The 57,671-nt window shown below is 61.8% G+C and carries 27 protein-coding genes (1 of these 27 running past the window's edge); 19 read left to right on the top strand and 8 right to left on the bottom strand.

Features of this window, described 5'->3' with window-relative positions:
- Positions 1-194: 194 nt before the first annotated feature.
- Entirely contained in the window at positions 195-2,210 is a 2,016-nt protein-coding gene (gene uvrB / locus QRN38_RS22860; RefSeq protein ID WP_057418209.1) for an excinuclease ABC subunit UvrB, read from the bottom strand.
- A 378-nt stretch (positions 2,211-2,588) separates the two neighbouring features.
- On the opposite strand from uvrB, the gene QRN38_RS22865 reads away from it, so the two are divergent.
- Positions 2,589-3,785 carry an amino acid aminotransferase gene (locus QRN38_RS22865; protein ID WP_024666213.1) on the top strand — a complete coding sequence of 399 codons (1,197 nt, stop codon included), beginning with the start codon at positions 2,589-2,591 and terminating at the stop codon, positions 3,783-3,785.
- A gap of 151 nt (positions 3,786-3,936) precedes the next feature.
- Positions 3,937-4,254: a hypothetical protein gene (locus QRN38_RS22870; RefSeq protein ID WP_005769679.1), complete on the top strand. Its 318-nt coding sequence runs from the start codon at positions 3,937-3,939 to the stop codon at positions 4,252-4,254.
- Between the two features lie 53 nt (positions 4,255-4,307).
- Here the strand turns inward: QRN38_RS22870 and pvdQ are convergent, their stop codons facing one another.
- A complete protein-coding gene (gene pvdQ / locus QRN38_RS22875; protein WP_057418208.1) occupies positions 4,308-6,629 on the bottom strand; it encodes a bifunctional acylase PvdQ in 2,322 nt (773 codons plus the stop codon).
- Positions 6,630-6,832: 203 nt separating this feature from the next.
- Here pvdQ and QRN38_RS22880 point away from each other — a divergent pair, with 203 nt between their 5' ends.
- The 3 genes from QRN38_RS22880 to QRN38_RS22890 are packed head-to-tail and all read left to right on the top strand — an operon-like array spanning position 6,833 to position 11,372.
- Positions 6,833-8,005 carry an efflux RND transporter periplasmic adaptor subunit gene (locus QRN38_RS22880; RefSeq protein WP_057418207.1) on the top strand — a complete coding sequence of 391 codons (1,173 nt, stop codon included), beginning with the start codon at positions 6,833-6,835 and terminating at the stop codon, positions 8,003-8,005.
- Positions 8,006-9,976: a MacB family efflux pump subunit gene (locus QRN38_RS22885; RefSeq protein ID WP_010216870.1), complete on the top strand. Its 1,971-nt coding sequence runs from the start codon at positions 8,006-8,008 to the stop codon at positions 9,974-9,976.
- A gap of 7 nt (positions 9,977-9,983) precedes the next feature.
- Positions 9,984-11,372, top strand: a complete 1,389-nt coding sequence (locus tag QRN38_RS22890; RefSeq protein WP_057418206.1) for an efflux transporter outer membrane subunit — start codon at positions 9,984-9,986, stop codon at positions 11,370-11,372.
- Positions 11,373-11,600: 228 nt separating this feature from the next.
- Here QRN38_RS22890 and pvdP read toward each other — a convergent pair whose 3' ends face one another.
- A complete protein-coding gene (gene pvdP / locus QRN38_RS22895; RefSeq protein WP_103408588.1) occupies positions 11,601-13,235 on the bottom strand; it encodes a pyoverdine maturation tyrosinase PvdP in 1,635 nt (544 codons plus the stop codon).
- 180 nt (positions 13,236-13,415) lie between these two features.
- Between pvdP and pvdM the strand changes: the two genes are divergently transcribed.
- The 6 genes from pvdM (at position 13,416) to QRN38_RS22925 (ending at position 24,018) form a co-directional block, all read left to right on the top strand.
- Positions 13,416-14,759 (top strand): pyoverdine-tailoring dipeptidase-like protein PvdM, encoded by a 1,344-nt coding sequence (pvdM, locus tag QRN38_RS22900; RefSeq protein ID WP_007246323.1) that lies wholly within the window; start codon positions 13,416-13,418, stop codon positions 14,757-14,759.
- A 42-nt stretch (positions 14,760-14,801) separates the two neighbouring features.
- Positions 14,802-16,085, top strand: coding sequence for a pyoverdine-tailoring periplasmic protein PvdN (gene pvdN, locus QRN38_RS22905; protein ID WP_057418509.1), 1,284 nt, complete (start codon positions 14,802-14,804; stop codon positions 16,083-16,085).
- A 48-nt stretch (positions 16,086-16,133) separates the two neighbouring features.
- Complete coding sequence (gene pvdO / locus QRN38_RS22910; RefSeq protein WP_007246325.1) at positions 16,134-17,012, top strand: dihydropyoverdine dehydrogenase; 879 nt, start codon at positions 16,134-16,136, stop codon at positions 17,010-17,012.
- 65 nt (positions 17,013-17,077) lie between these two features.
- On the top strand, positions 17,078-18,742 hold the full coding sequence (locus QRN38_RS22915) for a cyclic peptide export ABC transporter (protein WP_057418508.1): 1,665 nt from the start codon (positions 17,078-17,080) through the stop codon (positions 18,740-18,742).
- Positions 18,743-19,049: 307 nt separating this feature from the next.
- Entirely contained in the window at positions 19,050-21,281 is a 2,232-nt protein-coding gene (locus QRN38_RS22920) for a TonB-dependent siderophore receptor (RefSeq protein ID WP_005769699.1), read from the top strand.
- Positions 21,282-21,606: 325 nt separating this feature from the next.
- Positions 21,607-24,018 (top strand): TonB-dependent siderophore receptor, encoded by a 2,412-nt coding sequence (locus QRN38_RS22925; RefSeq protein ID WP_057418507.1) that lies wholly within the window; start codon positions 21,607-21,609, stop codon positions 24,016-24,018.
- A gap of 233 nt (positions 24,019-24,251) precedes the next feature.
- Here QRN38_RS22925 and QRN38_RS22930 read toward each other — a convergent pair whose 3' ends face one another.
- From QRN38_RS22930 to QRN38_RS22950, 5 genes are all read right to left on the bottom strand, one after another.
- Positions 24,252-32,879 carry a non-ribosomal peptide synthetase gene (locus tag QRN38_RS22930; RefSeq protein WP_057417826.1) on the bottom strand — a complete coding sequence of 2,876 codons (8,628 nt, stop codon included), beginning with the start codon at positions 32,877-32,879 and terminating at the stop codon, positions 24,252-24,254.
- 1 nt (position 32,880) lies between these two features.
- Positions 32,881-39,336 carry a non-ribosomal peptide synthetase gene (locus tag QRN38_RS22935; RefSeq protein WP_122222896.1) on the bottom strand — a complete coding sequence of 2,152 codons (6,456 nt, stop codon included), beginning with the start codon at positions 39,334-39,336 and terminating at the stop codon, positions 32,881-32,883.
- A 14-nt stretch (positions 39,337-39,350) separates the two neighbouring features.
- Positions 39,351-47,228 carry a non-ribosomal peptide synthetase gene (locus QRN38_RS22940; protein ID WP_285362609.1) on the bottom strand — a complete coding sequence of 2,626 codons (7,878 nt, stop codon included), beginning with the start codon at positions 47,226-47,228 and terminating at the stop codon, positions 39,351-39,353.
- Entirely contained in the window at positions 47,225-50,635 is a 3,411-nt protein-coding gene (locus QRN38_RS22945; RefSeq protein ID WP_057417978.1) for a non-ribosomal peptide synthetase, read from the bottom strand. Before QRN38_RS22945 ends, QRN38_RS22940 begins: the two co-directional genes overlap by 4 nt.
- Before the next feature lie 189 nt (positions 50,636-50,824).
- The gene (locus tag QRN38_RS22950; RefSeq protein WP_011103869.1) at positions 50,825-51,802 is read right to left on the bottom strand and encodes a TauD/TfdA family dioxygenase; all 978 of its coding nucleotides are present in this window, start codon (positions 51,800-51,802) and stop codon (positions 50,825-50,827) included.
- 312 nt (positions 51,803-52,114) lie between these two features.
- Between QRN38_RS22950 and QRN38_RS22955 the strand changes: the two genes are divergently transcribed.
- The 8 genes in view from QRN38_RS22955 to QRN38_RS22990 are tightly spaced (at most 35 nt apart) and all read left to right on the top strand, a layout consistent with a single transcriptional unit that may run on beyond the window.
- The gene (locus tag QRN38_RS22955) at positions 52,115-53,329 is read left to right on the top strand and encodes a PepSY-associated TM helix domain-containing protein (protein WP_024666553.1); all 1,215 of its coding nucleotides are present in this window, start codon (positions 52,115-52,117) and stop codon (positions 53,327-53,329) included.
- On the top strand, positions 53,326-53,868 hold the full coding sequence (locus QRN38_RS22960; RefSeq protein ID WP_054089745.1) for a PA2404 family protein: 543 nt from the start codon (positions 53,326-53,328) through the stop codon (positions 53,866-53,868). Before QRN38_RS22955 ends, QRN38_RS22960 begins: the two co-directional genes overlap by 4 nt.
- A complete protein-coding gene (locus QRN38_RS22965) occupies positions 53,865-54,197 on the top strand; it encodes a hypothetical protein (protein ID WP_005770686.1) in 333 nt (110 codons plus the stop codon). Before QRN38_RS22960 ends, QRN38_RS22965 begins: the two co-directional genes overlap by 4 nt.
- Entirely contained in the window at positions 54,194-54,766 is a 573-nt protein-coding gene (locus QRN38_RS22970; protein WP_054089744.1) for a DUF6162 family protein, read from the top strand. Before QRN38_RS22965 ends, QRN38_RS22970 begins: the two co-directional genes overlap by 4 nt.
- Positions 54,767-54,801: 35 nt before the next feature.
- Positions 54,802-55,734: a metal ABC transporter substrate-binding protein gene (locus QRN38_RS22975; protein WP_054089743.1), complete on the top strand. Its 933-nt coding sequence runs from the start codon at positions 54,802-54,804 to the stop codon at positions 55,732-55,734.
- Complete coding sequence (locus QRN38_RS22980; RefSeq protein ID WP_057417979.1) at positions 55,731-56,495, top strand: metal ABC transporter ATP-binding protein; 765 nt, start codon at positions 55,731-55,733, stop codon at positions 56,493-56,495. Before QRN38_RS22975 ends, QRN38_RS22980 begins: the two co-directional genes overlap by 4 nt.
- Positions 56,495-57,394 (top strand): metal ABC transporter permease, encoded by a 900-nt coding sequence (locus tag QRN38_RS22985; protein ID WP_005770695.1) that lies wholly within the window; start codon positions 56,495-56,497, stop codon positions 57,392-57,394. The genes QRN38_RS22980 and QRN38_RS22985 overlap by 1 nt, the downstream gene beginning before the upstream one ends.
- On the top strand, positions 57,395-57,671 hold the 5' end (the start) of the coding sequence (locus tag QRN38_RS22990; protein WP_054089741.1) for a metal ABC transporter substrate-binding protein. It continues 653 nt past the right edge of the window; 277 of the gene's 930 nt are visible here — the first part of the coding sequence; it begins with the start codon at positions 57,395-57,397; its stop codon lies beyond the right edge, outside the window.

Here is a 57,671-nt window from a genome sequence, read left to right on the forward strand (position 1 = left end):
CGGATCAGCGCCAGGACTCAGCCGTCACTTACGTCGCACTCTGCGTCGTCAGTGCCACCGTGATCGAAAAGCGCGTATGGCGGCCTCATGCAGGCGCAGCAAGACATCGTGCGGCACTAAAGACTTGTGACGCAGAGCGTCACAACTGCATGCCGACGCGGAGCATCGACATGAGAGGTGGCGTGTCCAATGCTTCAAACCGCCAACAACCGCTCGCGCAATTTGCCGATCTCGTCGCGCATTTGCGCGGCGGCCTCGAATTCCAGGTCGCGGGCCAGTTGGTACATTTTTTCTTCCAGTTGGCGAATGCGCTTGTTGATCTCGCTCGGCGAGCGCAACTCGTTTTCGTAACGGGCGCTTTCTTCGGCGGCCTTGGCCATGCCTTTGCGCTTCTTGCTGCGCGAACCCGGCACGGTGGCACCTTCCATGATGTCGGCGACGTCCTTGAACACGCCTTTGGGCGTGATGCCGTGTTCCAGGTTGAAGGCGATCTGTTTCTCGCGACGTCGCTCGGTCTCGCCGATGGCGCGCTCCATCGATCCGGTGATGCGGTCGGCGTACAGAATCGCCCGCCCGTTGAGGTTACGCGCTGCCCGGCCGATGGTCTGGATCAGCGAGCGATCGGACCGCAGAAAGCCTTCCTTGTCGGCATCGAGAATCGCCACCAGCGACACTTCCGGCATGTCCAGGCCCTCACGCAGCAGGTTGATGCCCACCAGCACGTCAAACGTACCCAATCGCAAATCGCGAATGATCTCGACGCGCTCCACCGTGTCGATGTCCGAGTGCAGATAACGCACACGCACGCCGTGGTCGCTGAGGTAATCGGTCAGATCCTCGGACATGCGCTTGGTCAGCGTGGTGACCAGCACCCGCTCCTCCAGCGCCGCACGCTTGTGAATTTCCGACAAGAGGTCATCAACCTGAGTCAGCGCCGGGCGGATTTCGATCTGCGGGTCGACCAGACCGGTCGGGCGCACCACCTGCTCGACAATACGGCCTGCATGCTCCGCTTCATAGTTGCCCGGTGTCGCAGAAACAAAGATGGTCTGCGGGCTGATAGCTTCCCACTCGTCGAAGCGCATGGGCCGGTTGTCCAGCGCCGATGGCAGACGAAAACCGTACTCGACCAGGGTTTCCTTGCGTGAACGGTCGCCTTTGTACATCGCGCCGACCTGCGGCACGCTGACGTGGGACTCGTCGATCACCAGCAAGGCATCGGCGGGCAGGTAGTCGAACAAGGTCGGCGGCGGCGCGCCGGACGGACGACCCGACAGGTAGCGCGAGTAGTTCTCGATACCGTTGCAGTAACCCAGCTCCAGCATCATTTCCAGATCGAAACGGGTGCGCTGCTCCAGACGCTGGGCTTCCACCAGCTTGTTCTGGCTGCGAAGGTATTCCAGCCGCTCTTGCAGCTCGACCTTGATCCCTTCCATCGCCTCGACCAGCGTTTCGCGTGGCGTGACGTAGTGGCTCTTCGGGTAAAAGGTGAAGCGCGGCAGTTTGCGGATCACCTCGCCAGTCAGCGGATCGAACGCCGACAGACTCTCGACTTCGTCATCGAACAGCTCGATACGGATCGCTTCAAGGTCGGATTCGGCCGGGTAGATGTCGATCACGTCGCCACGCACCCTGAACGTCGCGCGGGCAAAGTCCATGTCATTGCGGGTGTATTGCAGGTCCGCCAGACGCCGCAGCAAGGCACGCTGGTCGAGTTTGTCGCCGCGGTCGACGTGCAGCACCATGCGCAGGTAGGTTTCCGGGCTGCCCAGACCATAAATGCATGACACGGTTGTAACGATAATCGCGTCCTTGCGCTCCAGCAGCGCCTTGGTCGCAGATAGCCGCATCTGCTCAATGTGGTCGTTGATCGACGCATCCTTCTCGATGAAGGTGTCCGACGACGGCACATAGGCTTCAGGCTGGTAGTAGTCGTAGTAAGAAACGAAATACTCCACGGCGTTGTTGGGGAAGAACGCTTTGAACTCGCCATACAGCTGCGCCGCCAGGGTCTTGTTCGGCGCCAGCACCAGCGTCGGACGCTTGATCTGGGAAATGACGTTGGCAATGCTGAACGTCTTGCCAGAGCCGGTTACACCCAGCAAGGTCTGGTGCGCGAGCCCCGCGTCGATCCCTTCGACCAGTTGGCGAATGGCATCGGGCTGATCACCGGCTGGCTCAAAACGGGTAACGAGCTGGAACTCGGACATAAATGACCTCTTGATTCATACCGGACTTGATTCGTACGCGACAGGATCGCGCGAAGGGCTCGCCTGCACCTGACTGGGCAGGCCAGGACGAAATCATCGCCAACGCCCGATCCCGCAGGGAAAGTGCGTACGATGTTTTGAAATGATGCTTACTAGATGGAGCCATATGCTGGCCTTTCAAGTCACGCACCTAAAGCATTGAGGTTTGAACGGCACGAACGTTCTGCAAATATGCGCAAAAACCTGTAAAAAACCCGCCCCGCCCTGTCGCCCGACGAGGGGATGCTCTCTATACTAGCCCCTGCTTGCGCACCGCTCCGGCGCATCGAGCCGCAGCGTGTAGCCCCCTTCCCACTCTTCATCAAGAGCCGCCGCACAATGAGCCTGTTCTCCGCTGTCGAAATGGCACCCCGCGATCCGATCCTGGGTATCAACGAAGCCTTCAACGCCGACACCCGTACCACCAAGGTCAACCTTGGCGTGGGCGTCTACTGTGATGAAGACGGGCGCATTCCTCTGCTGCGTGCCGTGGCTGAAGCTGAAAAGATTCGTGTCGCCCAGCACGCGCCGCGCGGCTACCTGCCGATCGACGGCATTGCCGCCTACGACCAGGCCGTGCAAAAACTGTTGCTGGGTGCCGATTCACCGCTGATCGCCTCGGGCCGGGTGCTGACCACTCAATCGGTGGGCGGCACGGGTGCTTTGAAGATCGGTGCCGACTTCCTCAAGCAACTGCTGCCCAATGCGGTGGTGGCCATCAGCGACCCAAGCTGGGAAAACCACCGCGCGCTGTTCGAAACCGCCGGTTTCCCGGTGCAGAACTATCGTTACTACGACGCCGCCACGCATGACGTGAACCGCGCCGGCATGCTCGAAGACCTGCAGAACCTGCCGAACAACTCGGTGGTGGTGCTGCACGCCTGCTGCCACAACCCGACTGGCGTCGATCTGAGCCTGGACGACTGGAAAAAAGTGCTGGAAGTGGTCAAGGCCAAGGGCCACGTACCGTTTCTGGACATGGCTTACCAGGGCTTTGGCCAAGGCATTCAGGAAGACGCGCTGGCGGTGCGCCTGTTCGCCGAGTCGGGCCTGACCTTCTTCGCTTCCAGCTCGTTCTCCAAATCGCTGTCGCTGTATGGCGAGCGCGTCGGTGCGCTGTCGATCATCACAGAATCCAAGGAAGAAACCGCCCGCGTTCTGTCGCAGGTCAAGCGTGTGATCCGCACCAACTACTCCAACCCGCCGACCCACGGCGCGATCATTTCCGCCGCCGTCCTCAACGACCCGGCCCTGCGCGCGATGTGGGAAGAAGAACTCGGCGAGATGCGCGTGCGCATTCAGGGCATGCGCAAGGCGATGGTCGAGCGTCTGGCCGACAACCCGGCCGGCCAGGATTTCAGCTTCGTCGGCCGTCAGTGCGGCATGTTCTCCTACTCCGGCCTGACCGCCGCCCAGGCCCAGCGCCTGCGCAGTGAATTCGGCATCTACGCGCTGGACACCGGCCGTATCTGCGTGGCCGCGCTGAATCAGAAAAATATCGATGCGGTGTGTGAGGCGATCAAGAAGGTTCTTTAAGCTGCAAGCTGCAAGCTGCAAGCTGCAAGAAAAAGCAGGACCGCTTTAGCTTGTAGCTGACGCTCCACTGAGTACTTTCCATCGAACGATCCGAAAAACCCTGCCTCGAAAGCTTGTCAGACCCTTTTCTGAATCAGCTATCGAGGTAGTCATGTCCATCGAACCCCAACGTCAGAAAGAACAGCCACCCGGCCAGCACACGCCAGCGGATCAGGGCCCGGATCGCAATGATCCGGCCATCGAGCCGCAGGTTTCGGACGTAGAGCCGGAGACTGAAAAAGGTGACGGCCAGACGCAAGGCCAGACCCCTGCCCCCAGCCAAAGCCAGTCACAAAGTCAGAATCAGAGCCAGCAGTCCAACGGCAGCGCTTACGTGCCTGACTATGAGCCACAGGAAAAAAAGGAAGACCAGCGCAATCATCAGCCCACTCAAGGCACTGATGCTGATATCGACACCAATGCGGGCTGAATGAAATGACACAAAAGCGCATTTGGGCCAGATGGCCCAAACGCGCTTGCACTCTATTCCTTGATCACCTGCACCTGATACGCCGGATCAGCCTTGATCTGCTGTTCAGTGAACGGCAACACACTCCAGTGCTTTTTTGAAAACGCTTCGGTCTGGTCCCTTGAATGGGCCGACTGCGGGTTGCTCGACTCGGAAAACGCCAGCAAACCTTGCGCCTTCGGGCCATGCTCATCAAACGTTACAACCTGCAAGTAGCTGGTGCCGCTGACCACTTCGCGCTTGCCGTCCCTGCCCGCGACCGTCTGCATGGCGTTATAGATGCCCAGCCCGGCCGGCCCACCGTGAATCGGAATTGGTTTGCCGCTGATGCTGGAAACCTGAATATCGCCCCATCGGGTATCGGCAGAGAGACCGGCCTTGGCCACCTCATCGACCGCCGCAAGCATGGCGGCGCGCAGCGCGGTGGCGACTTCCGGGTATTCAATGGCCAGCCCGCTGGGCGTATGGACCGGGTTCTGTGGGTCGAACACCACCCGCCAGCGAGAGGCGACGGCCTGCATGGACGTCACGATGCGCTGGAAGTACACAAACCCGATACCGCTGTTCAGGTCAGCACGTCCGTCCCAGGCTTTCAGTGCGGTACACAAAGGTGCCAGACGCGCGGCATCGTCACCCAGCTCCGAGGCGCAGAATTTCAGCAGGTCCGGCAGCACTTGCCCGGCGTGATACACCTCGTTGTCCATGACCATCGCTTGCAGGTTCTCGACGCTGACCTTGCCCGTCTTCTCAAGGCTGCTCAGCCGATCCAGTGCAAAACGTGCACGCTGGCCCAGCGGCTGACCGTCCTGGCTGATCAGCGGCGAGAAGTCCTTCAGCGGCGCAGCCGGATTGACCATCCAGGCCGAGTCATTGGAGTGCTGAACGAAATCGGTGCGCAGCAGTTGCGGCTGGCGCGAGGACGGGTAAATACCCGCTTGCGCAGCCTCGGGAGACACTTCCCAGTTGCACTCGCTGCGCGAGCCATCGAGCACGATCAGTTCGGTGCCGATACGCGGGTCACTGCACCTGGCGAGCTTCACAGCGTCAACGTTCGGCACCACCGAAATATTCATGTACAGCGCCTGCCCCTCGGCATCGACTGCCAAGGTGTTGACCCACGGAATGCCCTGAATCCTGTGCACCGAATCCTGAAACGCCTTGAGGCTGTCAGCCTGATCCATCGCATACCACTGCTGCAACACCCGATCGTTTTTCAGGTTGGCATCGCGCAGGCTGAAGGCGAACTTGTCATCCCAGTCCAGCTTGCCCGGCCACTGCACCACCGGGCCGAATTTCGATGAATAAATGATGCGCGGCACAGCCTTGAGAGTGCCGTCTGCCTGCTTCACCTCGACGCTGACCTGCTGTTTACCCATCGCGACCGATTTGCCATCCAGCAAGTAACGAGTCGAGTCTTTCGGATCGAGTTGCAAGCGGTGCAGGGTGAAGTGTTTCGATGTATCGACGGTGTGGCTCCAGGCCAGATGCTGGTTGAAGCCGATGTTGATCAGCGGCAGGCCCGGCAGCGCCGCGCCCATGACGTCCAGCTTGCCGGGGATGGTCAGGTGCATCTGATAGAAACGCATGCCGCCACCCCACGGAAAGTGCGGATTGGCCAGCAGCATGCCGCGCCCGTTAGCGGACAAGTCACGCCCCACCGCCACTGCATTGCTGCCGCGCTCCAGCGCAAAGCGTTCGTTGCGGGCAGCGGCCAGTTGCAGCGCCTGCACCTGCTGGCTATCAACCTGCAATGGCTTTTGCGTCGAAGGCGGTTTGGCACCGGCAAAGGCTTCGGTGAACTGCCCCACTCCGCCCTCGACCAGCAAACGACGCGTCAGGCGTACCAGATCGTCAGTGCTGATCGGCCGTACCCACTCCGCCGCGCAGGGTTGCGGCAGCCCTTGGGTGGTCTGCTCGGCCAGCGAACGGTTGTAACCGGCGACATAACCCTGCATCAAATGGCGAATCTCGGCTGGCTGGGCTTTCCAGAAATCCGCCAGCGCTTGCGGAGTATTGAGCCATTTGAACAACAGGTCGCTGGCCATGTTATTGCGCTGTTCAAGGGTCGCCTTGTCCGGCCCGAAATAACGAGAGCGCTCGCCGTTGACGGTGACGACTTCATTGGCCAACAGGCACAGGTTGTCCTGCGCATAGGCGTAACCGATGCCGTAACCCAGGCCTCGCTCGTCATCGGCGACGATGTGCGGCACGCCAAAACCGGTGCGCCGGATCTCGGCACCAGCGGCCTTTTGTTCATGCGCAACCAGCGCCTGCGCAGGCAAAACCACAGCGACCGAAAGGCCTGCAAACAGAAAACCGGGCAATGCTCTAGACATAATCACGCTGACCTCACCTCGACAACACGACCCGAATTGGCCGCCCCCCGTTAAACGAAGCGCGGGCGAAAATTTTTAGCTGATTCGTCCAAACGGTGATCGGCGCTAAATTCCGGCCTGCATTTCTCGTTTAACTGGCAGCTCTGTTTGAAGAGCAGCCCCGAGCCGTCGACTGACTGATATCTCCCCACGCAGGACTCTGCATGAAACGCTCTCGATACCCTCGACGCGCCCTTCTGGTGGCGCTGTGCCTGTTCCCGGTCATTGCCGTGTGTGCCTGGCAGATCCTGCCCGACGGCACGGGCACTGTATCGACCGTGACAGTGACCCGCGGCACTATCGAAAACAGCGTGACAGCACTGGGCACCCTGCAACCGCGCAGTTACGTGGACGTCGGCTCGCAGGCCAGCGGGCAGATCCTGAAGATTCATGCGCAGGTGGGTGATCAGGTCAAGGAAGGCGATTTGCTGGTGGAAATCGACCCATCGACGCAAAAAGCCAAGCTCGACGCCGCGCGCTACGCCATCGACAACCTCAAGGCCCAGCTTCAGGAGCAGCGTGCGCTGCACGAGCTGGCCGAGCAAAAGCAACAACGGCAGAAAAGCCTTGCCGCAGGCGGTGCCACGCGTGCCGAGGACGTGCAGGCGGCGCAATCGGAATTTCGTGCCACCCAGGCAAGGGTCGACATGTTCAAGGCGCAGATTCTCGAAGCCCAGGCCGCGCTGCGCAGTGACGAAGCGGCGCTGGGTTACACCCGCATTTACGCGCCCATGAGCGGCACCGTTGTCGCGCTGGATGCCCGCGAGGGTCAGACCCTCAATGCGCAACAACAGACCCCGTTGATTCTGCGCATCGCCCGGTTGTCGCCCATGACCGTCTGGGCCGAAGTCTCGGAAGCCGACATCGGCCACGTCAAACCGGGTATGACCGCTTATTTCACTACGCTTAGCGGCGGCAACCGGCGCTGGAGCAGTACCGTGCGGCAGATTCTGCCGGTGCCGCCCAGACCGCTGGACCAAGCCAATCAGGGCGGCGGCAGCCCGAGCAGTTCGCGTAAAAGCGGCGGTGGCCGAGTGGTGCTCTACACCGTGCTGCTGGATGTCGACAACAGCGATCAGGCGCTGATGGCAGAAATGACCGCGCAGATCTTCTTCGTCGCCGGCAAAGCCGAAAATACCCTCACCGCCCCGCTCGCAGCCCTGCAAAACAGCGCGCAAGCCGATGTTCAGACCGCACAGGTGCTGGCCGCCAATGGCGAGGTACAGAAGCGCCAGGTACGCACCGGGATCAGCGACCGTCTGCGCGTGCAGATTCTCGACGGGCTCAGCGAAGGTGATCGCCTGCTGGTGCCCGCTCCCGTCGGCAGCGGAGGCTAGATGCACACGCCGCTGATCGACCTGCGGGGCATCCGCAAATCCTACGGCGGTGGCGACAGCCCGCGCGTCAACGTGCTGCGCGGCATCGATTTGTCGATCCATGCCGGCGAGTTCGTGGCAATTGTCGGCGCGTCCGGCTCCGGCAAATCGACGCTGATGAACATCCTCGGCTGCCTGGACCGCCCGACCTCGGGTGAATACCTGTTCGCCGGGGAAAACGTTGCCGAACTGGGCGGCGACGAACTGGCATGGCTGCGTCGCGAAGCGTTTGGCTTCGTGTTTCAGGGCTACCACCTGATCCCGTCCGGCTCGGCGCAGGAAAACGTCGAGATGCCGGCCATCTACGCCGGTACGCCCGCCGCAGAGCGTCACGCACGAGCTGCTGCCCTGCTTGACCGCCTGGGCCTGGCGTCACGCACTGGCAACCGTCCACACCAGTTGTCCGGTGGCCAGCAGCAACGGGTGTCCATCGCCCGTGCCTTGATGAATGGCGGGCACATCATTCTTGCCGACGAACCGACCGGTGCACTGGACAGCCACAGCGGTGCCGAGGTCATGACCTTGCTGGACGAACTGGCCAGCCAAGGGCATGTGGTGGTTCTGATTACCCACGACCGGGAAGTCGCTGCGCGCGCCAATCGGGTCATCGAGATCAGCGACGGCCTGGTGATCAGCGATACCGCCCGCGATCTGTCCACGCCACGTTCAGCCAACCCGGCCGCCTTGCAGGCCGTCGATCTGCGCAAGCGCCTGAGCGAAGGCAGCGGCAGTCGCGGGGCCTGGAAAGGCGAGCTGCTCGACGCCGTTCAGGCGGCGTGGCGGGTCATGTGGGTCAACCGTTTTCGTACTGCGCTGACGTTGTTGGGCATCGTCATCGGCGTCGCGTCGGTGGTGGTCATGCTGGCGGTCGGTGAAGGCAGCAAGCGCCAGGTCATGGCGCAGATGTCTTCGTTTGGCTCAAACATCATTTATCTGAACGGCAAGGCACCCAACCCGCGCGCGCCCAAAGGCGTCATCACCCTGGAAGAAGTCGCCGCGCTGGGCGAGTTGCCCGAGGTAAAAATGATCATGCCGGTCAATGGCGGACAGGCCGGGGTGCGCTTCGGCAATGTCGATCACTCAAGCTACGTCGGCGGCAACGACACGCACTTTCCGGCGATTTTCAACTGGCCGGTGGCCGAAGGCAGCTATTTCAGCGAGGCCGACGAGCAAGGCGCAGCCGCCGTGGCGGTGATTGGTTACAAAGTCCGGCAGAAACTGTTCGGCGATCGCATCGACCCTATCGGTCAATACATCCTGATCGAAAACGTGCCGTTTCAAGTGGTCGGCGTGCTCCAGGAAAAGGGCGCGACCTCGGGCGATCTGGACAGCGATAACCGCATCGCCATTCCGTATTCGTCGGCCAGCATCCGCCTGTTCGGCTCGCAGGACCCTGAGTACATCACCATCGCAACCCGCGACGCCAATAACGTCAAGCAGGCCGAAGCCGCGATTCGCACCCTGCTGCAACGCCTGCACAACGGCAAGCAGGATTATGAGCTGACCAACAACGCCGCAATGATCCAGGCCGAAGCGCGCACCCAGAACACCCTGTCACTGATGCTCGGCTCGATTGCCGCCATTTCGCTGCTGGTCGGTGGCATCGGGGTGATGAACATCATGCTCATGACCGTGCGCGAACGCACACGCGAAATCGGCATCCGCATGGCCACCGGGGCGCGGCAGCGCGACATTCTGCGCCAGTTCCTCACCGAAGCGGTGATGCTCTCGGTGGTCGGCGGGCTGGCCGGTATCGTACTGGCGCTGGCGATGGGCGCGGCTTTGCTGGCGAGCAAGGTGGCGGTGGCCTTCACCCTGTCTGCGGTGATTGGTGCCTTTGCCTGCGCGCTCGTCACCGGCGTGATTTTCGGTTTCATGCCTGCCCGCAAAGCTGCCCGGCTTGACCCGGTGGCGGCCCTTACCAGTGAATGACCATTCGATGAAGCCATGCCTTTCCCTGCTGACCGTCTGCCTGTTGCTGAGCGCTTGCAACACACCTGCCCCGCGTCTGGACAGCGGCGTCCAGCCACCCGCGCGCTGGGCGTTTGCCGAGCGCGCTGCCAGCCAGCGTAATGATGCCCAATGGTGGCAACGCTTCGGCAGCGCGGAACTGAACCGTTTGATCGCCCAGGCAAGTCGGGACAGCCATGAAGTGGCTGCGGCGATGGCGCGCGTGCGTCAGGCCCAGGCCACCGCCATCATCGGTGGTGCGCCGTTGCTGCCGGAACTGGCCTTTGACCTGCGCGGCGAACGCAACAAGTTCGTGCGCAACAGCGACCGCAAGGCCAACCCGTCCGACGACAACAACACCAACAACTTCACCAGCGATCTGACTGCCAGCTACGAAGTGGATTTCTGGGGTGGCATCGCGGCCGGACGCGACAGCGCGTTACAGGGCCTGCGCGCCAGCGAGTTCGATCAGGCGACCGTGGAGCTGACCCTGCTCAGCAACGTTGCCGACCGCTATGCACAAACCCTGGCGGCGCGTGAACAAGGCCGGATTGCAGGACTCAACCTGGCCAATGCGCAGAGCGTTTTGAAGCTGGTGCAGACCCGTTTTGATTCGGGCTCGGCCACTGCACTGGAACTGGCACAGCAGAAGAATCTGGTCGCCACCCAGCAGCGCGAATTGCCGCGCATTCAGCAACTGGCCAACGAACAGTTGATCACCCTTGCGGCGCTACTCGGCCAGCCGGTGCAGCACCTCAAACTGAGCGATCAGGGCTTCGACACCTTGAACTGGCCGGACATCGGCGCAGGCGTGCCCAGCGAGCTGCTGACCCGCCGTCCTGATCTGGCCAAGGCCGAAGCCGAACTGACGGCGGCGCAGGCCAACGTCACCGTGGCCCGCGCGGCGATGCTGCCGAAACTGACGCTGAGCGCCAGGCTGGGCACCGAAGCGACCCGCGCCGAAGACTGGCTGCGTGCACCGTTCAGCAGCCTGGCCGCCGGTCTGGTCGGGCCGATCTTCAATAATGGGCGCTTGGGCGCTGAACGCGACCGCGCATTGGCTCGCCAGCAAGAACTGCTGGAAACCTACCGCGGCGCGATCATCAACAGCTTCGCCGACGTCGAAAAAGCCCTGAACAGCATCAGCGGCCTCGACCAGCAACGCTACTGGCACGAAGAGGAACTTAAACAGGCGCAAACCGCCTTCCGCATCGCCCAGAGCCGCTACGAAGCCGGCGCCGAGGACTTGCTGACCGTACTGGAAACCCAACGCACGCTATACCTGGCGCAGGATGTAAGTGTGCAGTTGCGGCTGGCAAGGGTGCAGGCAAGCATTGCGCTGTACAAGGCACTGGGTGGGGGTTGGCAGGTGCGCTGAGCGCACGATCCACTATCGTGCGACGCAGAGCGTCGAGAACTGCGCTCCCACGCTGGAGCGTGCGGAACGATAATCTCAACTATCGTGCGACGCTCCGCGTCGGCACGCCGTTCCGGACGCTCCGCGTCCTCTTGCGACGCAGAGCGTCGAGAACTGTATTCCCACGCTGGAGCATGCGGAACGATAATCTCAACTATCGTGCGACGCTCCGCGTCGGCATGCCGCTCGCTAAAACCACCTCTCCGGCAACAGATTCCTTGCATACCAAGGTCTGCGCGGTACGCGGCGCAGCAGGTTGCTCAATTTTTCATCCGCCGCAAAGGTAATGCGCAGCGCAAGCTTCATCACTTCCGGGTCCATTTCCATGGTCGTGCCCGCCGTCTGCCCCGGCACGGTGCTGCAACCGTGGGTTTCCGGTCCCAGCCACGGGTCGCTGACTTCAACCCAGCGGCCCGGAGCGAACCATGGCACGCCGCTGACGTCCAGGCGTTTCACTTCGCCCGGATGAAAGCGCTCATGGGCGCGGAACCAGTCGTCGATGCGGTCGTCGATCCAGCCGTGGAACATCCAGAACACCGGGTTCACGTGCGACGAGAACGGGTCGGCGAGAAAGTCGTTTTCCGGCTCGAACCAGCGCTCGGCGAAGTCATCCGAGCGGCGTGCCATCGGCACCGGCTGGCCATTGGCCGGGTCGCGGGCGACTGAGGCCCAGCGCATGTGCAGCCAGTCGTGCAGCTCCAGCTCGACCTGCGAGCCGAACTGCCCCAACGTCAGCTTCGACAGAAAACGCGGATCGCGGTACTGCGATTCCCACACCTCAAAATGCGTGTGGTACGTCTCGTGGCTTTTGATGTCGCTGACCAGCTGCGTGTACTCCTTATCACCCTGCGCCAGCCAGTTGGGCGGCAAGGCGCAGCCGTCGTGATTGTCGAAGTAGCGGGCAAAGCCCAGCCGGTCACGCTCCAGCTCCGGTTGCGGCAACGGAAAGCGCGGCCACGACGGCAGGTCTTGAATCTTGCGCGCCTGAATCAGCATGTGCCGGTGCATGTAGAAAAAGTCTTCACCCGACCCATTACGGTCCTTGCGCGGGCCACGGGCATCACGTTCTTTGTCGCGTGGCCCCGGCTGCCAGCCGATACCGCGCAGGGCATCGCGTTTGTCTTCGGGCAGCTTGTGCCATTTGTCCCGAGACGCATGCCAGAGCTGGTGAAACAGACGATGCTCCCTGGAAACCAGCCAGGCCAGAAACGGCGGACTCAAACCCACCCGCTCCCGCGCTTCGGGGAAAATCTGTTTGATGGCGATCAGGCGGTTTTCCAGCTCCGGCAGGGCCAATGGCCGATCCAGTCGCTCGACACGCCCGCTGAGCGTGCCGCTGCCGGCATTGCCGAACGCGCCCCAGACTTCATCGAGGGTCAGGCTGAATTCGTAATCCGGGGTGTCGCTGTGCGGATCGTTGCCCGCATGGCCGTCCATGACCCGCAGATACAGTTTCGCGGCATTGGCCGGTTGCAGGTCGCCGATCACCCGGAAGCGTGGCATGCCCTCGCCGCGCAACTGCTCGGCCGTGTCGATATAGCCGCGCAGGCCGCGCCCACGCGGGGCAATGTCGAGAAACATTTCCAGGCCTTGCAGCGGAGCTCCGCTCAGTCCGGCATCACGACCCTCGAAACGCAGGGTCCACACGCCACGCAGTTTGTCGGCCAGACGCTGAGTGGCGGTGTCCGCAGGCCCGGCCGTGGCCTCGCCCGGCGTCACGGGTTCATCGACGCGGGTGAGTTCGCGGTGCGCGTAATAAGCAGCCGGAAGCGCCGCGCCGGTCAGCGCCAGCCCTGCCATGAACCCTCGTCGAGAAATCGTCATTGCCTACCTGTTCCAACCCGAGACCGCCGTTATCCAAGCTAGAACGTAAAACCGGCTGACAAATTTAGCTCAACGCCTGCACACAGCACGTTGCGCTAAATTTTTCGCCCATCCGCTCGTTCTCCACCAGATAGCAACGGCCCTTGCAGGCCGCGCCCCGGTTAATCAAACGAGACGGAAATGACAAGACCGCGTTGGAAAAAGGCTCTCTTCATCGGCCTGCCGCTGGCTCTGGCCATTAGTGCAGGCGCGGGTTTTCTGGCCTGGAATTACGGCTTGCCCGCCAGTTACCCGGTCAAGGTCATGAAGCAGGCCGACGACCTGCAAGAGCGGATCATTTCCTTCGACAGCCACATCACCGTGCCGATGAAATTCGGCAGTGAGGGCAACGAGGCCGACAAGGACGGTTCGGGGCAGTTCGACCTGGTGAAAACCGCCCGCGGCAGGCTCTCCGGCGCGGCGTTGACGATTTTTGGCTGGCCGGAAATCTGGAACGGCGACAACGCCCCGCATCGTCCGACCCCTGGTTTTGTCGACGAAGCACGCCACCAGCAGGAAGTGCGCTACAAAATCATCACCGGCCTGGTTCGCGATTTTCCCCATCAGGTCGGCATCGCCTACACCCCGGACGACATGCGCCGCCTGCACGGCGAGGGCAAGTTTGCGATCTTCATCAGCATGCTCAACGCCTACCCGCTGGGCGACGACCTGAACCTGCTGGACCACTGGACCGCGCGCGGCATGCGCATGTTCGGTTTCAGCTACGTGGGCAATAACAGCTGGGCGGATTCTTCACGCCCCCTGCCCTTTCTCAACGACACGCCCGACGCGCTGGGCGGCCTGTCAGAGATCGGCAAGCAGGCGGTGCAGCGCCTCAATGACCTGGGCGTGATCATCGACGTGTCGCAGATGTCCAGCAAGGCGCTGCTGCAGGTCAGCCAGCTGAGCCGCACGCCGATGGTCGCCTCGCACTCGGCACCGCGCGCACTGGTGGACATCCCGCGCAACCTCAGCGACGAGGAACTGCAGCTCATCAAACAGAGCGGCGGTGTGGTGCAGATCGTGGCGTTTCCGGCCTATTTGAAGCCACTGACCCAGAAAACCCAGGACAAGCTCAACGCCCTGCGCAAGGATTTCGACCTGCCGCCATTGCCGAACCTGGCGATGGCGCTGATGCCGGGCGATCCGATCATCACCGTCTGGCCCGAACAGCGTTTCGGTGCCTACGCCAGCAAGCTGTACGCGATTCTTGAGGAAGAACCCAAGGCCACGGTCAAGGATTTCGTCGACGCCATCGACTACACCGTCAGGAAGATCGGTATCGACCATGTCGGCATCAGTTCCGACTTCAACGATGGCGGCGGCGTGAAAGGCTTTAACGACGTCAGCGAGGTCCGCAACGTGACCGCCGAGCTGATCGAACGCGGTTACGCCGAAGCCGACATCACCAAACTCTGGGGCGGCAACTTCCTGCGCGTCTGGGAACAGGTTCAGGCCTCGGCGCGCCCGGCGGCCAAACCATGAACCCTTTAAACGCCGCCACCCGATCATCAGGCGAAACCGCTCATGACTGACCGCAGAACCTTTCTCAAGCAGGCCGGGGTACTGGCTGCCGCCCTGCCACTGGGCTCCAGCCTGGCAACAGCAGCCGAACCAATAACAGCGCCCGAGCCAATAGCCACAGACAAATGGACACGCCTCAAACAGCTGTTCAATCAGGACCCGGATTACGTCCACTTTTCCAACTTTCTGGTCACCTCGCACCCCAAACCGGTGCGCGACGCCATTGAGCAGCATCGTGCACACATCGACCGCAATCCTGGCCTGGCCATGGATTGGGACCTGCAGGAAACCGAGCGCCGCGAACATGACGTTCGCGTCTGGGCTGGCAAGTACCTGAATGCCCAACCCGGCCAGATCGCCCTGACCGGCAGCACCACCGAAGGGCTGGCGATGATCTACGGCGGCCTGCATGTGCGCCCGGACCAGGAAATCCTCACCACCGAACACGAACACTCTTGCACCCGTGACATCCTCAAGTTTCGGCAGCAGCGCGAAGGCACGCAGGTGCGCAAGATTCGCCTGTTCAAAGACCCGGCTACCGTGTCGGCAGACGAGATCATCGGCTCCATCGCCCGCAGCATTCAGCCGAAGACGCGCGTGCTGGGCATGACCTGGGTGCAGTCGGGCAGCGGCGTGAAGCTGCCTATCGGGGCCATCGGTGACCTGGTCGAAGAACACAACCGCAACCGCGACGACAAAGACCGCATTTTATATGTGGTCGATGGCGTGCACGGGTTTGGCGTCGAGAACCTGGATTTCCCGGACATGAACTGCGACTTCTACGTCGCGGGCACCCACAAGTGGATGTTTGGCCCGCGCGGCACCGGCATCGTGTGCGCGCGCTCGGAGCAGGTGAAGGACCTCACGCCGTTGATCCCGACGTTCTCGGAAGCGACCAACTTCGGCACGATCATGACGCCAGGCGGCTATCACTCGTTCGAGCATCGCTGGGCGCTGAACGAAGCGTTCAAGCTGCACCTGCAACTGGGCAAGGCCGAGGTGCAGTCGCGCATTCACGAGCTCAACAGCTACCTCAAGCAACGTCTTCATGCACAGCCCAATGTCGAGCTGGTGACGCCGATGGACCCTGCGCTGTCTGCGGGTTTCAGTTTTTTCCGGCTCAAGGGCCAGGAAAGTGACGAGGTGGCCGCGTGGCTGATGAAACAACGCATGGTGGTCGATGCGGTGAGCCGCGACGTCGGCCCGGTGGTGCGCACTGCACCGGGGCTGCTGAACAACGAAGCCGAGATCGACCGCTTCATGGCCCTGCTCGGCCAGCGCGCCTGACGCGCACGCACTGAATCACCTGTTTTCCGTTTTCCATCGAGACCCGTCATGAAAAATACACTGCTGTCCCTTTCCGCTGTGCTCGGCCTGTTACTTGGAGGCACCGCCCTCGCCGCCACACCCGTCTCGGTGCCCGCGCCGGTGCCCGCGCCCGGTAAGACATTCAAGGACTGCAAGGATTGCCCGGAAATGGTCGTGCTGCCTGCGGGCACGTTTACCATGGGCGCGCCCGAGGAAGAAATGGGCCGCCAGCCGGACGAAGGCCCGCTGCATGACGTGACCTTCGCCAAACCGTTCGCCATCAGCCAGTTTCAGGTACTGGCCGGCGAATGGGACGCCTATATCAAAAGCACCGGTTACAAAATGCCGGACGGCGACACCCGTCCAGGCCGCGAGTGCAAGGCCGGCAAGCCACGCTACCCGCTGACCGCGCGCCAGCCCGCGGTGTGCATGGACTGGAACGAGGCCAAGGCCTACGTCGAATGGCTGTCCAAGAAGACCGGCAAGTCTTACCACATGGTCAGCGAAGCCCAGCGCGAATACGCGGCACGCGGCGGCAGCAAGGGCTCGTTCCCGTTCCCGATGGACGAAGGCAAGCCGTACAGCATTGCCAAACACGCCAACACCTACGGCCCGGAAGACGGTTTCAGCTACACCGCGCCCGCTGGCAGCTACAGCCCCAACGCTTTCGGCATCTACGACGCCCACGGCAACGTCTACGAATGGACCGCCGATTGCGAGACCAGCAACTACAACGGCGCGCCCACCGACGGCAGCGCGTGGCTGGCCGGCGATTGCACCTGGAAGATGATTCGCGGCAATGACTGGACCGAAGCACCGATCTTCTCCCGCTCCGGCAACCGCAACAGCCGCCAGCCCGACGTACGTGGCGACTGGCTGGGCTTTCGGGTCGCCCGCGACTTGTAACTCACTTCATGCGCGCGCCCTGCGATGGATGCAGGCCGCACTCACGGACACTGACGAGACACACCATGACCCGCAAAACTGAAAGCCTCGCCCGGGAAACCCTGAGGATCCTCAAGCCGTTCTGGTGGCTGGTGGCGCTGTCGACTGTGCTGGGCATCGTCAGTGGCCTGAGCGTCACCGGCCTGCTGGCCACCATCAACAATGCGCTGAACATGCCCGGCGGGCCAGACACCCACACCGCGCTGCTGTTCGCCGGGCTGTGTGTACTGACGCTGGCCTGCGCGACACTGTCCAACCTGTCGACCAACTACGTCGGCCAGCGCGTGGTCGCCAATCTGCGTCGCGAGCTGGCCGCCAAGGTGCTGGTCGCGCCCATCGAGCAACTGGAGCGCTACCGCTCCCACCGTTTGATTCCGGTGCTGCTCAACGACGTCAACACCCTCAGCACCTTCGCCCTGTCGGTCGCGCCGATGGTGATCTCGTTCACTGTCACCCTGGGCTGCCTGACCTATCTGGCGTTGTTGTCGTGGCAGATTCTGGTCCTGACCGTGCTCACCGTGGTGCTCGGCACCGGCGCGCAGTACCTGGCCCATGCGTTCGGCGTGCGCAGCATTCTGGCGGCGCGCAACAGTGAAGACGAACTGCAGAAGCACTATCAGGCGCTGTCCGCAGGTGCCAAGGAACTGCGCATTCAGCGCAAGCGTCGTCAGCACATGCTCGATGAGAAGATTCACGGTGCCACCGAAAACATCTGCCGCTCGAACATTCGCGCCGCCAACATCTTCGTCAGCGCAGAAACCTTCGGTTCGATGCTGTTCTTTGCCGTGATCGGCATGGCCATCGCCTTCCAGGCCATGTGGCCGACCACTGAAAAGACCGTGCTGGGCGGCTTCGTGCTGGTGATGCTGTACATGAAAGGCCCGCTGGAAAGGCTGATTACCGCCCTGCCCGGTATCAGTCGCGCGCAGATCGCCATGCGCCGTATTGCCGAGCTGTCGTGGAAGTTTTCAAGCCCCGAACCACACCTGCTGGTCAGCGACCGCCCTAACTCGCTGGCGAATATGCAGACCCTGGAACTGCACAACCTGCGCTATGACTACCCGCCGGTCGAAGGCAGCGACGCCTTTCATCTCGGGCCGGTCGACTTGAGCATCAAACAGGGCGATATCGTGTTCATCGTCGGCGAGAACGGCTGCGGCAAGACCACGCTGATCAAGCTGCTGCTGGGCCTGTACACGCCGCAGCAAGGCGAAATCCACCTGAATGGCCAAGCCGTAACCCCGGAAAATCTCGACGATTACCGCCAACTGTTCACCACGATCTTCGCCGATTACTACCTGTTCGATGAGCCCCTGCAGGGTGAGGCCGCATTGCCGCAAGACGCCGGCAAATACCTGGAGCGTCTGGACATCGCGCACAAGGTCAGCATCCAGGACGGCGCGTTTACCACCACCGACCTGTCCACCGGCCAGCGCAAGCGTCTGGCGCTGATCAATGCGTGGCTGGACGAACGTCAGGTGCTGGTGTTCGACGAGTGGGCCGCTGACCAGGACCCGGCGTTCCGGCGCGTGTTCTACACCGAACTGCTGCCGGAACTGAAGCAGCAGGGCAAGACCATCATCGTCATCTCCCACGACGACCGCTATTTCTACATCGCCGACCAACTGGTGCGCATGCAGGCGGGCCGGATTGACGTGGAGCAGGCGCAGAGCCAGGCCGCTCAAGCCTGAATCCTCGACATTGAAACGCCCCGCCCGGCATGGCCGCGAGCGGGGCTTTTTCTTGCCCGGCGTAGCCCGCCGCGGCCCACGCAGATAGCCAAGCGCCATCTTTTTTCGGGTTTTGTGAAAAATTCATTAAATAATCGTTAATCGCTTTCGTTCTCATTAACAGCGAACTGCGTGGACAGCCATTTTCCTGCCTGGTTCCCAATAAAAAAGTTGCTCACCTTTGCCCTGTCGATGGCTGAACCAGACTGCGCAAACCTGAACAACGCTCCCGATCTCCTTGCCGATACCCACTGGAAAGAGCCAATTCATGCACAACCCGTCACGCCTCACCCCGCTCAGCAATGCGTTGCTGCTCCGTCAGATGTTCCGTTCCCGGCCATCCATGGCGGCCATGGGTCTTGCGCTCTGCATGCCAGTCGCCACACAGGCGCAGGAAGCCGCCGCAGACGGTTCGACCCAGACAGCCACGGTCAACCTGGCGCCGACTGCAATCGACTCGCAGTACCTGGGCACCGCCACTGACGGCACCGGCTCTTACACCACGGGCGCGGTGAGCATCGGCAAGGGCGCGCCGCAGTCGCTGCGTGAAACGCCGCAATCGGTAAGCGTGATGACTCGGCAGGTCATGGATGACAACAACCTCAACAGCTTGAGCAAAGTGCTGGAAGACACCCCCGGTATCTCCTTCCAGTACCGCAACTTCGGCGGCCACGTGTACACCTCTCGTGGCTTCTCGTTGCTGGCGGAAAGCTTTCTGGTCGACGGCATAGGCGGTCAGGGCTATCAGATCACCGGCTGGATGCAGCCGGACATGGCCATTTATGACCGCGTGGAAGTGCTGCGAGGTGCGTCCGGCCTGCTGGTCGGTGCCGGTCAGCCCGGCGGTGCGGTCAATCTGGTGCGCAAACGCCCGACGGCAGACAACAAGTTCTCGATCACGACTCGCGCAGGTTCGTGGGACCAGTATCGCGTCGATCTGGACGGCAGCGGCAAGCTCAATGATTCGGGCACGGTGCGCGGGCGCATGGTGGCGGCCTACGATGACAGCGGTTCCTACCTCGACGGCCGCGACAGCCGCACCCCGTTGCTGTACGGCATTGTCGAAGCCGACGTGAGCGATGACACCACCCTGACCATGAGCCTGCGCCGCCAGGAACAGGTCATCAACGGCTACTCGATCTACGGCCTGCCGCGCTACAGCAACGGCCAGTCGCTGGGTCTGTCGCGCTCGACCAACCTGGCGCAGAAATGGAACCGTCTCGAAAGCGACATGACCGAGGTCTTTACCGAAGTGGCGCACCGCTTCAATGAAGACTGGATCAGCAAGACGTCGTTGACCTATTCGCAGGGTGGGTTTGATCAGGCTATTGCGTTTGCAAGGGGAGCGGTCAACCCTACGACACTGGCAGGCTCTACCTTCCAGAACACACTCTTTCGCAGAGACGAAGTGGACAGCACCGGCCTGAACACTCAACTGGAAGGAAACTTCAACGCTTTCGGCCTCGAGCATCAGGTGACGCTGGGCGCCGACTGGTCGAAACAGAATGCCAATACGCATCAGGCTACTGCCCCAACCCGATCCGCGATCAACATTTTCGACGTCAATCAGAACGCTTTCGCCAAGCCAGCGCGTCCGGCCTGGACCACCGACATCGACACCACCGAAGAACGCGCGGGCCTGTACGCCAACACGCGTATTCACCTGAGCGAGCCGTTGAGCGTGGTGTTGGGCACTCGTCTGAGCTGGTACGACTACACGTACGACGTCAAAACCGGCGCAGCCAACAGTTACGAATCCAAACAGACCCAGGAATTCACCCCGTTCGCGGGCGTGATCTACGACATCAATGACAGTTGGTCGTGGTACGCCAGCTACGCCGATATCTTCACACCGCAGGCCAACTATGTCACCGCTGGCGGCTCGCCACTGGACCCGGCCATCGGCTCCAACTACGAAACCGGCTTCAAGGGTGAGCTGTTCGACAAGCGCATGAACCTGTCGATGGCGCTGTTCTACATCAAGCAGAAAGATGTGGCCGGTGTCGACGTAAACACGACTCAGCTCTGCCCGACCAGCTCCGACGGCTCCTGCTACCTGCAGGACGGCATCAGCCGCAGCAAGGGTGTCGACGTTGAAGCCAGCGGCGAAGTGCTGCCGGGACTGCAAGTGTTCGGCGGCTATACCTTCAACATGCTGCGCAACAACGGTGACTCGGATGTCGCGTACGAAACGCCGAAACACATGTTGCGCCTCAACACCAGCTACAACCTGCCGGGCGCCTGGAACCGCCTGACGCTGGGCACCGGCGTGTCGGCGGATTCGGGCTACGAAGTGCCGTCCAACAAACAGCTAGGTGTCGCCGGCAAGGCCGTCTGGGATGCGCGGGCCTCGTGGAAACTGGACGAAAACTGGAAAGTGTCGCTCAACGCCGAAAACCTCTTCGACCGCAAGTACTACAGCACCTCGATCGCCAACGACCGCTCCAACGTCTACGGCGAACCGCGCAGCTACGTCCTGACCTTGCGGGGGGATTTCTGATCTGAGTCTGGCTCCACAGATCGAGCCCATGCTTCGCGTGGGCATGCACTCCCGGCCGCTCCGCGTCCGACCTTGAGTGCTTGGCGCGGCGCAGATTTGTGGCGCGGAGCGTCACGCAAGGCATTCCCACTGGAGCGTTCGGAACGATAGGTGTCCATAAGAACACCTATCGTGCCAATGCTCCGCGTTGGCATGCCTTTCTGGACGCTCTGCGTCCGGTTTTGATGTGCGGCCCGGTGTCGGCTTATGATGCAGACCTGTGTGCACGACCAAACTGCGCAAATACATTATCCTGCATCCTCGCTTTCAACGAGTCATCCCTCCCATGCCAACACCCTCCAACCGTCTGCGCACAGGACGCGTGAAAACGTGCGGCCTGCGTCTGGGCGGGATGGGGCTGGTGCTGGCATTGGCTTTTCAGGGCGAGGCACTGGCTGAAGAGTTCGAGTTCGATATCCCCGCACAGGCCCTGAACAGCGCCCTCAAGGAACTGGGGCGGCAAGGCGACCTGCAAATCCTCTACAACCCCGACGATGTGAACGGCAAGCTCGGCAGCGCGGTGCACGGCAGGTTGACGCCTGAACAGGCAGTGGCGGACCTGCTGAAAAAAGCCGACGTGGCACACAGCTTCGAGGCCAACACCCTGATCCTCGGCATCGCCGCCTCCGCGCAGCCCATGAACCTGGGGCCGGTGGCGATCAAAGGCGACCATTTCGGCATCACCACCGAAGGCAGCGGTTCGTATGCGGCCACCGGTATCAGCATCAACAAGACCGCACAATCATTGCGCGATACCCCGCAGTCAGTCACCGTCGTGACCCGTCAGTTGATGAACGACAAGAACCTCACCGGCCTGGACGAGGTGATGGCGCAAACGCCCGGCATCACTTTTTCGCAACGCAACTTTGGCTCTCATGTGTTCAGCTCACGCGGCTTTGCGCTGGAAGATGAGAGCTACACCATCGACGGCGTGGCCGGTCAGGGTTACAGCGTGACCGGCTGGATGACCCCGGACATGCAAATCTACGACCGCGTCGAGGTGCTGCGTGGCGCAGCCGGGTTGCTGATCGGTGCGGGCAACCCCGGTGGCGCGGTCAATCTGGTGCGCAAGCGGCCGACCGCCCTCCCGCAGTTCTCGATCACCACCCGCGCCGGCAGTTGGGACCAGTACCGCGTCGATCTGGACGGCAGCAGCAAGCTCAACGATTCGGGCAGCGTGCGCGGGCGCTTTGTAACCTCTTACGAAGACCGTGGCTCTTTCATCGACGGGCTGCAAAAAACCGCGCCGCTGCTGTACGGCATTCTGGAAACCGACCTGAGCGAAGACACTACTCTGACCCTGGGTCTGCGCCATCAGAGCGCGGACATTCACGGCTTTTCGATTTTCGGCCTGCCCCGCTACAGCAACGGCAAGGCTGTCGATCTGCCGCGCTCCACCTCGCTGGCCCAGAACTGGAACCGCCACCAGACGCGGACCGACGAAGTGTTCAGTGAGCTGGAGACACACTTTGACGAGAACTGGAGCGGCACGCTGTCAGCGACCCACTCCGAGGGCGCGTTCGAGCAGAAAGTCGCCTATGCACAAGGCGCGATAGACCCTGCGACGCAAAGCGGTTCGCGACTGGTCAAAACCCTGTTTCGCTCGGACGCGCTGCGAAGCGACGGTTTCGACAGCCATCTGGATGGTCGTTTCGACGCCTTTGGCCTGACCCATCAGGTGATGGTCGGTGGCAATTGGTCCGAGCAAAAACGTGATTCTCGCTACGCCACGGTCAACGCCAATCAACCGCTGGACATCTTCAATACCGATCACAACGCGATTACCGAACCTGCGCGCCCGGCCTGGCGCAGCACCGATTACAGCGACAAGCGTTATGGCGTTTACAGCAACCTGCGCCTGAGTCTGACCGAGTCGTTGAGCCTGGTCATGGGTGGGCGAGTCAGTTGGTATGACTATCAGAGCCAGTCCGCAGGCGTGACCACTCGCGCCCAGGAAAACAATCAGGTCACGCCGTTTCTGGGTGTGATCTACGACCTGAACCGCGACTGGTCGTGGTACGCCAGCTACACCGATATCTTTCTGCCGCAGAGCGGTTATCGCAGGGCATCCGGCGCATTCCTTGACCCGTCGATCGGCGCCAGCCATGAAACCGGTATCAAGGGCGAGCTGTTCGACAAGCGCCTGAATGTGTCTTTTGCGCTGTTCTATGTGAAACAGAAAGACGTGGCGGTCGAGGACGATGCCCATGCAGGCCAGTGCCTGAGCAACGACGCTTACGGCACCTGCTATGTGAATGGCGACATCCGGCGCAGCAAGGGTATCGACATGGAAATCAGTGGCGAGCCGCTGCCTGGGTTGCAGACCCTGGCCGGTTACACTTTCAACCTTACACGCGGCAGCGATGGGCAATCTATTTCGGCAGAAACACCCCGGCATATGGTGCGCCTGTCCAGCAGCTACACCCTGCCCGGCACCTGGCGTCGCCTGACTGTCGGTGGCGGTGTGTCGGCGCAGAGCGGCTACTCGGAACACGAGACGACCCAGCCCATCGACAACCCTGGCCGCGCCATCTGGGACGCGCGGGCCTCGTGGAAGATCGACGAACACTGGTCAGTGGCCCTCAACGGCAACAACCTGCTGGATCATAAATACTACAAGGCCACCGGCGACATCGACCGCGGCAACTACTACGGCGACCCACGCAACTACGTCCTGACGTTGCGCGGGGATTTTTAGCAGACTGGCGATCAAGACCGAACGCGGAGCGTCCAGAACGGCATGCCGACGCGGAGCGTCGCACGATAGTCCGCGAAGACGGGCTTTTGTGGGAGCGGACTTGTCCGCGAAAGGGCCGATACATTCTCCGAGAATATATCGTCTGAAACACCGTCTTCGCGGACAAGTCCGCTCCCACAAAAGCGAAGCGGCGCCTGGTCCACAGGTGGAAATGCCGTTCGTGACGCTCTGCGTCACGCAAGCCGTTCGGCAAGCCCCTGCAGAAAAGCCTCCGCGAGGACCACGTTGTCATGCCGCTGATCAACCGTTGTCGAGCTGCGCAGCCCGTTCACTGAGCACTGTTCAAGCAGCACCGTTTCAGCTTTGGCAATCTGCCCGGGCGCGCGGCTCTGCCCGGCCCACCAGCAATCGGCCTGTACGTTGAGCTTTTTCAGGGTAAACGCCTGGCTCAGTTGCGCGTTGGCTTCCAGTAATTTGTAACCGGTTTCGATCTCGTCCTGCACAGCGATGTCCTGGAAGATGCTGCGCAGGTTGTCGGCGTTCATTCCGGCTTGCTGTGCAACTTCGTCCACCACCCAGTCAATCACCTCGCCCTCGCTGGCAACCGAGTGCCGGGCGGTGTCGATCAGGCCGACAATCGACGCTTCCTGCAAGCCCGGCACAAACGCCTGCAAGCTTTTGATCAGGCTGCGGTAATAGTTTTCGCCCTGTTTCTGTGTGGTGACTTCAGGCGCTTCCTCGACCCACTCCATCGCCAGCGACGCAGGCAGTTGCGTGTCCACCAGCCCGAGAAAACTCACCGTGTCGCCCTCACGCTCGAGTACATGCGCCACCTCGATAGCCAGCGCGCCGCCCATCGACCAGCCCAGCAGGTTGTAAGGCCCCTGCGGCTGTGTCGTACGAATCTGCTCGACGTAATAAGCGACCATTTCCTGCCAGGACGTATCGAACCAGCCCGGCACCACGTAGGCCTTGTTGACCAGCCCGTAAACCGGTCGGCTGTCGCTCAATTGACCCGCCAGCGGGTAATACGAGTACGTGCCGCCGCCGCCCGGTGGCAGGCAAATCAGTGGCGCAGCGCCCGATTGATTGGCGTTCATGGCGATAACGGCTGACTTGACCCTGGCCTCATCGGCGCGCATGAAATCGGCCAGTTCACCGAGGGTCTGCATCAGCAGAAAATCATGCAGCTTGATGGAGATATCGAACGTCTCGCGAATCCTCCCCGCCAGCGAAACTGCCAGTAGCGAGTGCCCGCCCAGCGCGAAGAAGTTGTCGTTCAGACCGACCTGTTCGACCTGCAATACCTGCTGCCAAAGCGCCGCCAAACGCTGCTCGAATTCCGTACGCGGCGCGACGTAACCCTGCTGCGACCGGCTGACATCCGGTTTGGGCAGTGCCCGGCGATCCAGCTTGCCGTTGGCGGTCAGCGGCATCACATCAATGAAGACAAACCAGGTCGGCACCATATAGTCCGGCACGTGAGCCTTGAGATGCGTCTTCAAGGCTTCGCGCAGAACGTCCGGGCCTTGATCAAGGTCGGCCAGCACAAGATACGCAACAAGCTGTTTGCCGGAAGGCCCGTCGATGTCGATCACATTGGCTTCGCGCACGCCTACATGCTCATGCAGACGCGCTTCGATTTCGCCCAGCTCGATGCGCAGGCCACGAATCTTCACCTGATGGTCGATACGCCCGGCGTATTCGATAACGCCTTCGTTGCGATAGCGCGCCAGATCTCCGGTGCGATAAAGACGCCCGCCCTGCTCGTCAAACGGATCGGGCACAAAACGCTCGGCGGTCAGCGCCGCACGGTTGTGATAACCCCGCGCCAGACCCACGCCGCCCAGATACAGCTCTGCCGCAACGCCTTGCGCGGCGGGCAGCAAACCGTCATCCAGAATGTGGGTTTTCAGGTTGTCGATAGGGCGACCAATCGGCACGCTGAGCACGTCGTCCGTGGTACAGGTCCAATGCGTCACGTCGATAGCGGCTTCGGTCGGGCCGTAAAGGTTATACAGACTTGCCTGCGGCAGACGCTTGAGCACCTGACCAGCCAGTTCGGCAGGCAATGCTTCACCGCTGCACACCACACGACGCAGGCTGTTACAGCTTTCTACCTGCGGATGAGTCAGAAACGCCTGCAGCATCGACGGGACAAAGTGCAGCGTCGTGATCTGATGTTCCTGGATGGTCTGCACCAGCCGCTCGGGGTCGCGATGATCACCCGGCAGCGCCACTGCCAGACGTGCGCCGGTCAGCAACGGCCAGAAAAATTCCCAGACCGACACGTCGAAACTGAACGGGGTTTTCTGCAAAACAGTGTCGCTACCGTCCAGCGCATAAGCCTTTTGCATCCAGTGCAAACGGTTGACCAGAGCGCGATGGCTGTTGCCCGCGCCTTTTGGTTTGCCGGTCGAACCGGAGGTGTAAATCACATAGGCCAGATTCTGCGGATGACTGAGGTTGACCGGGTTGGCAGTGCTGTAGCCGGCCAGCCAGTCGCCGTCCTGATCCAGGCAAATGCTCTGCACGTGCTCAGGAACCGGCAGGCATTCCAGCAACGAAGTCTGGGTCAGCAGCAAGCCAATCCCGCTGTCCTGCATCATGTACGCCAGCCGATCCTCGGGGTAATCCGGGTCCAGCGGCACGTAAGCGCCACCAGCCTTGATGATCGCCAGCAAACCGATGACCAGTTCCAGGCTGCGCTCAACGCAGATCCCCACCAGTACGTCCGGGCCAACGCCCGCTTCACGCAAGCGATGGGCAAGCTGATTGGCGAGGGCATTGAGTTGCGCGTAGCTCAGTTGTTCGGCCGCAAAGATCAGCGCCGGGGCATTTGGCGTGGCCAGCACCTGGGCTTCGATCAGGCTGTGCAGGCAGTGTTCGTTCGGGAAGTCGGCAGTGGTCGTGTTCCAGCTACGCAATACCTGTTGCTGTTGGTGATCATCCAACAGCGCCAGCTCGCCAATCGCCGCCTGCGGATCACGCGCCAGCGCCTGCAAAACCTGCCGCAGATGCGCCGACAACTGCGCCATGTGCAGCTCGCTGAAAGACTGACGGGCATAGCTGAAACGCATCGACAACGTTTCGCCCAGGTTGACCACCAGGGTCAGCGGGTAGTGAGTCTGCTCCTGCGTGTGCAGGCCGCCGAACACCAGCCCCTGCGGCGCGGACTGCTGTAATGCCTCGGACACCGGGTAGTTTTCGAACACCAGAATGGTGTCGAACAGCGCCTCGCCAGCGCTGCGTGCCCAACGCTGAATGTCGTACAACGGTGTGTGCTCATGCTCGCGCAGAGCGATATTCTTCGCCTGCACCTGCTGCACCCAGTCCGCCAACCGCTGTTCCGGGCGCGGGCTGGCGATCACCGGCAAGGTGTTGATGAACAGCCCCAGTTGCTCTTCGACGCCCGGCAGCTCAGCCGGACGCCCAGCCACAGTTGCGCCGAAGGTCACGCTGGATTGGCCGGTGTAGCGTTGCAACACCAGCAACCAGGCCGACTGCACCAGCGTATTGAGGGTGACGCGCTGTTCGCGGGCGAACTCGCTCAACTGGCGGGTATTCTCGGCATCAATCAGTTGCAGATAATCGCCATGCCCCTGCCCGTTCTCTGGCGCTTTGAACGCTTGAACCAGCCGGGTCGGCTCGTCCAGCCCGGCCAACTGGCCGGTCCAGAAACGTTCGCTGAGCGCAGCATCCTGACGTTGCAGCCATTCGATGTAATCGCGATAACGGCTGACCTGCCTCGGCAGCGTCTGGCCGCTGTAGCGTTGCAGCACTTCGCCCAGCAGCCGCGAGCTGCTCCAGCCGTCCATGAGGATGTGATGGCTGGTGTAGATCAGTTGATGCGTCTGCTCGCCGGTACGCAACACGGCCAGACGTAATAATGGCCCTTGAGTCAGATCGAAGCCCTGCTGACGGTCCGCATTCGCCCAATCGTCAACCCACTCGCTGGCTTGCCCGCGAGCATCCCGCTCGACAAACGGCATGCTCACATCGCGCAACACCACTTGCAGCGACTGCTCCAAGTGACTGACAAACCCGCTGCGCAGCACCTCGTGGGCATCCAGTGTTGCCTGCCAGGCGGCACGGAAACGCGGCACGTCCAGGCCGCTGACTTCGACGCGCATCTGGTTGATGTAATTGCCCGCTTCCTGCTCGAACAGGGTGTGAAACAGCATGCCCTGCTGCATCGGCGCCAGCGGGTAGATGTCCTCGATCTGCGCCGCAGGCATCGGCAACCGGCTCAGCTGCGACTGGGTCAGGCGCGCCAGCGGGAAGTCCGAAGGAGTTACCCCAGCCACGCCTTCGGTGGTGCAATGCGCAATCAATTGTTGCAGTTCAACCGCGTATTCGTCGGCCAGCCGCTGCACGGTGTCACGTTCAAATACCGCACCACTGAAGGTCCAGCTCAGGCGCAATTGGCCGCCATACACCTGACCATTGAGGCTGAGCGGCGCAGCCAGTGGCGCATCGGCACTCTGCGACGCGCCACTGCTGTCGGCCGAGGGCGTGAACAGCGCGCCTTGTGCGTCAAAGCTGCCGTCGAACTGGCCCAGGTAATTGAACACGATGCTGCCTTGCGGCAGTGCTTGCAGGGTGCGCCGTGCCGATTCGCTGCCCAGATAACGCAACGCGCCGTAACCAATGCCCTTGTCAGGCACTGCGCGCAATTGCTCCTTGATGGTCATGATCGACTCGGCCAGCGTGGCCTGCGGGGTGAGCCGGACCGGGTACAGGTTGCTGAACCAGCCGACCGTGCGGGTGATGTCCAGCGCGTCGAACAGGTCCTCGCGGCCATGCCCTTCCAGACGAATCAGCGCGTGCGGCTGCGCAGTCCAGCGGCTGACCACCCGCGCCAGCGCGGTCAGCAGCAGGTCGTTGATCTGCGTGCGATAGGCCGCTGGTGCGTCTTGCAGCAGTTGCCGGGTCAGTTCGCCATTCAGTTGCGTGGCCACTGACAGCGCGTGCTTCTGTTGCTGGCCGCCGTGCGGGTAATCGCAAGGCAAGGCGTCGCTGACCTCCTGCAACTGCGCCTGCCAGTAACCCAGTTCCTGTTCCAGCGCCGGGCTTTGCGCATAGGCCTGCAAATGTTCGGCCCAGCTTTTCAGCGAGCTGGTTTTCGCCGGCAGCGACAATGGCCTGCCTGCCACGATGGCGACATAAGCCTGTTGCAGGTCTTCAAGCAACACTCGCCACGACACGCCGTCCACCGCCACATGGTGAATCACCAACAGCAGACGCTGCTCACCCTGCGGCAGGTCGATCAGCACTGCACGCAACAAGGGGCCGTTTTTCAGGTCCAGGCTGCGTTGCGCTTCATCAGCCAGTTCGCTCAGGCGCTCGACACTGTCCAGTTCATGAGTCCACAGCACGTCACGCGTGTTCAGCGCGCCGAACGCGGCCTGCCACTGGCCGTTTTGTTGCGTGAAACCGAGGCGCAGCGCGTCGTGCTGTTCGATCAGCGCGGTGAGTGCCGCTTGAAGAGGGATTGCATCCAGCGTTTGCAGGGGCTTGAGCATCAGCGCCTGATTCCAGTGCTGACGCTCAGGGATGTCCATTTCAAAGAAACGCGCCTGAATCGGCAGCAGCGGCAGCGAACCGCTGACCTGCTCTGCCGCCGCTGCGGGCTTTTTCTCGATCAGTCTGGCCACAGAAGCCAGTTGGCCGATGGTCTGTTTTTCGAACAATTGCTTAGGGCTGAGCTTGATGCCCTGACGCTTGGCGCGGGCAATGATTTGCAGGCTGAGGATTGAATCGCCGCCCAGTTCGAAGAAGTTGTCGGTGCTGCCGACCTGCTCCAGCTTCAGAACGTCGGCCCACACGGCGGCGAGCTTTTCTTCGATCTCGCCGACCGGTGCGGTATAGCGCTGTTTGACCACGCCCGGCTTGGGCAAGGCGCGTTTGTCGAGCTTGCCGTTGGCGGTCAGTGGCAGCTTTTCAAGCAACATGAACTGCGCGGGCACCAGGTATTCCGGCAGACGCGCCGCCAGTTGCTCGCGCAGAGAGTCCACGTTCAGGCGCACACCCACCGCCGCGACGCAGTACGCCACCAGTTGCAGACGTGTTTCGTCGCTTTCCAGCGGCTGGGCCAGCACCACGGCTTCGGCGACGTTTTCCAGGGTTTGCAACACCTGACCGACTTCGCCCGGCTCGACCCGATAACCGCGGATTTTCACCTGATCATCCGCACGACCCAGGTACTCCAGCACGCCATCCACCCAGCGCGCTCGGTCGCCAGCCCGATACAGACGCTGGCCATCGGCGTCCGGGTCCGGCACGAAGCGTTCGGCGGTCATCGCCGCACGGCCCAGATAGCCCTGCGCCAACCCTTGACCGCCCAGGTACAGCTCGCCCGACACACGTTCGGCGACCGGGTTCAGATAGGCGTCCAGCACCCGCGCCTTACCGTTAGCCAAGGGCTGACCGACCGGCACGCTGCGGCAGGCATTGAGACGCTCGGTCACCTCATGGGTGAGGATGCCGACCGTGGTTTCGGTCGGGCCATAGTGATTGACGATCCGGCAGCCCGGTTTCAGCGCGCGGACTTGCTCGATCAACGCCCAGGAACTGGCCTCGCCACCCAGCATCAGCAACTGGCTCGGCAGCACGTCGGCCGGGTGTGCGGCTTGCAGCAAGCCCTGCAAATGGCTGGGCACAATCTTCAGCACTTCAACCTGATGCTCGGCCATGTAGCGGGCAAAACCGTCAGGGTCGAACGCTTGCTCGTGGGACAGCAGATGCAGCGGGCGTCCAGACGCCAGCGCACCGAACAGCAGCGTATGGCCCAGGTCTGCGGCGACCGTCGAGACCATCGCCATGCTCGCCCCGTCATTCAGCGACAGGCGCGCAAGCACGCCCTGTACGTAATTAGCCAGCGCGCCGTGGCTGATCACCACGCCCTTCGGCTGCCCGGTGGAGCCGGAGGTGTAGATGATGTAAGCCGGTTGCTCGGCGATGATGCGCACGCTCAGCTCACCGCCATCGACCTCGGACCACAACGCAGCATCGAAGGCCAGCACCGGGCACACACCCAATTGCGCAGCCTTGTCGTCGCCGGACGCGTGAATCAACAACGCCGCGCCGCTGTCACGGGTTAGTTGCTGCAAACGCTCGGCGGGCTGCGCGCTGTCCAGCGGCAGGTAAACGGCACCGAGTTTGAGCACCGCCAGCAGGCTGACCACCCACTCCACAGAGCGGTCCAGGCACAGCGCAACGGCCATGCCCGGCTGGATGTCCTGCGTATGCAGGTAGCGAGCGAACTGATTACTGCGCTGTTCAAGTTCGTCAAAGCTCAGCGTTTGCTGCCCCACACGCAAGGCGGTCTTGCCGCGCCCGATGTGCAGGCCCTGTTGCCAGAGGCTGAGGAAGTCGCGGCAGGCAAAATCAGCGCTCTGCTCAGCGGCGGGCAACGAAACGGTTTGCGGCTGATCGGCCAGACGCTGGTCAGTGTCCGCGACCAGCGCTTGCAGCATAGCGCGCAGTGCGTCGGCCATACGCTCGATGGTCGGTGGCTCGAACAGGTCGGTGGCGTAGGTGAAATAACCGCGTATGCCGCCCGGCGTATCGGTGAAATCGAACGCCAGATCGAAGCGCGCATCGCTGCTGCCCATCGGAAACTCGTCGACGGTCAGGCCCGACACACGTTGCCCACTGTCTTCGGCCGCCAGCACGTGCTGATTGATCTTGAACTGGAACAGCGGGTTGTGGCCCAAGTTACGTTCTGGGGCCAGCGCGTCCACCAGGTGTTCAAAGGGCAGCTCCTGATGCGACTGAGCGCCAGTCACGACCTGTTTCACCTGATCCAGCAATTGCGCAAAGCTCTGCCGCTCGTCCACCTGCACACGCAACACTTGAGTGTTGATGAAGAAGCCGATCAGCCCTTCCAGTTCGCTGCGGGTGCGCCCGGCGTTGGGCGCGCCGATGCGAATATCAGCCTGACCGCTGAAGCGCGACAGCACCACCGACAGCGCCGCCAGCATCAGCATGAACAAAGTCTGGCCGCTGTTGCGCGCCTGAGCTTTCAGTTGTGCGGACAGGTGTTCCGGCAGATCAACACGCACAGTTGCGCCGCGCTGACTGGGCTGCAGCGGACGCTCGTGGTCCAGCGGCAGACTCAGCAACGGATGCTCGCTGCCCAGTTGCTGTTTCCAGTACTCCAGTTGCCGCTCGCCCTCCCCGGCCTCCAGCCAGGCGCGTTGCCAGATGGCGTAGTCGGCGTATTGAATCGCCAACGCAGGCAATTGCGCGGGCTGACCGGACACCTGCGCCTGATACAACTGCACACATTCGCGAATCAGCACTTCGCCGGACCAGCCATCGGACACGATGTGATGCATGCACACCGTCAGAACGTGTTCGGTGTCGCCCAACTGAAACAGCTTGACCCGCAGCAAGGTGCCGCTCAGCAGGTCGAAAGGCTTGTGCAGCTCGGCACGCACCTGGTCTGCAATGTCGGCAGGCTCAACCGAGGCGAACTCAAGCACGACGGTCGCCTGCTGAAGAATCTCCTGATAGAACGCGCCGTCCTCGGAAACAAACCGCGTGCGCAGGGTTTCGTGGCGCTGCACCAGTTGGTCCAGCGCTGCGCTCAACGCCTGGTGGTCCAGCGGACCGCTGAGGCGCACCGCCATGGGAACATTGTAAGCAGCGGTGTCCGGTTCCATCTGCCAGAGGAACAGCATGCGTTGCTGCGCGTAGGACAGCGGGATGCGCGCCGCGCCATGCCGGGTGACGGCGATGGGCAGCAGTTTGAAGCTTTGCCCGGTCTCGTGCATCTTGGCGAGGATCTGCCGCCGCTGTTCCACGGGCAACCCGGTGAAACGCTGGGCGATACGCTCTGCTGCAGACTTGTCCATGTCAGATACCCGCCATTTCATTCATCATTTTTTCGATATCGGACAAGCCGTCCTCGGTCAGCGACAGGCCACTGCTGGCGAAGGCCTGAATAAATTCGTTCAATTGCGGTTTCTCGAAAATCAGGCGCAGCGGGATGTCGATCCCAAGGCCCGTGTGGATTCTGGAAATCAGTTGCGTGGCCAGCAGCGAATGGCCGCCCAGCTCGAAAAAGTCATCGCTCAGCCCGACCCGTTCAACCTTCAATACATCGGCCCAGATTGCCGCCATCTGCTGCTCCTGTTCGCTGACCGGCGCGACGTACTGGCGCTGCAATTGAGTGGCGTCCGGCGCGGGCAGCGCCCGACGATCCAGCTTGCCATTGGCGGTCAGCGGCATGCTGTACAGCACGATGAAGTGCGTGGGCACCATGTAATCCGGCAGCGACGCTTTCAGATGCGCCTTTAACAGCTCACGCAGGTGATCGCTGCGCTGTTCAACCACCAGATACGCCGCCAGTTGCTTGCCGGACGGACCATCAACGTCGATGACCACCGCTTCCTGAACGCTGTCGTGTTCCAGCAGGCAGGCTTCGATTTCGCCCAGTTCGATGCGCAGGCCGCGAATCTTCACTTGATGGTCGATGCGCCCGGCGTATTCGATCACGCCCTCGTCGCGATAACGCGCCAGATCGCCAGTGCGATAAAGACGCCCGCCCTGCCCGTCAAACGGATCGGGCACAAAACGCTCGGCGGTCAGCGCCGCACGGTTGTGATAACCCCGCGCCAGACCCACGCCACCCAGGTACAACTCTGCCGCCACGCCTTGCGCGGCGGGCAGCAAACCGTCGTCGAGGATGTGGGTTTTCAGGTTATCGATGGGCCGACCAATCGGCACGCTGAGTACGTCGTCAGTGGTGCAGGTCCAGTGAGTCACGTCGATGGCGGCTTCGGTCGGGCCGTACAGGTTGTACAGACCGGTCTGCGGCAGACGTCTGAGCACTTGGCCAGCCAGTTCGGCAGGCAGTGCTTCACCGCTGCACACCACACGACTCAGGCTGTTACAGCTTTCTACCTGCGGGTGAGTCATAAACGCCTGCAGCATCGACGGCACAAAATGCAGGGTGGTGACCTGATGCTGTCGAATGGTCTGCACCAGCCGCTCTGGGTCGCGATGATCGCCCGGCAACGCCACGGCCAGGCGTGCGCCGGTCATGAGCGGCCAGAAGAACTCCCAGACCGATACATCGAAACTGAACGGGGTTTTCTGCAACACCGTATCGCTGTCATCCAGCGCATAGGCCTTTTGCATCCAGTGCAGTCGGTTGACCAGGGCGCGATGGCTGTTGCCTGCGCCCTTGGGCTTGCCGGTCGAACCGGAGGTGTAAATCACATACGCCAGGTTCTGCGGATGACTGAGGTTGACCGGGTTGGCAGTGCTGTAACCTTCCAGCCAGTCGCCGTCCTGATCCAGACACATGCTCTGCACCTGAACCGGCAAGCGCTCCAGCAACGAAGTCTGGGTCAACAACAAACCAATCCCGCTGTCCTGCATCATGTAGGCCAAGCGATCTTCAGGATAATCCGGGTCCAGCGGCACGTACGCGCCACCGGCCTTGATAATCGCCAGCAAACCGATGACCAGTTCCAGGCTTCGCTCGACACAGATGCCCACCAGCACGTCCGGCCCGACGCCCGCTTCACGCAGGCGATGCGCAAGCTGATTGGCGCGGGCATTGAGTTGCGTGTAGCTCAGTTGTTCGGCTGCGAAAATCAGCGCGGGGGCGTCTGGCGTGACCAATACCTGGGCTTCGATCAGGCTGTGCAGGCAAAGCTCACTCGGGAATTGCGCAGCCGTGGCGTTCCACTCCCGTACGATCTGCTGCTGTTCGGCAGCGTCAAGCATCGGCACATCAGCGATGCGCTGACCGGCATTGGCGCAAATGGCCTGCAGCAACGCGAGCCAGTGCCCGGCCATGCGTTCAATAGTGCTGCGCTCGAACAGCGCGGTGGCGTAGGTCAGGGCTGCGCTCAGGCCACCGTTCTGTTCGGCGGTGTTCAGGGTCAGATCGAACTGCGCCGGGTAGCTTTCCGACACCAGCGCTTCAACCTGCAAACCGGGCAACGCGCGCACTTCGGCGCTGGCCTGGCTCTGGTGGTTGAACATCACCTGAAACAGCGGGCTGTGGCTGAGGCTGCGTTGTGGCTGCAAGGCTTCGACCAGTTGTTCGAACGGCAGCTCCTGATTCGCCTGGGCTTGCAGCGCGGTGTGTTTGACCTGTTGCAGCAGTTCGCTGAAGGTTGTGTGCAAGTCAAATTCGGCGCGCAGCACCTGAGTGTTGACGAAAAAGCCAATCAAGCCTTCGGTTTCCGCGCGGGTGCGGTTGGCAATCGGCACACCGACACGAATGTCCGGCTGGCCGCTGTGGCGATGCAGCAAGGTCTGAAACGACGCCAGCAACAGCATGAACAGTGTGACACCCTGTTGCCGCGCGACCTGTTTCAAGTCGTCGATCAACGCTGGCGCCAGTTCGACCGCCAGCCGCGCACCGACATGGCTTTGCACAACAGGGCGTGGATGATCGGCAGGCAGCTCCAGAATCGGCTGCTGGTCGCCCAGTTGCTGCTTCCAGTACGCCAGTTGCCGTGCCTGCTCACCGGCGTCCATCCAGCTGCGTTGCCACAGCGCGTAGTCGGCGTACTGCATGTCCAGTTCAGCGAGCAGCACTTCGCGGCCCTGGCTGTAGCCTTCGTACAGGCGCACCAGTTCATCGACCATGATCGGCATCGACCAGCCATCGGAGACGATGTGGTGCTGGGTCAGGATCAGCACATGTTCATCGGCGGCCAGGTTCAACAGACGGACCCGCAACAGCGGCCCCTGCTCCAGATCGAACGGGCGCTGCATTTCCTGCTCCACACAGGCCTCAAGGGTCTGCCCGGCGGGCACGGATTCAACCGTCAGGGTCAGGGCACGCGGCGCATGAATGATCTGCACCGCCTGTTCGCCCTGCTGGCGGAAGGTGGTGCGCAGGGTTTCGTGACGGGCGATCAGCGCGCTGAAGCTGTGCTCCAGCGCCGCGATGTCCAGCGAGCCGCTCAGGCGCAGGGCTGCAGGAATCGTGTAAGCGGTGCTTTCAGGGTCGAGCTGCCAGAGAAACCACTGACGCTGCTGCGCGTAAGACAAGCCCAGCGGCTGGCTGCGGTCGGCCTTGATGAAGCGTGGCGCGTCATTGCCCTGCCCTGCGCCCGCCGCTTGGGCAAAGGCTGCCAGATCGCGGGCTTCAAACAGGTCGCGTAACGAGAGTTCAACATCAAGTTGCTGACGAATACGCGAGATCACCTGCGTGGCCAGCAATGAATGGCCGCCGAGTTCGAAGAAATTGTCGCTGCGACCGACCTGCCCGATTTTCAGCACATCGGCCCAGATAGCTGCCAACTGCTGCTCCAATTCACCTTGCGGCGCGACGTAGGCCGCCTGCAACTGGCTGGCGTCCGGCGCAGGCAGCGCTTTGCGGTCCAGTTTGCCATTGGCCGTCAGCGGCAGCTTGTCGAGGAAGATGAAGTGGGTCGGCACCATGTAATCCGGCAGGTTCGCACGGAGCTCGGCTTTCAGGGTTTCACGTAGCGCTTGTTGATCCTGGTCAGGCTGAGCCGGCAGCAGATACGCCGCCAGTTGCCCGTCCACGACCAGCACAATCACTTCGCGCACAGCCGAATGCGCTTGCAGCCGCGCTTCGATTTCGCCCAGTTCGATGCGGAAGCCACGGATTTTCACTTGATGGTCGATACGCCCGGCGTATTCGATGGTTCCTGCAGTTTTATAACGGGCCAGATCGCCGGTGCGGTACAAACGGCCGCCGTCGTTGGAGAACGGGTCTGGCACAAAGCGCTCAGCGGTCAGTGCAGCACGGTTGTGATAACCCCGCGCCAGACCGGCGTGGCCGATGTGCAGTTCGCCGCTGCAACCCTGGGCAACCGGGTTGAAATCGGCGTCCAGCACGTACCACGACAGGTCCGCAATCGCCTCGCCAATCGGGCTGGCCGGGTTGTGCGTATCGGCCAGGGTGATGGGCCTGTAGGTCACATGCACGGTAGTTTCGGTAATGCCGTACATGTTGATCAGTCGTGGCATCTGATCGCCGAAGCGTGCGAACCACGGCTTGAGGCTGGCGACGTCCAGCGCTTCGCCGCCGAAGATGACTTTTTGTAACGACATCGGCACAGGCGAATCACAGGCCACACGCACCAATTGCTTGAAGGCGGATGGCGTCTGGTTGAGCACCGTGACCTGCTGTTCAACCAGCAATTTATGGAAATCTTCCGGCGAACGGGTTACTTCGCGAGGCACGATGACCAGTCGGCCACCGTGCAGCAGCGCTCCGAAAATCTCCCAGACCGAGAAGTCGAATGCGAACGAATGGAACAGCGTCCAGACGTCTTTTTCGTTGAATGTGAACCAGTCATTTGTAGCCGCAAACAGGCGCATCAGGTTGTGATGGGCAAGCAAGGTGCCTTTCGGTTTGCCGGTCGAGCCCGAGGTGTAGATCACATAGGCCAGGTTGTCCGGCGTGGTCTGGTTGATCGGGTTTTCGGTGCTGTAACCGTCCAGCGAATCCGCCAGATTCAGGGTTTGAACGTGCGCAGGAATCGGCAACTGATCCAGCAAATGTGCTTGGGTCAGCAACAATTCGATACCGCTGTCGTGCACCAGAAAGCTCAGGCGATCCTGCGGGTAATCCGGGTCCAGCGGCACGTACGCGCCACCGGCTTTGAGGATCGCCAGCATCCCCACAATCATCTCCAGACTGCGCTCAGCCGCCAGCCCCACGCGAACATCCGGGCCAACGCCCTGCCCGCGCAGTTTGTGGGCCAACTGGTTAGCGCGGTTGTTAAGTTGCTGGTAGCTCAGTTGCTCGGCACCCAAGCTCAGGGCAATGGCCTGCGGGGTGCGTTCTGCCTGGGTTTCGATGCGTTGATGGGCGCACTGCTCAGTCGGGTAAACCGCCAGATTCTGGTTCCAGTCGCGCAGGGTATTCTGCCGCTCTTCAACGCTTAGCAGCGGCAGGTCAGCGATGCGCTGATTGACGTCGCGGCACATGCCGCTCAGCAGGTTGCGCCAGTGCCCGGCCATGCGCTCGATGGTTGTGGCGTCGAACAGGTCGGTGGCGTAGGTCAGCGAGGCAGCCAGGCCGTTCTGGCGTTCGCAAGTGTCCAGGGTCAGGTCGAACTGCGCGGTGTGCTTGTCGGACACCTGATACTCCAGGCGCAGACCGGCCAGCTCGCGGGCTTCGTTGTAGCCTTCGCTCTGGTGGTTGTAGGCCACTTGAAACAGCGGGCTGCGGCTCAGGTCGCGCTGAGGCTGCAAGGCTTCGACCAGTTGCTCGAACGGCAGGTCCTGATGGGCCTGGGCCTGCACGGCAGTCTGTTTGATCTGTTGCAGCAGCTCGGCCACGGTGGTCTGCGCGCCAAACTCGGTCTTGAGCACCTGGGTATTGACGAAGAAGCCGATCAGCCCTTGGGTTTCACTGCGGGTGCGGTTGGCGACAGGCACACCAACGCGTATGTCGGCCTGACCGCTGTAGCGGTGCAGCAAGGTTTGCAACGACGCCAGCAACAGCATGAACAGGGTGATGCCCTGCTGCCGCGCCAGTGCCTTGAGGGTGTTCAAAAGCGCGGCGTCCAGTTCGATGTTCAGTCGCGCGCCGTCGTAGCTGCGCAGCGCCGGGCGCGGTCGATCGGTGGGTAATTCAAGAATCGGCTGCTGATCGCCCAGTTGCTGCGTCCAGTAAGCCAACTGGCGTTCCTGCTCGCCCATCTCCAGCCAGTTACGCTGCCAGATCGCGTAGTCGGCGTACTGGATTGGCAGTTGGGCCAGTTCGGCCTCGCGACCCAGCGAGGCGGCCTGATAGCACTGCATCAGCTCGTCAACCATAATCGGCATCGACCAGCCATCGGAGACGATGTGGTGCTGGGTCAGCACCAGCACGTGTTCCTGTTCGCTCAGTTCAAGCAGCCTGACCCGCAACAGCGGCCCATGTTGCAGATCGAAAGGCCGCTGTACTTCCAGATCAACATAGCTTTCGACCGTTTCGCCCAGCCCCAGTTGATCAACGTTGAGCGCAAACTGCGACGCGGGATGCACCACCTGCAACGCCTCGTCGCCCTGCTGTTCAAACGTGGTGCGCAGGGTTTCGTGACGCTCGATCAGCTGTTCAACGCTGCGCCGCAACGCCTCGACATCCAGCGCGCCATGCAAGCGCAGCGCCAGCGGAATGTTGTAGGCCGCGCTGTGCGGTTCCAGTTGCCAGATGATCCATTGCCGCTGCTGCGCATACGACAGCGCAGACGCTGCCGGCGTCTCTCGTCTGGCAATCGGCGTGACCCCGTAGAGATTCACCCCTTGGCGCTTGAGCAGGATCGCCAGCGCCTTGCGTTCACGGGCGGACAGCGATTTAACGGAGTCAAGCAACTGTTGCACTGGGGTCTCTCCTGCTAAGCAATCAAATTATCAATTTCCTCCGCTGATAAACGTTTGAGTGCCTCCAGTGATTTAGTCAATTCGTCCAGTGCATGATCACTTTCGCCATTTTTTTCTTGCAGCGCGGCGCAGAAGTCAGCCAGCACCGGCTGTTCGAACAGGTCCTTGAGGCCGACCTCGCGCTGTAACTGCTCGCGAACCCGCACCAGCATCTGCACCGCCAACAGCGAATGCCCGCCGAGCTCGAAGAAGTTGTCGCTGCGTCCGACTTGCTCGACGTTGAGCACGGCGCTCCAGACCGACGCCAACTGTTCTTCCAGCTCGCCTTGCGGCGCGACGTAAGCCGCTTGCAACTGACCGGCGTCCGGCGCAGGCAGCGCTTTGCGGTCCAGTTTGCCGTTGGCCGTCAGGGGCAGCTTGTCGAGGAAGATGAAGTGGGTCGGCACCATGTAATCCGGCAGGTTCGCACGGAGCTCGGCTTTCAGGGTTTCACGTAGCGCTTGTTGATCCTGGTCAGGCTGAGTCGGCAGCAGATACGCCGCCAGTTGCCCGTCCACGGCCAACACAATCACTTCGCGCACAGCCGAATGCGCTTGCAGCCGCGCTTCGATTTCGCCCAGTTCGATGCGGAAGCCACGGATCTTCACTTGATGGTCGATACGCCCGGCGTATTCGATGGTTCCTGCGGTTTTATAGCGGGCCAGATCGCCGGTGCGGTACAAACGGCCGCCGTCGTTGGCGAACGGGTCTGGCACAAAGCGCTCAGCGGTCAGTGCAGCACAGTTGTGATAACCCCGTGCCAGACCGGCGTGGCCGATGTGCAGTTCGCCGCTGCAACCCTGGGCAACCGGGTTGAAATCGGCGTCCAGCACGTACCACGACAGGTCCGCAATCGCCTCGCCAATCGGGCTGACCGGGTTGTGCGTGTCGGCCAGGGTGATGGGCCTATAGGTCACATGCACGGTGGTTTCGGTAATGCCGTACATGTTGATCAGTTGCGGCGTCTGATCGCCGAAGCGTGCGAACCACGGCTTGAGGCTGGCGACGTCCAGCGCTTCGCCGCCGAAGATGACTTTTTGTAACGACATCGGCACAGGCGAATCACAGGCCACACGCACCAATTGCTTGAAGGCGGATGGCGTCTGGTTGAGCACCGTGACCTGCTGTTCAACCAGCAGCGCATGGAATTCTTCCGGCGAACGGGTTACTTCACGAGGCACGATGACCAGTCGGCCACCGTGCAGCAGCGCGCCAAAAATCTCCCAGACCGAGAAGTCGAAGGCGAAGGAATGGAACAGCGTCCAGACGTCTTTTTCGTCGAACTTGAACCAGTTATCCGTAGCGGCAAACAGGCGCATCAGGTTGTGATGAGCCAGCAAGGTGCCTTTGGGTTTGCCGGTCGAGCCCGAGGTGTAGATCACGTAGGCCAGGTTGTCCGGCGTGGTCTGGTTGAGCGGGTTTTCGGTGCTGTAACCGTCCAGCGCATCCGCCAGATTCAGGGTTTGAACGTGCGCAGGAATCGGCAACTGATCCAGCAAATGTGCTTGGGTCAGCAACAATTCGATACCGCTGTCCTGCATCAGGAAGCTCAAGCGATCCTGCGGATAATCCGGGTCCAGCGGCACGTAAGCGCCCCCGGCCTTGAGGATCGCCAGCATCCCCACAATCATCTCCAGGCTGCGCTCAGCCGCAAGCCCCACGCGAACATCCGGGCCGACGCCCTGCTCGCGCAGTTTGTGGGCCAACTGGTTGGCGCGGCGGTTGAGCTGCCGATAGCTCAATTGCTCGGCACCCAAGCTCAGGGCGATGGCCTGCGGCGTGCGTGCAGCCTGAGCTTCGATGCGCTGATGGGCGCAGTGCTCGCTGGGGTAACGCTGCACGGTTTGCGTCCAGACGGCTGGCAGGGCCAGTTCGCCAAGACGCGCCGTTGCTGATGCACTAAGGCACTGCAGCAGGTGATCGAAGTGCGCCGCCAGTTGCAGAATGCCTTCGGCACTGAAGTGTTGCCGGTCGTAACTGAAACGTACCGACAACACGTCGTTGGCCTCGACCACCAGGGTCAGCGGGTAATGTGCCTGCTCTTGATTGCGCAGGTCGCTGAAGACAAAACCGTCCGGCGCACGCTGCAAGGCTTCGGACACCGGGTAGTTCTCAAACACCAGAATGTTGTCGAACAACGCTTCGCCACTGTGCCGTGCCAAACGCTGAATAGTGTAAAGCGGTGTGTGTTCATGTTCGCGCAGGGCGATGTTTTTCGCCTGCACCTGCTGCACCCAGTCGCCGACGGTCTGTTCCGAACGCGGGCTGGCGATCACCGGCAGGGTGTTGATGAACAAGCCCAGTTGCTCTTCGACGCCCGACAATTCAGCCGGACGCCCGGCCACCGTGGCGCCAAAGGTCACGCTGGACTGGCCGGTGTAGCGTTGCAGCAGCAACAGCCAGGCAGATTGCACCAGCGTATTGAGGGTCACGTGCTGCTCGCGGGCAAACTCGTTCAAGCGGCGAGTGCCGTCGGCGTCGATCAACTGAATGTAATCGCCATAGCCCTGCTGATCGGTTGATGTTTTGAAGGCTTGCAACAAGCGGCTCGGCTCATCCAGTTCGGCCAGCTCTGCGGTCCAGAAGCGCTCGCTGACATCAGCGTCCTGATCCTGCAACCACTGGATGTAATCGCGGTAACGCCCCGCCTGTTTCGGCGGCATCTGACCGCTGTAGCGTTGCAGCACTTCGCCCAGAAGCCGCGAGCTGCTCCAGCCGTCCATCAAAATATGGTGGCTGGTGTAGATCAATTGCCAACGGTCATCTGCAGTGCGCAGTACCGCGAGGCGCAACAGCGGCCCTTGCGCCAGATCGAAACCCTGCTGACGGTCGGCCTGCGCCCAGTCATCGAGCCAGTTTTGGGGTTTGCCCCGCGCATCCAGCTCGACAAACGGCAGCGTCACCTGACGCTGTACCACTTGCAGCGACTGCTCGCTCTGGCTGACAAAACAGCTGCGCAGCACCTCGTGATTATTGACCGCTGATTGCCAGGCGTTGTGGAATCGCGGCACATCCAGCCCACTGATGTTCACCCGCATCTGATTGATGTAGTTGCCCGCGCCTGAGTCGAACAACGAGTGAAACAACATGCCCTGCTGCATCGGTGACAACGGGTAAATGTCTTCGATCTCGCCCGCCGCAATCGGCAGCGCGTCGAGTTGTGCCTGAGTGAGATGCGCCAGAGGGAAGTCAGACGGCGTGACGCCTTGATGCCCGGCGATGCAGTGTTCGATCAGCGTGGTCAGCGCCTGCTCGTAACGACGCGCCAGGGTGTCGATGGTCGAAGCCTGATACACCTCGCGGCTGAAGGTCCAGTCCAGTTGCAACTGGCCATCGAACACCTGACCGTTGAGGCTCAGCCAGTTGCCCAGCGGGCCGTCTTCGCACAGCGCTACACCGACACTGTCGGCGCTTGGCACGAACAGCGCGCCTTGTTGCTCATTGAAGGTGCCGTCGAACTGGCCCAGGTAATTGAACGTGACACGCGCCTGGGGCAGCGCGGCCAATGGCTGCGCAAACGTCGAGTCAGCCATATGACGCAATACGCCGTAACCAATGCCTTTGTTCGGCACGGCACGCAACTGTTCTTTGATGCCGCACAAGCTCGCACCTGGCGCAATGTGCGGGGTAAGGCGGACCGGGAACAGGCTGCTGAACCAGCCGACTGTGCGGCTGAGGTCAGTGTCGTCAAACAGGTCTTCGCGGCCATGCCCTTCCAGCTGCACCAGCACCGACGGCTGTTGGCTCCACTCGCAGAGCACTTGCGCCAGCGCGGTCAGCAGCAGGTCGTTGACCTGCGTGCGATAGGCGGCAGGCGCGACTTTCAGCAGTTTGTGGGTCAGGTCCTTGCTCAGCCATGACGAGGCATGAGCCGCATCGCGATTGCGCATTGAGCCTTCGGGCTTGTCGCGGGGCAGCGGCTGATCGTCGCCCTGTAAAGCGCGCAGCCAGTAATTGCGCTCGGCCGTCAGCACGGCGCCGGTCGCATACCGCTGCAATTGCTCGGCCCAACGCTGGAGCGACGTGGTTTTCGCCGCCAGCGTCAGCGGCCGGCCGGCTGCCAGCGCGGCATAAGCCTGTTGCAGGTCTTCCAGCAGCACCCGCCACGACACGCCGTCCACCGCCAAATGATGAATCACCAGCAGCAAACGTTGCTCGCCGTGTGGCAGGTTGACCAGCACTGCGCGCAGCAACGGACCGTTTTTCAGGTCCAGGCTGCGTTGTGCTTCGTTAGCCAGTTCGGTCAATCGTTCAGGGCTGTCCAATTCGTGAACCCAGAGCAAATCCCGAGTGTTCAGCGCGCCGAACGTGGCTTGCCACTGGCCGTTCTGTTGCGTGAAACCGAGACGCAGCGCGTCATGCTGTTCGATCAGTGCCGTGAGTGCCGCTTGAAGAGGGATTGCATCCAGCGTTTGCAGGGGCTTGAGCATCAGCGCCTGATTCCAGTGCTGAAGCTCAGGGATGTCCATTTCAAAGAAACGCGCCTGAATCGGCAGCAGCGGCAGCGAACCGCTGACCTGCTCTGCCGCCGCAGCGGGCTTTTTCTCGATCAGTCTGGCCACCGAAGCCAGTTGGCTGATGGTCTGTTTTTCGAACAATTGCTTGGGGCTGAGCTTGATGCCCTGGCGCTTGGCGCGGGCGATGATTTGCAGGCTGAGGATTGAATCGCCGCCCAGTTCGAAGAAGTTGTCGGTGCTGCCGACCTTATCCAGTTTCAACACGTCGGCCCACACGGCGGCGAGCTTTTCCTCGATCTCGCCAATTGGCGCGGTATAGCGCTGTTTGATCACGCCCGGCTTGGGTAAGGCGCGCTTGTCGAGCTTGCCGTTGGCGGTCAGTGGCAGCTTTTCAAGCAACATGAACTGCGCGGGCACCATGTAGTCGGGCAAGCGCGCCGTCAGTTGCTCGCGCAGGCTGTCGACAGTCAGGCTGGCACCGGCTGCCGCGACGCAATAGGCCACCAGTTGCAGGCGCGATTCGTCTTCATCAACAGGTAATGCCAGCACACTGACTTGCGCGACCGAAGTCAGGCTCAGCAGCACCTGCGCCACTTCAGCAGGCTCGACACGATAGCCGCGCACTTTGACCTGATCGTCGGCGCGGCCGATGAATTCCAGCAATCCCTGATGATTGCGCCGCATGCGGTCGCCACTGCGGTAAACCCGTGCTCCATCTTGCGCAAACGGGTCCGGCACGAAGCGCTCGGCAGTCAGCGCAGGCTGGCCGAGATAGCCCAGCGCAACGCTGTCACCACCGATGTACAGCTCGCCTGCGACCTGCGTGGCGACGGGGTTGAGCACGTCATCCAGCACGTAAGCGCTGGCCCCCGGCAATGGCGCGCCGACCGGCACGCTACGCAGAGGGTCGCCAGAGTGTGCAGAGCATTGTGGGAAACGTGAGACCTGTGGGATCGCATTCAACTCCGATAAAGCAGGCACCTCATGGGTCAGTACGCCAACCGTAGTTTCGCTCGGGCCATAGTGGTTGATCACCCGGCAACCCGGCTTGAGCTGACGCACCTGCTCGACCAGCGCTGGCGAACAGGCTTCGCCACCGACGATCAGCGCATGCTGCGGCAGCACGTCGGCGGGTTGAGCGGCTTGCAGCAGTGCGGCCAGATGACCCGGCACGATTTTCAGCACGCCGACCTGATGCTCGGCCATGTAGGTCGCAAAGGCGTCCGGGTCGAAACCCAGCGATTCGGTCAGCACATGCAGCGTTCGCCCTGAACACAGCGCGCCGAACAACACGGTATGGCCGAGGTCGGCGGCGATGGTCGAGACCAGTGCCATGCTCGCCTCGGGGGCCAGTTGCAACTGCTCAAGCACGCCACGCACGTAACTGGCCAGCGCGCCCTGGCTGACCACTACGCCTTTGGGGTGGCCGGTGGAGCCGGAGGTATGAATCACGTAGGCCGCAGAATCGGCTGGCAACTCGATATCGGGACGGCTGGTCGGCAAGCTCTGCCACAGCGCAGGCGTCCAGGCCAGACCCTGACAACCCGCAACGTTCAAAGATGTTTCACGCCTGTCGCCTTCGGCACACAGCAGCACCTTGGTCTGGGCATTGCTCAACATCTGTTGCAGGCGCGCATCCGGGGCTTTGACGTCCAGCGGCATGTACACGCCGCCGGCCTTGAAGATCGCCAGCACCGCCGTCAGCCAGTCCAGCGAGCGTTCCATCAATACCGCGACCGGCTGGCCTTCGCAGACACCCCGTCCGATCAAGTGATGGGCCAGTTGATTGGCCGCCTGATCCAGCTCGCGTGTGCTCAGGGTACGATCCAGACAGCGGGCGGCCAGCGCATCGGGCTGGCTTTCGACCTGCCGGTCCCAGAGCTGCAATACCTGAGGCGCGGGCTCACGAACTTCGCGCGGCAGCTCGACCGCCAGCGCGCCAAGGCTGAACAATGGCGCATTCGGTGCATTGAGCAGGGTCTTGAACAGGTCGAGCAATTCGGGGATGAAGCCCTCGACGGTCGCACGCCGATACAGGTCGCTGGCGTAGGTCATGTCACCGTGGATCAGCGTGCCGTCGTCGGTAATGTCCAGTGCCAGATCGAAATGCGCACCCTGCTTTTCAAACGCATATTCGCTGACCTCCAGCCCTGCCAGCTTGAGGGCGGTTTTCTGTTTGAGGACCACGTTCTGGTTGAACTTGGCCTGGAACAACGGGTTATGCCCCAGGCTGCGCTCTGGCGCGAGGTGATCGACCAGTTGCTCGAACGGCACGTCCTGATGAGCCTGCGCGCCGAACGAGGTGTCGCGAATCTGCGCCAGCAAATCGAGGTAACTCAGGCGCTCATCTATCTGGCAGCGCAGCACCTGAGTGTTGATGAAGAAGCCGATCAACCCTTCGGTTTCCGCCCGACCACGGTTGGCGTTGGGCACGCCGATGCGGATATCGCGCTGCCCGGCCTTGCGCGACAAAAACAACGAAAAACCGGCCAGCACCAGCATGAACAGGCTCATGCCTTGGGGGCGGGCGAAGGTATTGAGTTGCTGCGACAACTCGGCGCCGAAATCGAAGCGCAGGTGCTCGCCCTGAAAGCTTTGCGTGACCGGGCGCGGGAAGTCCTGCGCGGCGTCCAGCAGCGGCTGCTCGTCACCCAACTGGCCGCGCCAGTAATCCAGTTGACGCTCGCCCTCGCCCGCCTCCAGCCAGCGGCGCTGCCAGATGGCGTAGTCGGCGTATTGCAGCGGCAACGCCGGCAGACTCGGTTCGCGACCTTCGACATACGCCTGATAGCAGTGGACAAACTCCTGAATCATCACGTCCATCGACCAGCCGTCGGAGACGATGTGGTGCATGTTCACCACCAGCACATGCTCGTCACTGGCGAGGCGGAACAGGTGCGCACGCAGCAACGGGCCTGTGCGCAGGTCGAACGGCTGGCCGGTGAGCGTGGTCACTTGCAGCGCCAGTTCAGCGTCACGCAATTCGCTATCGGCCAGAACCGACAGGTCAATGCTGTCCAGCGCGATGCTCTGGTTGTGCAGCAGCACTTGCAGCGCCTGATCGCCATCGGTCTGGAACACTGTGCGCAATACTTCGTGGCGTTCGATCAGGTGATCGAACGCGCGGCGCAAGGCCGACTCGTTCAGCGGGCCTTGCAGACGCAGGCCGGTGGTCATCTTGTAGGCATCGCTCAGCGGGTCGAGCTGCCAGAGGAACAGCAGGCGCTGCTGGGCAAATGACAGTGGAATCGCGCTGAAATCATGACGACTGACCGGCACCGGCAACAGGCTGAAATCCTTGCCTTCCTGACGCAGGCGGGTAAGGAACTGTTGGCGTTGTTCCAGCGAAAGGCCAACAAAACGTTTCGCGATACGTGCAGCAGTGGTCGCGGTCATGCGCCAAATTCCTCCAGTGAATCCATGAACTGGTCCATGTCGCTCCAGTCGTTATCCGTTGTGTTGTCGGTCAGCAGCGCCACTTCGGCGGCGAGTTCGCCCAGCAGCGGTTTTTCAAACAGCACGCGTAGCGGCAGGCTGACGCCCAGTCGGGTCTTGATCCGCGCAATGACTTGCGCGGCGAGCAGCGAATGGCCGCCCAGCTCAAAGAAGTGATCGTCCAGCCCGACCTGCTGCGCGTGCAGGACTTCCTGCCAGATAGCCGCCAGGCAGATTTCCACCTCGCTGTGCGGCGCGCGATAACGGGCCTGCAACTGGCTTGAATCGGGCGCAGGCAACGCCTTGCGGTCCAGTTTGCCGCTGGGCGTGAGTGGCAATTGCGCCAGCAGCAACAAGTGTGTCGGCACCATGTAATCCGGCAGGCTGGCTTGCAGCTGCCCCTTGATGCGCTGGCGCAAAGCCATTTGTTCGGTATCGCTGTTTGCCACGACACTTGGCACTACGTAGGCGACCAGTTGCGCACTGCCGGCCAGCGCAACCGCCAGTACCACCGCTTCGCGCACGCCCGTGCATTGCTGCAGGCGCGATTCGATTTCGCCCAACTCAATACGGAAACCGCGAATTTTCACCTGATGATCGACCCGGCCAATGTACTCGATGGCGCCATCAGCGCGCAGTCGGGCACGGTCGCCAGTGCGGTACAGGCGCTCGCCGGCAACGAACGGATCCGCCACGAAACGCTCGGCGCTCAGGCCTGGCTGGGCGTGATAACCCCGTGCCAGACCCGGCCCGCCGATGTACAGCTCGCCCAGCGCGCCTTGCGGCAGCAGGTTCAGTTGATCGTCGAGCACGTACAAACGACGCCCCGCCAGGCCTTTGCCGATCGGCACGCCGCGCCACGACACCTGCTCCGGGGTCAGCGCGCTGCAATCGTGAATGCTCGACACCACCGTGGCTTCGGTCGGGCCATAGGTGTTGAGCAGGCGCACATGCCCCAGCCCGGCGTGCTGCCACAGACGCAGGCCTTCAACGGCCATCGCCTCGCCGCCGACGTGAATCTGCCGTAATGCGCCAAAATGCACGGGTGGGCTGGCGGCAAAATCCTGAACCAGGGTCAGCCAGTAGGCTGCTGGCAGGTCCGCCAGGGTCACGCCGTGTTCGACGATGGCGTGATGGAAGGTGGCGCTGTCCCACAAACGCTCGTCACGCAGCACCACGGCCGCGCCGCGACACAGCGGCGGGTAGAACTGCTCGACAAAGCCGTCGAAACTTTGCGTGGCAAATTGCAGAACCCGATCGCCTTCGCGCAGGTCGCTGTAGTCCGCGCCCAAGGTGACGAACTCGGCCAGTGCGCCATGACTGATCGCCACGCCTTTTGGCCGGCCGGTCGAGCCCGAGGTGTAGATCACGTAGGCCAGATGGGCCGGATCGATATCGACAACCGGATTTTCTGCGCTGGCTGCTTCGCTGTTCATCTGATCAATGCACAGGCACTGAATGCCCGCCAGTTCAGGCAGCGTCGGCCGCTGTTCGCTGTGGGTCAGCAGCCGTTTCAGGCCGCTGTCTTGCAACACATGACGTAAACGCTCGCTCGGCGCGCTGAGGTCCAGCGGCACGTAGGCACCGCCCGCCTTGAGCACGGCCAGCAGCGCGACGGGCATGTCCAGCGAACGGCCCAGCGCCACGCCGACCAGCACGTCCGGGCCGACACCCTGCTCGCGCAATTGCCAGGCCAAGCGGTTACTGCGCTCGTTCAGTTCGCAATAGGTCAGGCTCGGTGACGGGCTTTCACCGGCGAGGATCAGCGCCAGTGCGTCCGGCGTTCGCTGCACTTGCGCTTCAAACTGGCGATGCGCGGGGATTGTGGTGTCGGCTTTGGTGGCGCTGTCGACAGCCAGCAGGTGCGTGCGCTCGTCGGCCGACAGCATCGACAGCTCGGCAATGGTTTGCAGCGGGTCAGCGCAGACCGACGTCAACAGGTTGCGCCAGTGCGCGGCCAGGCGAGCGATGGTCGGCTGATCGAAAATGTCGGTGGCGTAAGTAAAGGCGGCGTTCAGCTGTTCGCCTTCACCGCTGGTGGCGAGCATCAGGTCACTGGCAGCGGCGTGCGAGCGCTGGGCCAGTGCTTGTTGCTCGGCGGACAGATTGGCCACGCGCAGGCCGCCGCTCAGTTGCTTGTCCAGCAAGTCGGCCACCACCGGCTGGTGATTGAACATCACCTGGAACAGCGGGTTGTGGCTTTGGCTTCGCTCGGGCTGCAAGGCGTCGATGATGGCGTCGAATGGCAGCTCCTGATGCGCCTGGGCACCGGTCGAGGCATCGCGCACGGTGTGCAGCAAATCGACAAAGCGCGTCTGCGCCGTAACTTCACTGCGCAGTACCTGGGTGTTGATGAAGCAGCCGATCAGGCCTTCGGTTTCACTGCGCGTGCGGTTGGCGATCAGGCCGCCGACGCGAATATCGGTCTGCCCGCTGTAGCGATGCAGCAGGCTTTTGAAGGTCGCCAGCAACACCACGAACAGGGTCACGCCCTGCCGTTGCGCAAGGATTTTCAGGTTGCGCAGCAGCTCGGGCGCAAGCGCCAGTTCCAGACGCGCGCCTTCATGACTGGGCAACGCTGGGTACGGGCGGTCGGTGGGCAGTTCGAGTACCGGGTGTTCTTCACCCAGGTGCTTGCGCCAGTAATCCAGTTGGCGCTCTTGTTCGCCAGCCTCCAGCCAGCTGCGTTGCCAGACGGCGTAATCGCGGTACTGCACAGCCAGTGGCTGGAAAGGCAGTGGCTTGCCGGCCAGCAACGCGTCGTAACCGCGCAGCCATTCATCGATCAGCACGTTCATCGACCAGCCGTCGGTGATCATGTGGTGCAGGTTGAGCAGCAGCAGATGTTCTTGCTCGGCGAGGCGCAATACCTGCACGGTAAACAGCGGCCCGCGCTGCAAATCGAAGGTCTGCGCCGACTGCTCGGCCATCGCCTGCCGCGCGTTCGACCAGCGCTGCTGCGGCGGCAACGGGCTCAGGTCGATCAGGCGGATATTGACCGGCGCGGGTGGCGCAACACGCTGAAACGTCCGGTCGCCTTCCTGACCGAAGGTCGTGCGCAGGCTCTCGTGGCGCTCGACCAGCGCGCTGAACGCCCGCTCCAGCAGCGGCAGCTCCAGCGGGCCGTTCAGGCACACCGACATCGGCAGGTTGTAGGCTGCGCTGTGCGGGTCCAGTTGCCAGAGAAACCACATGCGCTGCTGGGCATAGGACAACCCGTCACGCTCGGCCAGCCCTGCGCAGGAAGGGATCGGGAACAGCGCGAAATCCATGTTCTCCTTGCGCATGCCATCGAGAAACAGACGACGTTTTTCAAGGGGCAACTCGACAAAACGACGAGCGAGTTTCTGGGCGTGTTCGGGGTTCATGGTCGAATCCTTGCTGAATGGGGCTGACCGTCGGGCGGGGTCGTATCAACAAGAACGAATTGGCGGGGAAATATTTAGAAAGGTTTCTCGAGGCTGGCGCTCTGCATTGCACCGCCCACCCAAGAGAGGACGCAGAGCGTCCAGAACTGCATGCCTACGCGGAGCGCAGGCACGATAATCTACAAGCGGTTACTTATCCGAATGCCCCTGCGCCATGGCCACCACGACTTTGCGCTTGCCGGTGAACGGTGCGCGGGAGTGGGCGGTGAGCATGTTGTCGAGCATCAGCACGTCGTTTTCCAGCCACGGGAAGCTGACGGTGCAGTCGTCGAGTACGCCGCGAATCTCGTCCAGCAGGGTTTCTTCGATGGGCGAGCCGTCGCCGTAATAGACGTTGCGCGGCAGGTCTTCTTCGTCCACAACGTCCAGCAGGGTTTCGCGCACTTCCGGTTGCAGGTTGGAGATGTGGAACAGGTGCGCCTGGTTGAACCAGACCGTGTCTTGGGTCACCGGATGGCGGGACACTGCCTGGCAGATTTGCCGGGTGCGCAGTTCCCCGTCGTCTTTCCATTCGCATTCGATGTTGTGTGCCTGGCAATACGCTTCGACTACACGTTCATCTTCGGTGTTGAACACCTGGCTCCATTCCACATCCAGCCCGTTGCCGTAGTTGCGCACGTACATGAGCTTTTTTTCGATGAAGCGATCACGAATGCGCGCCGGAATGCGTCGGTAGATCTCGCGACTGTCGGCAATCGGCGTTTCGCCGCCGGTCTGTGCCGCGATCATGCTGTAGAACCAGATTTTCATCGGCCAGTCCAGCGTGTAGGCCTGCTCGTTGTGCAGCGGGATGCTCTGGTGCGCCGGGTATTCGGTCGAGGTGTACACCCCTTTGGTCACGTTGCTGCGCGGCGTGGAGCCAAACTCGTAATTGAGCAGCGGATCGCCGAAACCGGCCGCGAACTCACGAAACGCCTCGGCGCCGCCAACCTCGAAACCGCGAAACAGGATGCCACCCGCGCTGTACAGGTGCTCGGCCACCAGCGGCTTTAGCTCACCCAGCGCTTCCATCAAGTCCAGACCTGGCTCGGGCGCCTGCACCAGCATGGGCAACGTGCCCGCCCCCGCCAGCAGCGGCCGGATATCCAAACTCAACGCATGACTCATGATGTCTCTCCCTCGATGGCAAAAGCTCCAGAACCCCTGCGGCCTGGCGCAACACCCATGTGCAGATTGAACGTACTTCGCGGCTGAAAAATTAGCAGCCCAGCCCCTTTTCCTGCGCGGTGCGGGGGTTTCCGGCAGCTCTGAAACAATTTTTTTCATTTAAACGCAAAATATTCCTACAGGAATCTCGTTCTCATTCGTCTTTAACTGAATGCGAGGCTTTATACCGCCCGCGCGTAAAGAACCTGCACGTAAAAAACAGGGAGCCCGGCCTTGCGCACGCTCTACATCGTGAATCGAGATTGTTTATCCATGTCGAAGAAGTCCCGTTCAAAAATCTGGTTTCTCGTCCACAGCTGGCTGGCCCTGCCCATCTGGTTCTTCGTGCTGATCGTCTGCGTGACCGGTACGCTGGCGGTGATCAGCAAGGAAATCATGTGGCTGGCCAATTCGGAGATGCGTGACAACCGCCCCTCCGATGATGCCCAGCGCATGAACTTCGAGCAGATTCGCGCCACCATCGAGCGCAACGAGCCGGACCTGATCGTGGGCACGATCATGCAGCCCGACGGCGACTATTTCGCCCTCAGCGTGTTCGTGACTTACCCGGACGGCCGCTCGGTGCCGGCTTACGTCAACCCCTACACCGGGGTGATTCAAGGCCTCACGCCGTCTTTCGACTTCCGCCGCTTCACCCGCGCCCTGCACGGCTGGTGGCTGGTGCCGTTCACCAATGGCTATTCGTGGGGCTGGTATCTGGTGTCGATTCTCGGCCTGCCGTTGCTGGCTTCGCTGGTGACCGGGCTGGTGGTCTACAAGAAATTCTGGCGCGGCTTTTTCAAGCCGGTGCGTTTCAGCCAGGGCCCACGGATTTTCTGGGGCGACATTCATCGGCTCAGCGGCGTGTGGTCGATCTGGTTCATCGCGGTGATTTCCATCACCGGCACCTGGTTTCTGATTCAGGCGATTCTGGGTGATAACCAGATCAGTATTTCCAGCAAATCCCAAGTCGCGTCGATCATCCCGCACAGCGCCGTGCCACTGACCGCCGACGGCAGCCCCGCGCCGACCATCAGTCTGGAAAAAGCCGTGGCCATCGCCAAAGAGCGGATTCCAGGTCTCGAGGCGAGCTTCATCACCCCGCCGTTCAATGCCTACAGCAACATGCAGGTCGGCGGGCGCAGCTGGTACCCGCTGATGTTCCAGACCGCCGAAATCAATCCGTACAGCGGCGAAATAGCCGCCTCGCACCTGCTGTCGGACCGCAACAAGCTGGAGTTCGTCACTGAATCCATGCGCCCGTTGCACACCGGCGACTTCGGCGGTATCTGGATCAAGCTGATCTGGGCGTTCTTCGGCCTGATCCTGAGCATGATGGTCCTCAGCGGCCTGTTGATCTGGAGCAAGCGCACCGCACTGGCGACGCTTAACGCCCTCAAGCGTGAAGGCAAAACCAGGCCTGTCGCGTACACGCCGGAACCCCACACCTCGCCAGTGGCGACCCGCACCCCGGAGAACAGCCTGTGAGCAAGGTCGCTGTCGCACCACCTGCATCGTCGCTGAGCCGTTTCTGGCATAAGTGGCGCTTCCACATCAACGTGCTGCTGGTGCTGATCCCGCTGGGTTTCATGCCCAAGTACTTCTCCGACAACGCGCTGGATCGCGGCGACAAGGGCCTCGGTCAACGCGAGGTCGGCGAGATTCAGGTCGGTCCGTGGAGCCTGCGTCTGGCAGAGGACCGCAACGAAGCCCCGCGCCTGTCCGGCCCGTCGGGCTACATGAAAAGCTTCAACGCTGCGCTGTGCAACGCCTGCATCGACCGGGTCAAGGCCACGTACCTGCGCATCGGCAAGCCGCGCAGCCTGCGCACCGCCGGGGTGATTTTCTTCGGCGGCGGCTATCGCATGAGCGCGTTCATGCAGGTTGCCGAAAACACCAGCCCCGACTCCGACCTGTGGATCACTATGGAAGGCTGGGACGGCACCGTGTATCAGACTTCCATCCCTCTGCAACAGGCTTCGCCGACTACCGCGGCGTGGCTGAAAAAACAAGGAGCCACACCATGAGTGCCCGCCCTTCCCTGCGCTGGCTGACGGCCGGCGCCCTGTGCCTGCTTGGCCTGAGCGGCAACGCCCTGGCGCACAACCCGATGTGCGAATGCAAACAGATCGACAACGAGCAGATCCGCTGCACCGGCGGTTTTTCCGACGGCAGTGGCGCACCTGGCGTGACCCTCGACGTGATCGGCTACGACGAAACCATTCTGGTGCCGGGCAAGCTGGGTGAAGATTCGACCGTGACCTTCAAGCGCCCGGCGTCCGAGTTCTACGTGCTGTTCGACGCAGGCCCTGGCCATGTGGTGGAAATCGATCAGGCGGACATCCCGACCCCATGAGTGCACCCACCCGACAAATCGTCCGTCCGGCAGGTGCCGGGCATGAAACCCTCTACGTGTTGCTGCTGTGCGTGCTGATCATGGCCGCTGCCGCCAGCGTGGTCAGCCTGCACCGCGAAACACAGGACGTGCACAGCGTGGCCAGCCATCAACTCGATGCGCGACGTGACCTGACCGCCGCCGAGCAAGGCATCTACGCCGACCTACGCGTAACGCTGGATGAGATCCGCTTGCTGACCGAAGAGCAGCAAACGCCGATTACCCCGCAACAACTGGGCGAAGAAGGCTTTGCGCCGTTCGCCCAGGACGCCAGTTCGGTCAGCCGTGGAGGCCATGCCTGGCAAATGGTCGAGCAGTCCTATCTGGGCTTGAGCCAGACGCCAGGCGTGGCCGGTTCGTTTCTGATGCGCGTCGACTCATCCCGTGGCAATCAGGCCGACATCTGGATCAACCGCAGCGCTTCGATACCCCCTGTCAGCGACCTGGGCGACAAGGCCTTGATCGACGCAGGCTGGAAACAGGTCGTCGCGCAATTCGATGCTGGCGTAACCCGTCAGCACCCGCACTGAAACTCCGCATTCCTTTGAAAGAAGACCGCTTGCCCATGCCTATTTCATTCAAACGCCGCCCTTTCCTTCGCGTTCTGTTGCTCAGCCTGTTTGCCGCCATGCTGGCGCCCGCCAGCTTCGCCGCCGACCCGGCCAAGCGCCTGCGCATCGGCATCACCCTGCACCCGTATTACAGCTACGTGAGCAACATCGTTGGTGACAAGGCCGAAGTGGTGCCGCTGATCCCGGCCGGTTTCAACCCGCACGCCTACGAACCCCGCGCCGAGGACATCAAGCGCATCGGTTCGCTGGACGTGATCGTGCTCAACGGCGTGGGTCATGACGATTTTGCCGACCGTATGATCGCCGCCAGCGAAACGCCAGACATCAAGACCATCGAGGCCAATGCCGACGTGCCGTTGCTGGCGGCCACCGGCGTTGCAGCGCGTGGCGCAGGCAAGGTGGTCAACCCGCACACGTTCCTGTCGATCAGCGCGTCCATCGCTCAGGTCAACAATATTGCTCGCGAACTGGGCAAGCTGGACCCGGACAACGCTAAAACCTACACCACCAACGCCCGTGCCTATGGCAAGCGTCTGCGGCAGATGCGTGCCGACGCCCTCGCCAAGCTGACCAAAGCGCCCAACGCCGACCTGCGCGTGGCCACGGTGCATGCGGCCTACGACTACCTGCTGCGCGAATTTGGCCTGGAAGTGACGGCGGTGGTGGAACCTGCGCACGGCATCGAACCCAGCCCCAGCCAGTTGAAAAAGACCATCGACCAGTTGCGTGAGCTGGACGTGAAGGTGATCTTTTCGGAGATGGATTTCCCGTCCACCTACGTCGATACCATTCAGCGTGAATCCGGGGTCAAGCTGTACCCGCTGTCGCATATTTCCTATGGCGAATACACCGCCGACAAGTACGAGAAGGAGATGGTCGGTAACCTCGACACCGTGGTGCGGGCGATTCAGGAGTCCGGCGCATGACTGTTGCGCAGAACCTCGACATCGTCAGCCAGGGGCCAGGCATCGAGTTCAATCAGGTGAGCCTGACGTTAGGGCGCACCACGATTCTCGACCGGGTGCATTTCAGCGTGCGGGCCGGCAGCGTGCACGCACTGGTCGGGCCGAACGGCGGCGGCAAAAGCTCGCTGATCAAGACCCTCCTCGGGCAGACACCGCATCAGGGCCAATTGAGTTTGCAATGGCCTGCCGCGCCGGGCCTGATCGGCTACGTGCCGCAGGCGCTGGAGTTTGATCGGGGGCTGCCTATGACCGTGGACGATTTCATGGCGGCCATGTGTCAGCGGCGTCCGGCGTTTCTCGGTTTGTCGAAGCACTACGCAGGGGCGATTGGCGAGGCCCTGGAACGGGTCGGCCTGCAGGATAAACGCAAACGGCGCATGGGCGCGTTGTCTGGTGGCGAACGCCAGCGCGTGCTGCTGGCGCAGGGGCTGATTCCGGCGCCGAAATTGCTGGTGCTGGATGAGCCGATGTCGGCGCTCGATGAAGCGGGCATTCAGGTGTTTGAGCGTTTGCTGGGTGACTGGCGTCGCAGCGGCATCACGGTGCTGTGGATCGAGCATGATCTGGATGCGTTGCGGCGGCTGGCGGATCAGGTGACCGGGCTCAATCGCCGCGTGCTGTTCGACGAGCCTGCCGCCACGGCGCTGACCCCGGAGCGCCTGCTGACGTTGTTTTCTGCTCATCCTCGTGCAGTGAATGCCGCTAACGGGAGCGCAGAGTGATGGATTACGAAACGTTTCGCCTGTTCATTCAGGGCCTCGCCTCTTCCGGTTATCTGCCCGAAGCGCTGGCGTATGGCTTTGTGGTCAATGCCCTGCTGGCCGGGCTGCTGATCGGTCCGGTGCTCGGTGGTTTGGGCACGCTGGTGGTGGTCAAGCGCTTCGCGTTCTTCTCTGAAGCCGTAGGCCATGCGGCGCTGACCGGCGTGGCTATCGGCATTCTGCTCGGTGAGCCCTATACCGGCCCATATGGTGCGCTGTTCGGTTACTGCCTGTTGTTCGGCATCGTCCTCAATTACCTGCGCAACCGCACCGGGCTGGCGCCGGACACGCTGATCGGTGTGTTCCTCTCGGTGTCGCTGGCACTCGGCGCGAGCCTGCTGCTGGTGCTGGCCGGCAAGATCAACGTGCACATTCTGGAAAACGTGCTGTTCGGCTCGGTGCTGACCGTCAACGGCAATGACCTGCTGGTGCTGCTGATCGTCGGTTCGCTGGTCATGGGCCTGAGCCTGCCGTTGTACAACCGCATCATGCTGGCCAGTTTCAACCCGCAACTGGCGGCTGTGCGCGGTGTGGCGGTGAAGACGCTGGATTACCTGTTTGTGATTCTGGTAACGCTGATCACCGTGGCCGCCGTGAAAGTCATCGGCGCGATTCTGGTCGGTGCGCTCCTGGTGATTCCGGCCGCAGCGGCCAGGCTGCTGAGCCAGTCGCTGAAAGGCTTTTTCTGGATCTCGGTGGCTATCGCGACCGTCAGTACCTTGTGCGGCATTCTGCTGCCTATCGTCTTCGACCTGCCGGTGCCGTCCGGCGCGGCGATCATTCTGGTGGCCGGCGTTGCCTTCGCCCTGGCCGCCATCGCTCGCGGCACACTGCCCGGCCTGAAAGGGAATATTGGATAAATGCATACTTTACGCACATTGACCCTGGCGCTGGCCCTGACCGGTCTGTTCAGCAACAGCCTGTATGCGGCCGACACCCAGGCCGACAGCGCTCAACCGGTACGGGTGCTGGCCAGCCTGCCGATCACCTATGGCCTGAGCGAGATGCTGCTCAAGGACAGCGGTGTCGTGCTGGAACGCGCTGCTGCGGCCAACCTGCCCGGCTCGCGCCAGACCGCTTACTTCACAGGTCGTGGTGCCGATGCCCTGCGCGGTCTGGCGAACAACGCCGACGCGG

Source organism: Pseudomonas sp. CFBP2511, from assembly GCF_030209255.1.
In the GTDB taxonomy this organism is placed as follows: domain Bacteria; phylum Pseudomonadota; class Gammaproteobacteria; order Pseudomonadales; family Pseudomonadaceae; genus Aquipseudomonas; species Aquipseudomonas avellanae.

Excerpts from the sequence above, each read along its gene's own strand:
- pvdQ (WP_057418208.1), bottom strand. The coding sequence starts at position 6,629 with ATGTCTAGAGCATTGCCCGGTTTTCTGTTTGCAGGCCTTTCGGTCGCT.
- QRN38_RS22980 (WP_057417979.1), top strand. The coding sequence starts at position 55,731 with ATGACTGTTGCGCAGAACCTCGACATCGTCAGCCAGGGGCCAGGCATC.
- QRN38_RS22865 (WP_024666213.1), top strand. The coding sequence starts at position 2,589 with ATGAGCCTGTTCTCCGCTGTCGAAATGGCACCCCGCGATCCGATCCTG.
- QRN38_RS22920 (WP_005769699.1), top strand. The coding sequence starts at position 19,050 with ATGCACAACCCGTCACGCCTCACCCCGCTCAGCAATGCGTTGCTGCTC.
- QRN38_RS22915 (WP_057418508.1), top strand. The coding sequence starts at position 17,078 with ATGACCCGCAAAACTGAAAGCCTCGCCCGGGAAACCCTGAGGATCCTC.
- QRN38_RS22955 (WP_024666553.1), top strand. The coding sequence starts at position 52,115 with ATGTCGAAGAAGTCCCGTTCAAAAATCTGGTTTCTCGTCCACAGCTGG.
- QRN38_RS22975 (WP_054089743.1), top strand. The coding sequence starts at position 54,802 with ATGCCTATTTCATTCAAACGCCGCCCTTTCCTTCGCGTTCTGTTGCTC.
- QRN38_RS22945 (WP_057417978.1), bottom strand. The coding sequence starts at position 50,635 with ATGAACCCCGAACACGCCCAGAAACTCGCTCGTCGTTTTGTCGAGTTG.
- QRN38_RS22870 (WP_005769679.1), top strand. The coding sequence starts at position 3,937 with ATGTCCATCGAACCCCAACGTCAGAAAGAACAGCCACCCGGCCAGCAC.
- uvrB (WP_057418209.1), bottom strand. The coding sequence starts at position 2,210 with ATGTCCGAGTTCCAGCTCGTTACCCGTTTTGAGCCAGCCGGTGATCAG.
- QRN38_RS22885 (WP_010216870.1), top strand. The coding sequence starts at position 8,006 with ATGCACACGCCGCTGATCGACCTGCGGGGCATCCGCAAATCCTACGGC.
- QRN38_RS22890 (WP_057418206.1), top strand. The coding sequence starts at position 9,984 with ATGAAGCCATGCCTTTCCCTGCTGACCGTCTGCCTGTTGCTGAGCGCT.
- pvdN (WP_057418509.1), top strand. The coding sequence starts at position 14,802 with ATGACTGACCGCAGAACCTTTCTCAAGCAGGCCGGGGTACTGGCTGCC.
- pvdO (WP_007246325.1), top strand. The coding sequence starts at position 16,134 with ATGAAAAATACACTGCTGTCCCTTTCCGCTGTGCTCGGCCTGTTACTT.
- QRN38_RS22925 (WP_057418507.1), top strand. The coding sequence starts at position 21,607 with ATGCCAACACCCTCCAACCGTCTGCGCACAGGACGCGTGAAAACGTGC.
- QRN38_RS22940 (WP_285362609.1), bottom strand. The coding sequence starts at position 47,228 with ATGACCGCGACCACTGCTGCACGTATCGCGAAACGTTTTGTTGGCCTT.
- pvdM (WP_007246323.1), top strand. The coding sequence starts at position 13,416 with ATGACAAGACCGCGTTGGAAAAAGGCTCTCTTCATCGGCCTGCCGCTG.
- QRN38_RS22950 (WP_011103869.1), bottom strand. The coding sequence starts at position 51,802 with ATGAGTCATGCGTTGAGTTTGGATATCCGGCCGCTGCTGGCGGGGGCG.
- QRN38_RS22970 (WP_054089744.1), top strand. The coding sequence starts at position 54,194 with ATGAGTGCACCCACCCGACAAATCGTCCGTCCGGCAGGTGCCGGGCAT.
- QRN38_RS22985 (WP_005770695.1), top strand. The coding sequence starts at position 56,495 with ATGGATTACGAAACGTTTCGCCTGTTCATTCAGGGCCTCGCCTCTTCC.
- QRN38_RS22930 (WP_057417826.1), bottom strand. The coding sequence starts at position 32,879 with ATGGACAAGTCTGCAGCAGAGCGTATCGCCCAGCGTTTCACCGGGTTG.
- QRN38_RS22965 (WP_005770686.1), top strand. The coding sequence starts at position 53,865 with ATGAGTGCCCGCCCTTCCCTGCGCTGGCTGACGGCCGGCGCCCTGTGC.
- pvdP (WP_103408588.1), bottom strand. The coding sequence starts at position 13,235 with ATGACGATTTCTCGACGAGGGTTCATGGCAGGGCTGGCGCTGACCGGC.
- QRN38_RS22880 (WP_057418207.1), top strand. The coding sequence starts at position 6,833 with ATGAAACGCTCTCGATACCCTCGACGCGCCCTTCTGGTGGCGCTGTGC.